Genomic DNA, 51,379 nt, shown 5'->3' on the forward strand with positions numbered 1-51,379 from the left:
GCGGTGGCCGGGTCCCCGGGGCCGTTGGACATGAAGACCCCGTCCGGGTTGAGGGCCCGGATCTCCTCCATGCCGGCGGCGGCGGGCAGCACGTGCACCCGGACGCCGCGCCGGGCGAAGTGCTTGGGCGTCATGGACTTGATGCCCAGGTCCAGGGCCGCGATGGTGAAGCGCGGCTCGCCCTCCCAGCCGTGGTCGGCCGGGTCGACCACGTAGGCCGCCTCGATGCTGACCTCCTCGGCCAGCCGGGCCCCTTCCATGGGGGCCTGGGCCTTGACCTCGGCCAGCAGGTCGGCCTCGGGGCGGGCGGCGGCCGCGCCGGAGAAGATGCCGGCCCGCATGGCGCCGCGTTCGCGCAGGTGCCGGGTAATCGCGCGGGTGTCCACGCCCTGGATGCCCACGATCCCCTGGGCCACCAGTTCCTCGTCCAGGCTGCGCTCGGAGCGCCAGTTGGAGGGCCGGCGCGCGGCGTCGCGCACGATGTAGCCGGCCACCCAGATGCGGCGGGACTCGGCGTCCTCGTCGTTCACTCCGGTGTTGCCGATGTGCGGGGCGGTCTGGACCACCAGCTGGCGGGCGTACGAGGGGTCGGTGATGGTTTCCTGGTAGCCGGTCATGCCGGTGGCGAAGACCGCCTCGCCCAGGGCCGTGCCTGCGGCCCCGTAGCTGCGGCCGCGGAAGATGCGGCCGTCTTCGAGGACCAGCAGTGCAGCGTTCGACGTCCCGTCGGAGGTGCCGCCGGAGGTGGATGATTGATTCTGGGTCACAGTGGTTCCTACTCTTCGTCCTGTGAAGCGGTCGGTACTAATGAAGTCAGGCGGGCCAGCAGCGGCCCCTTGTCCGCGGCATTGCGGGTGCGGAAGGCAGTGTCGACGCCGCGGTCCCCGAGCTGCCAGGAGACCACGGCCAGGCCGTCCTTCTCGACGAACTTGCCGATCATCCCGCTTTCGGTGCGCACGCCCGCCAGCTGCCGGCGGGGAATGTAGATGTCCGGGGCGCCGGTCCGGTCGATGAGCAGCCCGTGCGGGTAGATGCGCAGCAGGGCTTTGCCGCGCACGCCCAGGCCGTGCACGCCGATCCGGTCCAGCCAGTCCCCCGCGGTCGTGGTGACCACGTACTGGCCCTCGTACGCCTCCAGCGGCTGCCCCAGCTCCTGCGGGAGGGCAGGCAGCACGGCCACATCCTGCTGGCGCCGCAGCCGGCTGCGCCAGCCGGCGAACATCAGGCCGGCCAGGACCACGATCAGGGCGAGGGTCAGCAGCCCGGGACCGATCTTGTCCACGGCCCTACTCCGCTTCCGCGGGCAGCGGGCTGTTCAGCGTGCCCTCCAGCACCGTCGGGTGGCCCTTGAAGAAGGTGGCCACCACGCGTCCGGGCAGCTCGCGGCCGGCAAAGGGCGAGTTGCGTCCCTTCGTGGCCATTGCCGCCGGGTCCACGGTCCAGCGCGCGGCCGGGTCCACCAGGGTGATGTTGGCGGCGGAACCGGCGGCCAGCGGCTGGCCCTGGTGCGCCAGCCGGCCGATGCGCGCCGGCCGGGCGGAGGTGATCCGGGCGACGTCCGACCAGCCGATCAGGCCGGTGTCGACCATGGTGTGCTGGAGGACCGACAGCGCCGTCTCCAGGCCGGTCATGCCCATGGCAGCCTGCGCCCACTCGCATTCCTTGGCTTCGCTGGGGTGCGGGGCGTGGTCGGTGCCGATCACGTCGATGGTGCCGTCGGCCAGGCCGGCCCGCAGCGCCAGCACATCGTCGTTGGTGCGCAGCGGCGGGTTCACCTTGAACACCGGATCATAGCTGCGCACCAGTTCGTCGGTGAGCCAGAGGTGGTGCGGGGTGACCTCGGCGGTGACCTTGATGCCGCGCTGCTTGGCCCAGCGGATGATTTCCACCGAGCCGGCCGTGGAGACGTGGCAGATGTGCAGCCGGGAGTCCACGTGCTGGGCCAGCAGCACGTCGCGGGCGATGATGCTCTCCTCCGCGACGGCCGGCCAGCCGGTCATCCCGAGCACCGCCGAGACGGCGCCCTCGTTCATCTGGGCACCCTCGGTCAGGCGGGGCTCCTGGGCATGCTGGGCGATCACGCCGTCGAAAGCCTTGACGTACTCGAGCGCCCGGCGCATCAGCACCGGGTCCCAGACGCACATGCCGTCGTCCGAAAACACCCGCACGCCCGCCCGGGAGTCCGCCATGGCACCCAGCTCGGCCAGCCGCTCGCCGGCCAGGCCCACGGTCACGGCGCCGACCGGGCGCACCTCGGCCCAGCCGGCCTGGCGGCCGAGGGTGTGCACCTGCTCGACGACGCCGGCGGTATCGGCCACCGGGGAGCTGTTGGCCATGGCGTGCACGGCGGTGAAGCCGCCCAGGGCCGCGGCCCGGGTGCCGGTCTCCACCGTTTCGGCATCTTCCCGCCCGGGCTCGCGCAGGTGGGTGTGCAGGTCCACCAGGCCGGGCAGGGCGATCAGTCCGTCCGCGTCCACCACGGTCGCCCCGGCGGCGGACAGGGATGTGCCGGCGGCGCTGATGAAGCCGTTCTCAACCAGCAGGTCGGCGGCGTCGCCGCCGGCAATCCGGGCGCCCTTGATCAGGTAGCTGCCGGTGGTGCTCATGAAGCGGTCTCCTTGGTCGGAACGGGTGCCGCCGTCGGGCGGATATCGGGCAGGGCGGTGCCGGCATTGCTGCGGAACCCGCCCGAGAGCAGCAGGTAGAGTGCAGCCATGCGCACGGACACGCCGTTGCGCACCTGCTGCAGCACGGTGGACCGGGGTGAATCCGCCGCGGCGGAAGAAATCTCCAGGCCGCGGTTCATCGGCCCCGGATGCATGATGATGGTGCCGTCCAGGCCGTGCTCGTCCAGGGCGGCCAGGCGGCGGTCGTCGAAGCCCCACAGCCGCGAGTACTCGCGGGTGGAGGGGAAATACGCCGCGTTCATCCGCTCACCCTGGACCCGCAGCATCATCACCGCGTCCGGGCCCTTGGCCAGGGTCTCGTCCAGGTCGTAGCTGACCGTGCACGGCCAGTCCGCAATCCCCACCGGCAGCAGGGTGGGCGGGGCGACCATGGTCACCTCAGCGCCGAGGGTGCGCAGCAGCCACAGGTTGGAGCGGGCCACGCGGGAGTGCAGGATGTCCCCGACGATGGCCACCTTCATTCCGGCCAGGTCGGTGCCGGCCGAGGCCGTGCCGTTGATCCGGGCCCAGTTGCGGCGCATGGTGAACGCGTCCAGCAGTGCCTGGGTGGGATGCTCGTGGGTGCCGTCCCCGGCGTTGACCACCGCGGCGTCGATCCAGCCGGAGGTGGCCAGGCGCACCGGGGCGCCGGAAGCCCAGTGGCGGATGACGACGGCGTCGGCGCCCATCGCAGCCAGCGTCTGGGCAGTGTCCTTGAGGGACTCGCCCTTGGAAACGGAGGAGCCCTTCGCGGCGAAGTTGATCACGTCCGCGGAGAGCCGCTTGGCGGCGGCCTCGAAGGAGATCCGGGTGCGCGTGGAGTCCTCGAAGAACAGGTTCACCACGGTCCGGCCGCGCAGGGCCGGCAGCTTCTTGACTTCGCGGTCGGAAACGGCGGCCATTTCCTCGGCGGTGTCCAGGATCTGCACGGCGTCGGCCTTGGTCAGGTCCTGGGTGGAGAGCAGATGTTTCATTGGCTCCAGTCCTCGATCACGACCTCGTCGGCCGCGTTGTCGGTTTCGGCCAGCCGTACCCGCACCTTCTCGGCGGAGGAGGTGGGCAGGTTCTTGCCCACATGGTCGGCGCGGATGGGCAGTTCGCGGTGGCCGCGGTCCACCAGCACGGCCAGGCGCACGATCCGGGGCCGGCCCAGGTCCACCAGGGCATCCAGGGCAGCCCGGATGGTCCGGCCGGAGTAGAGGACGTCGTCCACCAGCACCACGACTTTGTCGTCGATGCCGTGGGCCGGCAGCACGGTGGGATACGGCGGCCGCGTGGGCTGGTGCTGCAGATCGTCACGGAACATGGTGACGTCGAGCTGGCCGGTGATGTCCGCGGCGGAAACGGCCGGATCCGCGGCGGCTATCTTGGCGGCCAGGCGGCGGGCCAGCGGGAAGCCGCGGCGGGGAATGCCCATCAGGACCAGGTCCTTGGACCCCTTGTTGGCCTCGAGGATTTCATGGGCGATGCGTGTCAGGGCGCGGTCGATATCCGCCTGGGCCAGAACTACGCGGGACGACAATGGCGACGTCGCCGATCCGGGCATGCTCATGGATGCCCCCTCCTTCCCCGCCTCACAGGACGGAATTTAAAGGATTTTCAGGTTGGCTGCGCTCTCAAAAGTACCACAGTGGAGGACGCCGACCCGGGCGCCTGCCGGCCCGTCCCGCACCGGAAGTGCGCAAACTCACCGCGGCGACGACACCTTGACGGCGCAGAAAGTGCCCTCTTCAGAGTTGAGAAGGGCACTTTCTGCGCCGTCAACGAACGACAACGGCGGCCCGCTACCTGGGCAGGTGGGGGCGCCGCCGGCGGCGGGACCCTTGGCCCGAACCTTATCCGGGAGGAAGAAGGTTCAGGCCAGAAGCGTCGGCTTGAGCTGCTGCAGCCGGCCGAGCAGTCCGTTGACGAAGGCCGGCGACTCGTCCGTGGAGAGTACCTTGGCCAGCTCCACGGCCTCGCTGACGGCGACCCCGTCCGGAACGTCGTCGTTGTAGAGCAGTTCCCAGGTGCCCACCCGCAGGACAATGCGGTCCACTGCCGGCATTCTTTCCAGCGGCCAGCCCTGGGAGTAGGTGGAGAGGAATTCGTCGATCTGTTCCTGCATGGCCACGACGCCCTGGACGATTTCCACGGTGTAGGGGTTGATGACCTGGTCCGTCTTTTCGCGGCGGTCACGGATCACGTCGAACGCCCGGACGGAACGCTGTTCCGCCTCAAAGAGGATGTCGACGGCGCGCCGGCGCGCCTTTCCGCGTGCGGAGGTGGGAGCACTCACTAGTCGTTGACACGTCCCAGATATTCGCCGGTGCGGGTGTCGACCTTGACCTTGGTACCGGTCTCCAGGAAGAGCGGGACCTGGATCTGGTAGCCGGTCTCCACGGTCGCCGGCTTGGTGCCGCCGGTGGAGCGGTCGCCCTGCAGGCCGGGCTCGGTGTAGGTGATCTCCATGACCACCGACGCCGGCATTTCGAGGTAGAGCGGCGTGCCCTCGTGCATGGCGATGTTGACGTTGATGTTTTCCAGCAGGAAGTTCTCCGCGTCCCCCACGGTGGCGGCCGGGACATGGATCTGGTCGTAATCCTGGGTGTCCATGAAGACGAAGTCGTCGCCGTCCTTGTACAGGTACTGGTAGTCGCGGCGGTCCACGGTGGCGGTCTCGATCTTCAGGCCGGCGTTGAAGGTCTTGTCCACGACCTTGCCGGAGAGCACGTTGCGGATCTTGGTGCGCACGAAGGCGCCGCCCTTGCCCGGCTTCACGTGCTGGAATTCGATCACGTTCCACAGCTGGCCGTCCAGGTTCAGGACGGTGCCGTTCTTGATGTCGTTGGTAGTCGCCACAGTTTCTCTTTCGGCTCTTGAAAACTTCGTTCGGTAAAGTCCAGCAACAATTCTACCTGCTGCCCCGGTTCCCTCCCGGCGCCCGTCCCCGCCGCCATCCGCGGCAAAAACCGGCCGGCGGTTGTCCGGCGGAGATCCGGCGGCCACTTTTGGGGAAGGGAGGGTGGGGTTATTCGGCGATTTCCTGGTAGGCGGCGAAGAGCAGCGAGGTGTCGGGGACTTCGAGGATCCCGGGCTTGCCCGGCCCGTCGAGCACCACGAAGCGCAGCAGGTCCCCGCGGGACTTCTTGTCCCGCTTCATCCCGTCCAGCAGGGCTGCCCAGCGGTCCTTCCGGTAGCTCACCGGCAGCCCGAGCGAGGACAGGATCGCCTGGTGCCGGTCCGCCGTCGCGTCGTCGAGCCGGCCGACCATGCGGGCGAGCTCGGCGGCGAACACCAGGCCCACGGAGACCGCGGCACCGTGCCGCCACTGGTAGCGCTCGGCCAGTTCGATGGCGTGGCCCAGGGTGTGCCCGTAGTTGAGGAACTCCCGCCGGCCGGACTCCTTCAGGTCCGCCGAGACGATCCCTGCCTTGACCGCGATGGACCGCTCCACCAGCTCCCGGAGCACTGCAGAGCCCGGGTCGCGGACGGCGTCCGGGTTGGCCTCGATCAGGTCCAGGATGGCCCCGTCCTGAATGAAGCCGCACTTGACCACCTCGGCCATGCCGGTGAGCAGCTCGTTCTGCGGCAGGGTCGCCAGCGCGTCCAGGTCCGCCAGCACGCCGGCGGGCGGGTGGAAGGCGCCGACCAGGTTCTTGCCTTCGGCGGTATTGATCCCGGTCTTGCCGCCCACCGCCGCGTCCACCATGGCCAGCAGGCTGGTGGGGATGTGCACCACCTTGACCCCGCGCAGCCAGGTCGCGGCGACAAAGCCGGCCAGGTCGGTCACGGCGCCGCCGCCCACGGCCACGATGGCATCCGAACGGGTGAAGTCGTTCTGCCCGAGCACCTGCCAGCAGAAGGAAGCCACCTGGATGTGCTTGCCTTCCTCGGCGTCGGGGATTTCGGCGGTCAGCGCGGTGAAGCCGGCCGCGGCCAGGTCCTCCCGGACCGCGTCGCCGGTGGTGCGCAGCGCGCGCGGATGGATCACCAGGACCTTGCGCACCCGCTCGCCCAGCATGCCGGGCAGCTGCGGCAGCAGTCCGCGGCCGACGACGACGTCGTAGTTTTCCGCGGGCGAACTGCCCGTGACCTTGATGACGGTCGAGGCCGCCGGATCCTGAATGCCGTTGGTCAACTGGTTTGCCTTTCAGAAATGAGTTGGGTCAGTTCCCGGACCACGTCCGCGGCGCTCTTGCCGCGGGTGTCCAGGACGACGTCGGCCAGGCGCAGGTAGGTGGGCCGGCGGCGGGTGGCCAGCTCCTGCCAGCGGGCCAAGGGGTCGCCGGCCAGCAGCGGCCGGCCGGTTTCGCGTTCGATCCGCGGCCGGACCGTGTCCAGGTCCACGTCGAGGAAGACCACGGTGCAGCCGGCCAGCAGCTGCTGGGTGCCGGTGTCCAGAACTGCCCCGCCGCCGAGCGAGACGACCCGCGGCGTCCCGTCGGCCACCAGAGCGGCCACCTCGCGCGCTTCCAGTTCACGGAAGGCATGTTCGCCAAGCGCGGTGAAGATGCCCGGAATCGGCCCGTGCCGGTCCACGATCCGCTTGTCCGTGTCGGCGAAGTCCAGCCCGTGTTCGGCGGCGAACTGCTGTCCAATGGTCGATTTGCCCGAGGCCATGGGCCCGATCAGGACCAGCGGGCGGTCCAGCCGCAGGGGCGTAGCCGCGCCCACTAGCTGCCGATCGTATCCAGCGACTGCGGAATCGCGGACAGGTAGCTGCGCAGGTTGCGCTGGGTCTCGGCCACCGAGTCCCCGCCGAACTTCTCCACCACTGCCTCGGCCAGCACCAGGGCCACCATGGCCTCGGCCACCACACCGGCGGCCGGGACGGCGCAGACATCCGAGCGCTGGTGGTGGGCCTTGGCCGCCTCACCGGTGCTCACGTCGATGGTCTGCAGGGCCCGGGGCACGGTGGCGATGGGCTTCATCGCAGCCTTGACGCGCAGCGTGTCCCCGATGCTCATGCCGCCCTCGATGCCGCCGGCACGGTTGGTGGCGCGCACGATGGTGCCCTGCTCGTCGCGCAGGATCTCGTCATGGGCCTCGGACCCGCGGCGGGCGGCGGTGGCGAAGCCGTCACCGACTTCCACGCCCTTGATCGCCTGGATGCCCATCAGTGCCGCGGCCAGCCGGGCGTCGAGCCGGCGGTCCCAATGCACGTAGCTGCCCAGTCCCGGCGGCAGGCCGTAGGCGAGGACCTCGACGACGCCGCCGAGGGTTTCGCCTTCCTTGTGCGCCGCGTCCACTTCCTGGACCATGGCGATCGAGGTCTCGGCGTCGAAGCAGCGCAGCGGGTCCTCGTCCAGAGCAATCACGTTGCCGGGGCCCGGCAGCGGGCTGCCTTCGGGCACTGCCACCCGGCCGATGGCGACGGTGTGGCTGACCAGTTCGACGCCCAGGGCCTTCAGGAAGTTGGCCGCGACGGTGCCCAGAGCCACCCGGGCCGCGGTTTCGCGGGCGCTGGCGCGTTCAAGCACCGGCCGGGCCTCGTCGAAGCCGTACTTCTGCATGCCGGTGAAGTCCGCGTGGCCGGGACGCGGACGCGTCAGCGGGGCGTTGCGGGCCAGGCCTTCGAGTTCGGCCGGATCGATCGGATCCGCCGACATGATCTGCTCCCACTTGGGCCATTCGGTGTTGCCGACCTCGATGGCGACCGGCCCGCCCTGGGTCAGGCCGTGGCGCACCCCGCCGATGATGGTGACCACGTCCTGCTCGAACTTCATCCGGGCCCCGCGGCCGTAGCCCAGCCGGCGCCGGGCCAGCGCGCCCTGGATATCCGCGGCGGCAAGCTCCACCCCGGCAGGGACACCTTCGATAATTCCAACCAGAGCCGGCCCATGGGATTCACCGGCTGTCAACCAACGCAACATGTGATCAATACTGCCATGTTCCGGCGGTGCTTCACCGCCGGGCCACTCCTACGGCGTCACACATCACATTGGTGACCGCCGCCGGGTCGCGGAAGAGCGGACCGCTGAACAGGCGCACCTGCTCCACTGCCTGGTAGATCAGCATTTCGATCCCGGCCACGATCGTGCCACCGCCGGCCTGCCAGGCGGCGGCAATCCGGCTCGGCCACGGATCGTAGGCGGCATCCAGCAGCACCTTCCCGGCGTGGCCACGGCCGTCGGGCAGGATGCCGGCGGCCGCCAGCTGGTCGGCGACCGGGTCCGCCGCGCGCGGGGGCAGCGTGGACACCACAATGTCAGCTGTGCCCAGGCAGGCCGCCGCCTCGTCCAGCGGGCGCACCCGGAAAGGCAGGCCAAAGCCGGCGGCCAGCTCCGCCAGTCCCGCCGCCTTCCGGGGATCGCGCAGGCAGACGGTCACCGCCGCGGCGCCGAGCTCGGCCAGTGCGGCCACGGCGGCCGCGGCGGTGCCGCCGGCCCCGAGAATGGCGGCATGGGCGCCGGCCGGCGCCCCGGCATGGCCCAGCGCGCCCACGATGCCGGCGACGTCGGTATTGTGCCCGCTCAGCTGCACGCTGCCGCCGCCGTCATGGGAGATAACCACGGTGTTGAGCACGCCGAGGCGCTCCACCAAAGAGCTGACCTGGTCCATGTGGGGCACCAGGGCTGCCTTCAGCGGCATGGTCACCGACAATCCGGCCCAGCAGGGCGTGCCGGAGGCGGCACGCAGGTCCGCGACGAAGCCTGCCGCGGCCTGCTCGGTCAGGTCCACCGCCTCGTAGCTGCAGTCGAAGCCCAGGTGGGCATAGGCGGCCCGGTGCAGGACCGGGGACTTTGAGTGCCCGATCGGATGGCCCAGGACCGCGGCCCGGTACTTCGGTGCCTGCCCCGGCCGGGCGGCGGGCACCGGGTGTGCTGCCGGTCCGGGCATCAGCTGCACCGGCCGTCCTCCTGCTTCGCACACCAGTCCAGGTATTCGCGGGTGTAGGAATTGTGCTCGGCCAAGGTCTCGGAGAATTTCGTCTCACCGGTGTCCAGGTTGACCGTCACCCAGTAGTAGTACGGGACATCCTTGGGGTTGGCCGCCGCGTCGATCGCCGGCCCGCCGGGCGAGTTGATCGGGCCTGCGGGCAGCCCGGGATGGGCGTAGGTGTTGTACGGGTTGGACTTGTCCGCCTTTTCCTCCGGCGTGATGTCGTAGCTCTTGCGGTTCAACCCGTAGGTCACCGTCGCATCGGACTGGATCAGTCCGGACGTCTCGGTGTTGTCCGGCTTCAGCCGGTTCATGATCGCGCCGGCCACGGTAGCGTAGTCGGCCTCCCCGGCCTCGGCTTCGACGATGCTGGCGATGGTCAGCACCCGGAACTGTTCGTCCGGGTCGGTGATGCCGTCCGCTTCCAGACGCTCGAGGGTGTTGCCTACCATCTCCTTGAGGATGTCCTCGGCGGTGGCGTCGAGCGGGAACCGGTACTCGCCCGGGAACAGGTAGCCCTCCAGGTTCCGTGCCTGCGGGGGCAGGCCCAGCGCCTGCGGGTCCTGGGCCAGTTTCTCGAATTCGGAGACCGGGATCTGCGTGCCCTTGGAGAGGGCCTCGAAGATCTCGTGCTGGCGCAGCGTGCGGTTGACGGCGGCATACGCCACCTTCGATCCGGCATCGGCCAGCAGCACCTCGGCCGCGTCCCGGGCCGGCATCTCCAGCCGCAGGGTATAGGTCCCGGGCTGGACCTCGCGGCCCTGCGCCAGGCTGGCAAGCTCCTCCAGGAACACCTCGCTGGAAGCGACGATCTCCCGCTCGGTCAGGTCGGAGGCGATGGCAATCGGGCCGGCGCCCTGCTCGACCGTAAACGTCACTTCCGCCCCGCCCGGGCCGGCAAAGTCCTTGGGCTCGTTCATGCCCAGCAGGTTCTGCAGGGTGAGCACCATGCCCACCAGGCCGGCGGCGAAGACGCCGAGGACCGAGAGCATGATCAGGTTCCGGCGCCGCCGGCGGCGCTGCCTTGCCGTCAGCTTCTTGTTCTTGACGGCGCCCGCCGACCGGCGCGAATGGCCCGCCGGCGCGGAGCGGCGCATCCTCGCGGCGCGCCGCTGGCGGTACAGCAGGTCCAGCCCCTCGTCCGGGCCGGCTTCTGCCACCCGGCGGCGCTGCTGCCTGTGCTGGGATCCGTTCACTCTGTCTCCCCTGCGCGGTCCTGTTCTTCCTCCGACAATCCGGGTCCCTCCTGTCCGGCGCCTGGGGCACCGTCCCTCGCCCTGTCCCGGCCGTGCGCCGGGGGTGCCTGGACGGGGCTGCCGACATCCCGACCCAGTGACCGCTGCATGTCGATCGCCTGCTGCAGGATCTGGACGGCAGCGGCCTGGTCCACAACCTTGCGGTGGTCCCGGCTGCCCACACCGGCTGTGTGCAGGGAGCGGTGCGCCGCAACGGTGGTCAGGCGTTCGTCTACCAGATTAACCGATACCTGCAACCCCTCCGCAGCCAGCGCTCCGGCCAGACGCGCAGCGTAATCCCTGGCCATCCGGGTGGATTCCGATTCCCCGCCTTTGAGGGTCCGGGGCAGGCCCACGAAAATCTGGACGGCCCCGCGTTCCCGGGCCTCGCGGACCAGCACCTTGATGTCGCTGTCCTTGCGGGCGTCGCGCTTGAGGGTGCGGATGGGGGTGGCCAGGATACTGTCCGGGTCGCTGCCGGCGACCCCCACCCTGGCCATTCCCACGTCCACGCCCAGCCGGACGCCCTGGGGAGGACCGGACGGCAGGTGCTGCGGACCGGCCGGGTCCGGCACTCCGTGCACTGTCACCGGCTAGCCCCGGTTGGCAACCGCGCCGGCGATCGCCCCCAGGGCGTCGGCGACCTTGGCCGGGTCGCTGCCGCCGCCCTGGGCCACATCGTCCTTGCCGCCGCCACCGCCGCCGAGCACCCCGGCGGCCAGCTTCACCAGCGCCCCGGCCTTGACGCCGGTGCTGCGGGCGGCCTCGTTGGTGGCCACGATGACCAGCGGCCGCCCGTTCGCCGCGCCGGCGACGGCCACCGCCGCCGCCTCGCTGCCAAGCCGGCCGCGCAGGTCCAGGGCCAGCGACCGCAGGTCGTCCGCCGAGCCGACCTGGCCGGCGTCGTGCGTGAGCAGGCGTACGCCCGCCACGTCCTTCGCGCTGCTGACCAGGGACGCCGCGGAGGCGGCCAGCCGCTCCTTGCGCAGCCGGTCCAGTTCCTTCTCCGCGGCCTTGAGCTTGGCCAGCGTCCCGGCAATGCGCTCAGGCAGCTGGGCGGAGGGTACCTTGAGCATTTCGGACAGCTCGGCCACCAGGGCACGCTCGGCGGCCAGGTGGCGGAAGGCGTCCAGGCCCACCAGCGCCTCCACGCGGCGGTTGCCCGAGCCGACCGAGGCCTCGCCCAGCAGGGTCAGGCTGCCGATCTGGCTGGTGGCGTCCACGTGGGTGCCGCCGCAGAGTTCGCGCGACCAGGCGCCGTCGATCTCCACCACGCGCACGGTGTCACCGTAGGCCTCGCCGAACAGGGCCATGGCGCCGAGCGCGCGGGCCTCGTCCAGCTTCATGATCCTGGTTTCGACCGGGAAGTTGTTGCCGATGGCAATGTTGGACACTTCCTCGATCTCCGACTTCGCGGCGTCGCTGATGCCCTCGCCCCAGGCGAAGTCGAAGCGCAGGTAGCCGGCCTTGTTGAAGGAGCCGCGCTGCAGGGCTTCGGGGCCGAGGATCTGGTGCAGGGCCGCGTGGATAATGTGCGTGCCCGAATGGGCCTGCTCGCCGGCGGCCCGGCGCTGCTGGTCGACCGCGGCCAGCACACGTGCGCCGGCGGGCAGCTCGCCCTCGCGCACCACTGCCTTGTGCACGCTCAGGCCCTTGACCGGCCGCTGCACATCCAGCACCTCGACCACGAAGCCGTCGCCGGTGATAAGTCCGACGTCGGCGGCCTGGCCGCCGGCCTCGGCGTAGAACGGCGTCTCGTTGAGCACCAGCTCGATCTCGTCGCCCTGGCCGGCCAGGTCGACGGCGGCACCGTTGCTGACGATGCCGCGGACGGTGGACTCGGTGGTCAGCTCGTCGTAGCCGGTGAAGACGGTCTCGCCGCCGGCCAGCAGGTGCTTGAAGACGCTGGTGTCGGCGTGGCCCGCCTTCTTCTCCCGGGCGTCCTCGCGGGCGCGGGCGCGCTGCTCGGCCATCAGCTTCCGGAAGCCCGCCTCGTCCACCTTCAGGCCCGCTTCCTCGGCCATTTCCAGCGTCAGGTCGATCGGGAAGCCGTAGGTGTCGTGCAGGGTGAAGGCGTCTTCGCCGGAGAGCGGCTTGTTGGCGGCCTTGGACTCCTTGACGGCGTCCTCGAGCCTGGCGGTGCCGGAGGCGATGGTGCGCAGGAAGGCGCGCTCCTCGGCGTAGGCAATCCGGCTGATCCGCTCGAAGTCGGCCTCCACCTCCGGGTAGGTGCCCTTCATCGCGTCCCGGGAGGCCGGCAGCAGCTGCGGCAGGCAGGCTTCCTCCACGCCCAGCAGGCGCATCGCGCGCACGGCCCGGCGGATCAGCCGGCGCAGCACATAGCCGCGGCCTTCGTTGGAGGGGGTCACCCCGTCGGAAATCAGCATCAGGGCCGAGCGGACATGGTCGGCGACCACGCGCATGCGCACGTCGTCGGCGTGGTGCGGGTCGTCATCGGTCTCGGCGCTGGTGTACTCCTTGCCGGACAGCTCCGCGGCCTTGTCCAGGACCGGGCGCACCTGGTCCGTTTCGTACATGTTCTCGACACCCTGCAGGATCATGGCCAGGCGCTCCATGCCCAGGCCGGTGTCGATGTTCTTCTTCGGCAGCTCGCCGAGGATTTCGAAGTCTTCCTTGCCGGTGCCCTCGCCGCGCTGGTACTGCATGAACACCAGATTCCAGATTTCCACGTAGCGGTTGTCGTCCGCCGCCGGGCCGCCCTCGGCCCCGTAGGCCGGACCGCGGTCGTAGAAGATTTCGGAGCAGGGGCCGGCCGGACCGGGCTGGCCGGTGGACCAGTAGTTGTCCTTCTTGCCGAATTTCTGGATCCGCTCGGCCGGCACACCGACCTGGTCGCGCCAGATGGTCAGGGCCTCGTCGTCGTCCTTGTAGACGGTGATCCACAGCTTCTCTGCGGGCAGACCGTATCCGCCGGCCTCGACCGGGGTGGTCAGCAGCTCCCAGGCCATGGCGATGGCTTCTTCCTTGAAGTAGTCGCCGAAGGAGAAGTTGCCGCACATCTGGAAGAAGGTACCGTGGCGGACGGTCTTGCCGACCTCCTCGATGTCCGCGGTGCGGATGCACTTCTGGACGCTGGTGGCCCGGGTGTACGGCGGGACCTCGCGGGCGGTCAGGTAGGGAATGAAGGGCACCATGCCGGCCACGGTGAACAGCAGCGACGGATCAGGGGAAACCAGGGACGCCGAGGGCACCACCTGGTGGCCCTTCTTCTCGAAGAAGTCGAGCCAGCGGCGGACGATCTCGTGGGACTTCATGGTGCCTAAAAACCCTTCTGGTGGACCCTGCCCGGCCGGTGCACAGGCGGGCGGGGGAAACTCGCGGAAAATTCGATGGGCCGGGCCGGCGTCACGCGCCGGAGGCTGTACGCGGCAGGAGTGCCGGGGACGGCTAGTTGTCCACGCCGAGCGCGGCCCGCAGGTCCGCCTCGCGTTCCTGCATGCCGTCACGGACGGCGTCGGCGAAATTGGCGATGCTGTCCGCGAGCGAACCGACGGCGCGGTTCAGACCCTGGGGGCCGAAGGTTTCCTTGGCCTCGGTGAGCTTCCGGACGGCCAGCACGCCGATGGCCACCCCGGCGGCCATCCAAATGATTCTCTTCACATTCATTCCTTCCGGCCGTATCAGCGGCTGCGGCGGCGCTTGCCTTCGGGCGTGCCCTTGGCCCCCGAGGTGAATGCGGACCGGACGCCGTAGGAGAACGCGGCGATCTTGATCAGCGGGGAGCCCAGCGTCGAGGCCAGCAGGGACGACAGCGCGGAGACGTTGGCGGTGGTGTCCGAAACGTTCGCAGCGATCCCGTCCACCTTGCGCAGCTGCTCGTTGGTGGTGGTCACGGTGGTGGTCACCTCCTCGATCAGCGGGGTGGTGCCGTCGCTGATGGAGCGGATGGCTCCGCGGAGCTCGTCAAAGACCTTGCCGAGTTTCCAGACCGGAATGGCCAGCAGGGCCACCAGCACCGCAAAAACGCCCGCGGCGATGAGACCGGCGATGTCGCCACCTGACATGGGTGGTCTCTCCTTCGAATTAGTCTTCGGTTCGGCTTCGGTACAGCTGTGCGTGATGCACCTACGTATGTACCTTACCTACCGGACAGCCCGCGGCGCGTGCCGCGGGCTGTCCGGTCTGTAAGTCGCTGACGCGCTATGCAGTTATTGCTACCGCGCATCGCGGGGCAGGCGTGCTTAGCGGGCGTAGTATTCGACCACCAGCTGCTCTTCGCAGGTCACCGGGACCTCGGCGCGCTTGGGGCGGCGGACCAGGCGGGCCTGGAGCTTCTCCAGCTGCACGTCCAGGTACGGCGGAACGTTCGGCAGCACGTCGCGGTGCGCACCGGCGGCGGCCACCTGGAACGGCGCCATGACCTCGCTGCGGCTGTGCACGTGGATCAGCTGGCCCTCGGAGACGCGGTAGGACGGGCGGTCCACGCGTGCGCCGTCAACCATGATGTGGCGGTGCACGACCAGCTGGCGGGCCTGGGCGATGGTGCGGGCGAAGCCGGCACGCAGCACCAGGGCATCAAGACGCATCTCCAGCAGCTCGACCAGGTTCTCGCCGGTCAGGCCCTTGGTGCGCTTGGCTTCCTCGAAGGCACGGGTCATCTGTGCCTCGCGGATGCCGTACTGGGCGCGCAGACGCTGCTTCTCCCGCAGGCGGACGGCGTAGTCGCTGTCCTGCTTGCGGCGGGCGCGGCCGTGCTGGCCGGGAGCGTACGGACGGCGCTCCATGTACTTCTCGGCCTTGGGGGTCAGGGCAATGCCAAGCGCGCGCGAGATACGCACCTTGCGGCGGGCTCGTGTGTTGTTAGCCACGATGTCCTTCCAATTCATGCGGCGATGGGTGTTGCTGGCCTCCGTGATGGAGAGCGTCGGTCAACCGCTACCTTGAGCTACAGTCCGTCCGCGGCACACAAAACCACCCGGGAAAACAGGTGGATTGGGTGCTCAGCCGGACGGCTTGCCAGTCAGCGAATAATTCTAGCACCTCCGCCACGTCGGAATTGGCCGGTTGCCGCCGCCTCCGGAAGGAAACTGGCCGGCAGATGGGGCCATGGGCCAGTTCCTGGCCGCATCCTGCCACCGCCCGCTGCGCTCGCGGCGGGGCCCTCGGCGCCTAGGCTGGAGGGATGCGAGCAATTCTCCAGCGGGTCTCCCGCGCCAGTGTCAGCGTCGACGGCGAGGTGGTCGGCGCCATCGACCGTCCCGGACTCGTGGTCCTGGCCGGCGCCACCCACACCGATACCGAGGAGGACGCCCGGGCCCTGGCGGCCAAGATCTGGACCCTGCGGATCCTGGCCGGGGAACGCTCCTGCGCGGACGAGGACGCGCCACTGCTGGTGGTCAGCCAGTTCACCCTCTATGCCGATACCCGGCGCGGGCGGCGCCCGTCCTGGTCTGCGGCCGCACCGGCGGAACTGGGCGAGCCGCTGGTGGAGGCCTTCGTGGCGGCGCTGCGGGAGCTGGGCGCGACGGTGGAGACCGGCCGCTTCGGCGCCATGATGCAGGTAGCGCTGGTCAACGACGGGCCGGTGACCATCAGCCTCGACACGGCGGACTTCGCCGCACCCCGCCGCACCTGACCCCTTCCCCGCCGCTCCCCCGCCCGCATGCCGGGCTCAGGACCCGCGGACTATCTTCCGCAGCCGCTCCAGCCGCGCGGCGATCTCGCGTTCGGCCCCGTTCGCGGTGGGTTCGTAGTAGTTGCGCCCCACCAGGTCATCCGGCGGGTACTGCTGCCGGGCAATGCCGTGCGGCTCGTCGTGGGCGTAGACGTAGCCCTTGCCGTGGCCAAGCTGCTTGGCTCCGGGATAGTGCGCATCCCGCAAATGGGCGGGGATCCCCTGCCCGCGGCCGGCCCGCACATCCGCGACCGCGGCGTTGATGCCGTTGTAGGCTGCGTTGGACTTCGGTGCGGTGGCAATGTGGACCACCGCCTCGGCCAGCACGATCCGGCCCTCGGGCATGCCGATCAGCTGCACGGCCTGGGCAGCAGCGACGGCGGTCTGCAGCGCCGTCGGATCGGCCATGCCCACATCCTCGGCGGCCGAGATAATGATCCGCCGGGCCACGAACCGCGGGTCCTCCCCCGCCTCGAGCATCTTGGCCAGGTAGTGCAGGGCCGCGTCGACGTCGGAGCCGCGCAGCGACTTGATGAACGCGCTCGCGACGTCGTAGTGCTGGTCCCCCGCCCGGTCGTAGCGCAGCGCGGCGACGTCCAGCGCACGTTCGGCATGCTGGAGTTCGACCACGACCGGCCCGGCGCCGTCCGTTCCGGCACCTTCCGCCGCGCCGCCGCCGGCCTCTCCCCAGGCGACGCCGGCGGCGGCTTCCAGGGCCGTGAGCCCGCGCCGGGCGTCGCCGGCGGCGAGCCGGACCAGATGTTCCAGCGCTTCGTCCGTGAGCCGCACCCGGCCGCCCAGCCCGCGCTCGTCGTCGACCGCGCGCAGCAGCAGCCCTTCGATATCCGCACTGGTCAGCGGCTTGAGCGTGAGCAGCAGGGAACGCGAGAGCAGCGGCGAGACCACCGAGAAGGACGGATTCTCCGTGGTGGCGGCCACCAGGACCACCCAGCGGTTCTCCACCCCCGGCAGCAGCGCGTCCTGCTGGGCCTTGTTGAAGCGGTGGATCTCGTCCAGGAACAGCACGGTGGTGGTCCGGTGCAGGTCCCGGGCGGTCAGGGCCTCGTCCATGACCCGGCGCACGTCCTTCACGCCTGCGGTAATCGCCGACAGTTCCACGAACTTGCGGCCGGGGCCGCGGGCGATCACGTGCGCCAGCGTGGTCTTGCCGGTGCCCGGCGGACCCCACAGGATCACCGAGGACGGCCCGGCCGGACCGCTGCCGCTGCCGCCCGCCGCCAGCAGCCGCAGTGGGGAACCGGGCTGCAGCAGGTGCTGCTGGCCCACCACCTCGTCCAACGTCCGCGGACGCATGCGCACGGCCAGCGGGCTGCGCGGGTGGGCCGGCTGCCAGGCGGCCTCGGAGGGGACGTGGCCGGGTTCCTCCAGGGGCGTCTCGTCGGCGGCGCTGAACAAATCACTCACTCCCCAAGGCTACTGCCCCGCTCCCGCCGGAAAAATCGGCCGCCGCGGACCAGAGCCTCCGGCCGCCCCCGCGGACCGGGACGGCCCTGCCGCGGATCTGCGGACAGAAAGGTGGCCGGCAGATGCAGGACATCTGCCGGCCACCTTTGCGGGGCGGGGAAGGGTTAGCTGCCGGAGGACTGGGACTTGTCCTTGGGCTGCGGCTTGGCGTCCACACCGGCTTCCTTGCGCTGCTGGGGGGTGATGGGCGCCGGGGCGTCGGTGAGCGGATCGTGGCCGCCGCCGGACTTCGGGAAGGCGATCACGTCGCGGATCGAATCCGAGCCGGTGAGCAGCTGGAGCACGCGGTCCCAGCCGAAGGCAATACCGCCGTGCGGCGGGGCACCGTACTTGAAGCCTTCCAGCAGGAAGCCGAACTTCTCCTCGGCCTCCTCGTGGCCAATGCCCATCACCTTGAACACGCGCTCCTGCAGGTCCCGCTGGTGGATACGGATCGAACCGCCGCCAATCTCGTTGCCGTTGCAGACGATGTCGTAGGCGTAGGCGAGGGCGTTCTCCGGGTCCTGGTCGAAAGAGTCCATGAACTCGGGCTTGGGCGAGGTGAAGGCGTGGTGCACCGCGGTCCAGGCGGAGTAGCCCAGGGCCACGTCGCCGGAGGCGGTCGCGTTCGTCGCCGGCTCGAACAGCGGAGCGTCCACGACCCAGACAAAGGCCCAGTCGCCGTCGTTGACCAGGCCGGTACGGTGGCCGATCTCCACCCGGGCTGCGCCCAGCAGGGCGCGCGATTGGGCACGGTCCCCGGCGGCGAAGAAGATACAGTCGCCCGGCTTGGCGCCTACGGCGCCGGCCAGGTTCGCACGCTCGAAGTCCGTCAGGTTCTTGGCCACCGGGCCGGTCAGCTCGCCGTCTTCCTGGATCAGGACATAGGCCAGGCCCTTGGCGCCGCGCTGCTTGGCCCACTCCTGCCAGGCGTCCAGCGTGCGGCGGGCCTGCGACGCGCCGCCGGGCATGACCACCGCGCCCACGTAGGGTGCCTGGAAGACCCGGAAGGTGGTGTCCTTGAAGAAGCCGGTCAGCTCGGTCAGCTCCAGGCCGAAGCGCAGGTCCGGCTTGTCCGTGCCGTACTTGTCCATCGCCTCGGCATAGCTCATCCGGCGGATCGGCAGCGGGATTTCGACGTCGATCAGCCGCCACACGGCCTGCACGATCCGCTCGCCCAGGGCGATGATGTCATCCTGGTCGACGAAGCTGGCCTCGATGTCTAGCTGGGTGAACTCCGGCTGCCGGTCGGCGCGGAAGTCCTCGTCGCGGTAGCAGCGGGCGATCTGGTAGTACTTCTCGAACCCGCCCACCTGCAGCAGCTGCTTGAACAGCTGCGGGGACTGCGGCAGCGCGTACCAGGAGCCCGGGGCCAGCCGTGCCGGCACCAGGAAGTCGCGGGCGCCCTCCGGCGTCGAACGGGTCAGGGTGGGGGTCTCGATCTCCACGAATCCGTCGGCATGCAGCAGATCGCGGGCCACCCGGTTGGCCTCCGAGCGCAGCCGGATGTTCCGGGCCGGGGCCGGACGGCGCAGGTCCAGGTAGCGGTGCTTCAGGCGGGCTTCCTCGCCCACCTCCACATGCTCGTCGATCTGGAACGGCAGCGGTTCGGACGTGCTGAGGACGACGACGTCCTCGGCGATCACCTCAACCTCGCCGCTGGCCAGCGCCGGGTTCTCGTTGCCCTCCGGACGCTTCTCCACGGTGCCCTTGATCTGCAGGACGTACTCGTTGCGCAGGCCATGGAAGACCTGCTCCTCGCGCACCACCACCTGCGCAATGCCCGACGCGTCGCGCAGGTCCAGGAAGGCAACACCGCCGTGGTCGCGCCGGCGGGCCACCCACCCGGCGAGTGTGACGGTTTGTCCGATGTGCTCGGCCCGCAGCGTGCCGAGTTCGTGTGTGCGCAGCACAACATTCCTTCCAGTAGAACCCTTGGGAGCAAAGCCACCGGACGAACCCCGGATGGACACGGAACCGTGCGCCGGGAATCCGAAAGGAGGTGGCTAGAGTGGGTATAGACAAGTCCTGAACGAGTTTACCGTTGATCGTGCCGGTGCCCCACACACTGCTGCGCCGCCGCCTCCCCGCGGCAGCGCCGGCGGACCGGGCCATGCACGCGGCGCGCTGTCCAGTACCAGAGGATCGGGTGGTCTCGACGTGAGCAGTGAATCGTCCCTGGAACGCAGGCTCGGCGGCGTGGACGCCACCACCATCGGCATCGGTTCCATGGTGGGTGCCGGCGTATTCGTGGTCTATCCGCCGGCCGCCGCGGCCGCCGGCAACTGGCTCCTGCTCTCGCTGGCGATCGCCGGCCTGATCGCGTACTGCAACGCGTCCGCCTCGGCACAGCTGGCCGCGGTCTATCCCACCAGCGGCGGCACCTACGTCTACGGCCGCGAACGGCTGGGCGACTGGCCGGGCTTCCTGGCCGGCTGGGCGTTCGTGACCGGCAAGATCGCCTCCTGCGCCGCGATGGCCCTGGCCTTCGGGCTGTACGTGGCCCCCGGCTACGCCACGCCGGTGGCGGTGGCGGCCGTGGTCCTGCTCACCGGCATCAACCTGCTGGGCATCACCCGGACCGCGTGGATGACCCGCTGGTTCATCTCCATCGTGGCCGCAGTGCTTGTGTTCGTGATTGTGGTCGCCTTCAACGAACCGCCCATCGTCAGCGGCGCGGCGGCGGTGACGGTCACGCCCTACGGCGTGCTGCAGGGCGCCGCACTCTTCTTCTTCGCCTTCGCCGGCTATGCGCGCATCGCCACCATGGGCGAGGAGATCCGAGACCCGAAACGGCTGATCCCGGTGGCCATCGGGGCGGCGCTGGCGCTCACCTTCACCCTGTACTTCCTGCTCGGGGCCGGGCTGCTGCGTTTCCTGGGACCGGAGCTGCTGGCCACCACGCCCGCCCCGCTGCACACCGTGATGGAACGGGTCGGGGGCGGCATCGGCACCGGCGCGGTGGCGGTGGCCGCCGCACTGGCCTGTCTGGGCGCCCTGCTGGCGCTGATCGCCGGGGTTTCCCGGACCATGCTGGCGATGGCCCGAGAGCGCGACCTGCCGCATGTGCTGGCGTCGGTCAGCCGGCGCTTCAACGTGCCCTGGCTCGCGGAGGTGACGGTGGCTGCCGCCGTCATCTGCCTGCTGCTGACCCAGGACGTGCTGGCGGTGGTCGGCCTGTCCAGCTTCGGCGTGCTCATCTACTACGCGGTGACCAATGCCTCCGCGCTGACGCTTACCGACCGCCCGTGGCACCTGCCCAAGGCGCTGAACTGGCTGGGCCTGGCCGGCTGCCTGGCGCTGGCCTTCACCCTGCCGCTGCCCTCGGTGCTGGCAATGGCAGGGGTGCTGGCCGCGGGAGTGATCGGGCGGGCGGTGCTCAAGCCGTCCCGGTTGCGCTGATCCTGGGCGCCAGGTCCTCGGCCGGCGGCATCCAGAGCTCGGGATCGGCAGGCACCTGCTCGCCCGAGCGGATGTCCTTGACCTCGTGCGTGAGCGTGCCGTCATCGGAGTGGCCGGTGAACCAGACGAACGGGATGCCGCGGCGGTCGGCGTACTTGATCTGCTTGCCAAACTTCTCAGCCTTGGCAGCGACCTCGGTGCTGATTCCGCGGCTGCGCAGCGCGGCGGCCACGTCCTGCGCCTGGGACCAGCTGTCGTCATTGGCCAGGGCGACCAGCACTGCGGTGGGGACTTCGCGGGAGGCCGCGGCCAGCTGCTGGCCCAGGATGCGCATGACCAGGCGCGTGACGCCGATCGAGAGCCCGACGCCGGGGAACGTGCGGTTGCCCTTGGCCGCCAGTGCGTCATAGCGTCCGCCGGAGCAGATGGAGCCGAGCTGTTCGTGGCCCACCAGCACGGTCTCGTAGACGGTGCCGGTGTAGTAGTCCAGGCCGCGGGCGATGCTCAGGTCCGCAATGACCTTGCCCGGCACGCGCCGGCAGGCCTCGCCGATCACCTGTTCCAGCTCGGCCAGGCCCTCCTCCAGCAGTTCGTCCTCCACGCCCAGGGCGCGCACCTGCGCGACGAAGGAGGTGTCCTCGGTGCGGATGCCGGCCAGCTGCAGCGCTGCCTTGGCCTGCTCCGGCGTGGCGCCGAGCTCCTCCTGGAGCAGCTCGGCTACCTTCTCCGGGCCCACCTTCTCCAGCTTGTCGATGCTGCGCAGCACTCCGGCGGTGTCCGTCAGGCCGATGCCCCGGTAGAAGCCTTCGGCCAGCTTGCGGTTGTTGACCCGGATCCGGAAGTCGGGAATCGGGAGGGCGGAAAGCGCTTCGGCCATGACCAGCGCCAGTTCGACGTCGTAGCGGAAGGGCAGCTCGCCGTCGCCGACGACGTCGATATCCGCCTGGGTGAATTCGCGCGCGCGCCCTTCCTGCGGACGCTCGCCGCGCCAGACCTTCTGGATCTGGTAGCGGCGGAACGGGAATGCCAGGTAGCCGGCATTCTCCACCACGTAGCGGGCGAACGGCACGGTCAGGTCGAAGTGCAGGGCCAGCTTGTCCTGGTCCGGGGCCCCGGGGTCGTCCTCGGCCTGCAGCCGGTGCAGGCCATAGACCTCCTTGTCGATCTCGCCCTTGCGCAGCAGCTGCCCGATGGTTTCCACCGCGCGGGTTTCGATGGAGGAGAAACCGTGCAGTTCGAAGGTGCGCCGCAGTGTGTCCAGCACATGCAACTCGACCAGCCTCTCCTGCGGAAGCCATTCAGGGAACCCTGACAGGGAGGCCTTTCGTGCCATGCGGGTGCATCTCCTAACAGAACGTAAGCAACAGGACAACCAGGAACGCCGTAATGCATAGACTGGCTGCTGGTTCAGTTTAAGGCGAGGAGGGTCAGTGGCAGCAAACCGGCCGGACAGGCAGACGCGCCGCCGGATTGCGCAGATGGAGGCCAGGCGTGCCCTGCGCAATGACCAGGCCAGGCGGCGCCGGCGGGACAACGTCGTCGCCGGCATCGCGCTGGCTGCCGCCGTCACCGCCGGTCTGGTGCTGCAGCTGGCGGTGTTCGGGAGCAATCCCGCCGAGCAGTTCCGGACCCTGGAGGAAGGCCTGCAGGTGCCGGAAACCGGCACCTCGGCTACCCCCCAGGCATCTGCAGGAAATACTGCCTCCGCGGCCAATATTCCCTCCGCCGATCTGGCCCGGGGCAAGACCTTCACCGGCACCCTCGCCACCAATCAGGGCGAGATCCAGGTCCGGCTCGACGGCAGCAAGGCCCCGCAGGCGGTGTCGGTCTTCACCACGCTGGCCGGGGAGGGATTCTTCGCCGGCAAGACCTGCCACCGGCTCACCACCGCCGAGTCCATGGGCGTGCTGCAGTGCGGTTCCGTGGACGGCGCCGGCGCCGGCGACCCGGCCTACCAATGGGGACCGGTGGAAAACAGCCCGGCGGACGGCTCCTACCCGGCCGGGACCATCGCCGTCGCCCGCGGCCAAAGCACCTCCAGCAACGGCACGCAGTTCTTCATCACCTGGAAGGACAGCACGATTGCGCAGGATACCGGCGGCTATACCGTCATGGGCAGGGTCACCGGCGGCATGGACGTGCTGCGCAAGATTGCCAAAGGTGGCGTAAAGGAACCCGGCAGCCGGGACGGAGCGCCTAAGATACCGGTATCCATTAAGTCGTTTACGTTGAAGGAGAGCCCGAACTAGGCAACCAGCACCTCCGGACACAACCAGGCTACTCCCGGGGCCGCAGCACCGAAGCTGCCCCAACCAACAAGCGAAAGAGTTTTAGCGGTGACCAACAGTCAGAAATCCGACGAAGCAACCGACTACACCACGGACGCAGCCGCACAGCCGGCCGGCGACAGCGGTGCCGCGGCCAAGCCCGCGCCCCGTCCCACCCCTGCGGCAATCGCGCCGAAGCCCGCGGCAGCCCAGCCGGTCGTGGCCGCGCCCGCGGTACAGTCCACTCCCCTGTCCGAGGCCGCCAAGTGGGGGCGCGTCTCCGAGGACGGCCACGTCTTCCTGCTCCTCGACGGCGAGGAACACCCGGTGGGCCATTACCCGGATGCGTCCCCCGAGGAGGCGCTCTCCTACTTCGTGCGCAAGTACGACGACGTCGCGGCCCAGATCGCGCTGCTGGAGCAGCGCGTGGAGGCCAAGGCACCGGCCGCGGATATGCAGAAGACGCTCTCCCACCTGCAGGAACAGCTGACCGAGCGGCATATGGTCGGCGATGTCCCGGCGCTGCAGGCGCGGCTCGACGCCCTGGGGGCCGCCATTGCGCAGCTGCAGCGGAACGAGAAGGCCGAGCAGGAAGCGGTGCGCGCCGCCGAGCTGGCGGCCCGGGAGGCCATTGTGGCCGAGGCCGAGGAGCTGGCGGCCAAGGATCCTGCCACCGTGCAGTGGAAGTCCAGCAGCGCCCGGATGAACGAACTGTTCGAGGCCTGGAAGGCGGCGCAGAAGAACGGCGTCCGGCTCGGCCGGGCCACCGAGGACTCGCTCTGGAAGCGCTTCCGGTCGGCCCGCACGGTCTTCGACCGGCACCGCCGCGCCTACTTCAGCCAGCTGGACAGCGACAACGCGGCCGCCAAGGCAGCCAAGGAAGCGTTGATCGCCCGGGCCGAGGAACTGTCCACCTCCACGGACTGGGGAGCCACTGCCGGCGAATACCGCCGGCTGATGGACCAGTGGAAGGCTTCCAAGCGGGCCAGCCGCAAGGACGACGACGCGCTCTGGGCCCGCTTCCGGGCCGCCCAGGACAGGTTCTTCTCCGCCCGCCAGGCGGCCAACCAGGCAGTGGACCGGGAGTATGCGGCCAACCTGGTGGTCAAGGAGGGCCTGCTCGCCGAGGCCCAGACCCTGCTGCCGGTCACGGACCTGGCCGCAGCGAAGAAGGCGCTGCAGTCCATCCGGGAACGCTGGGAAGAGGCTGGCAAGGTCCCGCGGGCCGACATGCAGCGGGTCGAGGCCGGCCTGCGCAAGGTCGAGGACGCGGTCAAGGCCGCCGAGGACGAGCACTGGCGCCGCACCAATCCGGAAACCCAGGCCCGGACCAGCAGTGCCCTCAGCCAGCTGGAAGCGGCGATCGAGTCGCTCGAGGCGGATCTGGCCCAGGCCGAGCAGAAGGGCGACGAACGCGCGATCGCCGAGGCGCGTGAAGCGCTGGCGGCCCGCCGGCAGTGGCTGGAAACGCTGCAGAAGGCCGCCCAGGACTTCGCCTAGGAGTGGCTTCCTGTCCTACACATTGCGGGGGCGGGGCATAGGTGGTGGATGTTGTCCACAACCTAAGCCCCGCCCCCTCTCGTTGCCCTGCCGGCTCTGGCAGGCTGGCAGGCATGGTCCCGCCCACGTACGCCGCAGCTGCCGCCCCGGACGGGCCTGAGGCCCGCCGCGCGGAGCTGGTCCTGCGGCCGGGGCGGATGCATACGCTCAACGAGCTGCGCGCCATGCGGCTGGAGGGGCTGGTGGAGAACATCTACGGCCCGGCCTATGTCCGCGCCGGCGATCCGGTCACAGCCGCCCACCGCGCGCTGGCCGCACAGGCGGCGCTGCCCGGGCAGATCCGCGCGAAGGTAGTGATCGGCAGGCTCAGCGCCGCCTGGATCTACAGCTGTGCACCGGCACCGCAGAAGGTGGCCGTGCTGCTGGACCACCGCTTCCGCACCACCTCGCAGGGACGCTGCCGCACCGTGGCCATCCACGAGGTCTCGCTCGGCCCGCTCGATACCACCACCATGGGCCGAGTCCCGGTAACCGCTCCGCTGCGCACCGCGCTGGATATTGCCCTGCACGCCGCGGAGGAACCGGCGGTCCAGGCACTGCGCGCCCTGGCAGCGGACAGCAGCCTGGAGTGTCCGCTGGACTACATCAGGCAGGCCCTGCAGGCCAGGAGCCGGCTGCCGGGCAAACGGCAGGCACTGGAGCGGATCGAGCGCGTGCTCGGCCGCCTGGCCGGAGCGTAGGCGTCCGCTGTCAGCGGCGCTGGGAGCCGGTGGTCCGGTAGACGTCGAAGACGCCGTCGATCCGCCGCACCGCGCTGAGGATGTGGTTGAGGTACTTCGGGTCCCCCATTTCGAAGGAGAACCGGGAGATCGCCAGCCGGTCCCTGGAGGTATGTACCGTGGCCGAGAGGATGTTCACCTGGTTCTCGGCCAGTACCCGGGTCACGTCCGACAGCAGGCTCTTGCGGTCAAGTGCCTCGACCTGGATTTCCACCAGGAAGACGCTGGACTGGGTGGGGGCCCACGCCACCCGGACCATCCGCTCCGGCTCGTCGCGCAGGTGGCTGACGTTGCGGCAGTCCTCGCGGTGCACGGAGACGCCGGCGCCGCGGGTAACAAAGCCGACGATCGGATCCGGCGGGACCGGCGTGCAGCAGCGGGCCAGCTTGACCCAGACATCCCCGGTCCCCACCACCGTGACGCCGGCGTCGGCGGACTTGGGCCGCTTCGGCGGGCTGATCACCGGGGACGGCAGTTCCTCGGGCTCCGGGGGGCCGCCGAGCAGCGCCACCAGGTGCTCGATGACGTTCTGCGCGGAGGTGTGCCCGTCCCCCACGGCCGCGTACAGCGCGGAGATGTCGGCGTGGTGCAGTTCCTGGGCCACGGCGGTCAGTGCGTCGTGGGTCATCATCTTCTGCAGCGGCAGGTTCTGCTTGCGCATCGCGCGGGTGAGCAGGTCCTTGCCCTTCTCGATCGCCTCTTCGCGGCGTTCCTTGGTGAACCACTGGCGGATCTTGTTGCGCGCCCGCGGGCTCTTGACGAACGACTGCCAGTCCTGGCTGGGCCCGGCGCCTTCGGCCTTGGAGGTGAAGATCTCCACCCAGTCGCCGTGCTGCAGTTCGCTGTTCAGCGGCACCAGCTTGCCGTTGACCCGGGCACCGATGGTCCGGTGCCCCACCTCGGTATGGACGGCGTAGGCGAAGTCCACCGGGGTGGACCCGGCCGGCAGGGCCATGACCTCGCCCTTGGGGGTGAAGACGAAGACCTCGCGGGCATTGATCTCGAAGCGCAGCGAGTCCAGGAATTCGGCAGGGTCGCTGGTTTCCTGCTGCCAGTCCACCAGGCTGCGCAGCCAGCCCATGTCCCCGCCGTCGGCCGTGCCGCCGCGGGCAGCGTCCTTGTACTTCCAATGCGCGGCGACGCCGTACTCGGCGCGCCGGTGCATCTCGTGCGTGCGGATCTGGATTTCCACCGGCTTGCCGCCGGGGCCGATCACCGTCGTGTGCAGCGACTGGTACATGTTGAACTTGGGCATCGCGATGTAGTCCTTGAAGCGCCCCGGCAGCGGATTCCACCGCGCGTGCAGGGCGCCCAGGGTCGCGTAGCAGTCGCGGACGGTGTCCACCAGCACGCGGATGCCCATCAGGTCGTGGATGTCGTCGAAGTCCTTACCCCGCACGATCATCTTCTGGTAGATCGAGTAGTAATGCTTCGGCCGGCCGGTGATCGTGGCCTTGATCTTCACCGCCCGCAGGTCCTCGCCGATCCTGGTCCGCAGCATGGTCAGGTACTTCTCGCGCTCGGGGGTGCGTTCCCCGACCATCCGCACGATCTCGTCGTAGACCTTCGGGTGCAGGGCCGCGAAGGACAGGTCCTCCAGTTCCCACTTGATGGTGTTCATGCCCAGGCGGTGGGCCAGCGGAGCGAAGATCTCCAGGGTCTCCCTGGCCTTCTTGGCCGAGGACTCCGGGGAGACAAAGCGCCAGGTGCGGGCATTGTGCAGCCGGTCGGCGAGCTTGATGACCAGGACACGGATGTCCTTGGCCATGGCCACCACCATCTTGCGCACCGTCTCGGACTGGGCCGCGTCCCCGAACTGCACCTTGTCCAGCTTGGTGACCCCGTCCACCAGCATGGCCACTTCCGGGCCGAATTCGGCGCGCAGCTGCTCAAGCGTGTAGTCGGTGTCCTCCACCGTGTCATGCAGCAGGGCCGCTGCCAGCGTGGTGCCGGTCATGCCCAGTTCGGCCAGGATGGTCGCCACGGCCACCGGGTGGGTGATGTACGGGTCGCCGCTCTTGCGCTTCTGCCCGCGGTGGCTGCGCTCGGCCACGACGAAGGCGCGCTGGATCAGGTCGAAGTCTTCCCGGGGGTTGTTGGCCCGGACGGTGCGCAGCAGCGGTTCCAGGATGGGCGAATAACCGGCCGTGGCGCGCCCGGTGAGCCGGGCCAGGCGGGACATGGTCCGTTCGCGGCGGCCGGGAAACGCATGCTTGACGGGTGCCTGGGGCACGGCTGGCACAATGGCCGCCGTCGTGGATGCCCCGGACGGCGCAGGGGCAGGCCCGGCGGCCGGTTTGGTTCCGGCTACCTGGTCCTGGGATCCGGTTTTTTCCGCCAAGTAGTGCCCCGCTTTCCGGCACGGCCCCGGGATTCTCGGTTATCCCGGGCCGGCGCCCACCCGCTGCTGCAACATCCGATCGTTCTAGTCTATGCCGGAGGGCCGCCCGGCGGACACCACCGGCGGCCCTCCGGCTTGACTCGCGTCCGGTGCCCTGTCCGGGGCCGTCAGCCGGCGGGAGCCGCTGCTTCCGCCGGCTGGCGCCCGCGGCGCGCCTCGACCTTCTTCGCCTGGGCCACCAGTTCAGGCTCCCGCGCACGCAGCACGGCGTACATCGGGGCGGCGATGAAGATCGTCGTTGCCGTGCCGATGATGATGCCGATGAACAGCGACAGGGACAGGTCCTTGAGCGTACCGGCACCGAGCAGGTAGGCGCCGATGAACAGGATCGCGGCCACCGGCAGCACCGCCACCACCGAGGTATTGATGGAACGCACCAGGGTCTGGTTGACGGCCAGGTTGACCTCTTCGGCGAAGGTGCGGCGTGTGGAGTCCTTGATGTCCTCGGTATTCTCGCGGACCTTGTCGAAGACCACCACCGTGTCGTAGAGCGAGTAGCTGAGGACGGTGAGGAAGCCGATGATCGCGGACGGAGTCACCTCGAAGTCGCTGAGCGAATACAACCCCGCGGTAAGCACGAGCACCACCACCATGCCGGTGAGGGCGGCCGCGGACATCTTCCACGTCCTGAAGTAGATGGCCATCAGCACCGCGGCCAACAGCACGAAGACCACCAGGCCCCACACCGCCTGCCGGGTCACGTCGGCGCCCCAGGTCGGTCCGACGAAGGTGGAGGTCACTTGGTCGGCCTCCACGTCGTAGGCCTGGACCAGCGCATCGCGTACGGCCAGCGTCTCGTCGTCGCTGAGCCGGTCCGTCTGGATCCGCATGGTGTTGGGGGCAATGTTGGTCACCCGCGCTGCGGCAGAAGGCACCACCGAGGTGACCGCCTGCTCGCCCTCGGCGGCGTCCGTGTTGGAGGTCTGCGACACCGTGAACTCGGAGCCGCCGCGGAACTCGATGCCCAGGTTGAAGCCACCCTTGACCAGCGGCACGATGATCGAGACGAACACCGCGGCCGCGGCGATCAGGAACCACAGCCGGTGCCGGCCGACGAAATCGTAGGAGCGCTTGCAAAAAACATCAGTTGCTCTCCTTGTCCGTGCCGCGGCCAACGGCACTNGCTCGTTGCCGAAGGTTGCGAAATTGGGCATCAGTTGCTCTCCTTGTCCGTGCCGCGGCCAACGGCACTGGCCTCACGTTGCTGGCCGGCCTGGCGCTGCTGCTCGGCCTTGCGCTCGGCGATGGTCTGGCGCCTGGCCGCCTCGGCGGCAGCGCCGGTGTTCCTGGTCCGCACCTTGGATCCGGCCTCCGCAGGCTGGCGGAGCCGGCCGGCGCCGCGGTAGAGCGGCACCGCGCCCAGCAGCCGCGGGTCCAGGCCGGACAGCCGGTGGCCCTCGCCGAAGAACCGGGTCCGGGCCAGCAGCACCATCACCGGGTGGGTGAAGAGGAAGACGACCAGCAGGTCGGCCACCGCGGTCAGGCCCAGGGTGAAGGCGAAGCCGCGCACGTTGCCCACCGCCACGAAGTACAGCACGACGGCGGCCAGCAGGTTGACGGCCTTGGAGGCCAGCACGGTGCGCTTGGCGCGCTTCCAGCCGTTGTCGACGGCGGAGACCAGGCCCCGGCCCTCGCGCAGTTCGTCGCGGATACGTTCGAAGTAGACGATGAACGAGTCGGCTGTCTGGCCGATGGCCACGATCAGGCCGGCCACGCCGGCCAGCGACAGGCGGTAGTTCTCGGTCCAGCCCAGCAGCGCGATCGCCAGGTAGGTCAGGCCGCCGGCCACCACCAGGGAGGCGATCGTGACCAGCCCCAGCAGCCGGTACTGGAAGAAGGAGTACACGGCCACCAGAGCCAGGCCGATCAGGCCGGCGAGCAGGCCCATCTTCAGCTGCTCGGCGCCCAGGGTGGCGGAAATCTGCTGCTCGCTCTGGATCTCGAAGCTGATCGGCAGCGCGCCGTACTTGAGTTGCTCGGCCAGGACACGCGCGGACTCCTCGGTGAAGTTGCCGGTGATCTGCGGCTTGCCGTCCGGAATCACCGCGTTGGTGGTCGGGGCGGAGATGACCTGCCCGTCCAGCACGATGGCGAACTGGTTCTTCACCCCGGTCAGGCCAAACAGCCGTTCGGTGACATTCTTGAAGGCCTCGGTGCCTTCGCCGTTGAACTCGATGTTCACGGCCCACTGGTTCAGGCTCTGGCCCTGGGTGCCGCGGACCTGGCCGAAGCTGGCCGAGGCGATATCGGTGCCGGGCACCTCCACCGGGCCCAGGATGTACTTCATGCCGGTATCCGGCTCGCAGGCAATGATCGGCTTGGCCGGATCGTCCGGCCCGGTCTCCTCCGCGGCTGCCGGGTCAAGGCATTCGGCCGCCTCGAACTTTTGGAACAGTTCGGGGGTCACCCAGTTGTCGTCGCTGGCGTTGGCGGGTTTGCCGCTGGGCGCCGGAAGCTCGTCCTTGGGCGTGCGCTCTGCCTTGGGCACGGCCGCACCGGGGGCTGCGGCCAGCACCGGGCGGAACTCCATGTTGGCGGAGGCCTGGATCAGCTCGCGGGTCCTGGTGTCCGGCACGCCGGGCAGGCTGACGACGACGTTGCGCCCGGACTGGGTGCTGATCTCGGCCTCGGCCACGCCCGAACCGTCCACGCGCTGGCGGATGATCTCCACCGCCTGGTTCAGCTGCTCGGCCGTGATCTGGTCCCCTGCCCCCTGCACCTTCGGGGCCAGGATCATCTGGGTCCCGCCCTCGAGGTCCAGGGCCAGCTTGGGGGCCCAGCTGGCCTGGCCGGACATCACGCCGCCGGCCAGGGCAGCCGTCAGGGCAGCGAACAGGACGGTAAGCCAGATGAGTGTCCGCCTGGCTGCGGAAGTGGAGCGGGATCGTGCCATGGATGGTCTTTCCTTCATCGGCTGGTACCGCTGCAGGCCCGGGCGGACACTGCGGCATGGCGCTGGCGGGGAGCCTTCCTGCGCCGGGTGAAAGTCCTCAGGACGTTGCCGGGCAGCCGGTACGGGCCCGGCGTCCCGCGGCTACTTTCCGTTGTCCTTGTCGTCGTTGAGGCGCTTGAGGGTTTCCTCGGGCGTCTCGGCGCGGACGGGGCCGGGCTCGGTCCCGGTGAGGCTGGAGGCATCGTCCGGCACGGCAGTGGCTTCGGCGCCGGCAGGGGCCTGCAGGATCTCGGTGACAGCCTGCAGATGCACGGTGGCGGTGTTGCCGGGCGAGAGCTCCAGGACCACCTTGTTCTCGTCCCGGTCCACGGACACCACGGAGCCGTACAGGCCGAACTGCGTCATGACCTCGGTGCCGGGCGCCAGCTTTTCCTTCATCTGCTCGGCCTTTTCCCGCATCTGCGCCTGGACCTTGCGCTGTTTCCGGAACATCGTGAAGATGAGCAGGCCGAAGATCACGAACAGCGCGATGGTCATGAAGTCGATGCCGCCGCCCTGCGGCTGTGCGGTGTTGGCGGTCAAGACGTTAGCGATCACAGAATTGTTCCGTTCCTCGGAGGCTGGGTAATCTTTTCCATTCTACGCGGACACGGCACAGGGAACCGGCATGGGACAGCCGGCGCTGTGGCCTGCGGCTGTCCCGTACGGTGCTCAGTCCTCGAAAAGCTCGGGCGCGCTTTCCTCCGTCAGCGTGAAGAGGGTCTCCCCGAACATGGCCCCGGCCGGCGGCACCATGCCCAGGTGCTCCCAGGCAGCGGCGGTAGCCACCCGGCCGCGCGGCGTCCGGCCGAGCAGGCCTTCGCGCACCAGGTACGGTTCGGCCACCGTCTCGACCGTCTCGGTTTCCTCCCCGACGGCGATCGCCAGTGTGGACAGGCCCACCGGGCCGCCGTTGAACTTGGTGATCAGCGCCGTCAGCACCGAGCGGTCCAGCCGGTCCAGCCCGCGGGCATCCACCTCGTACATATCCAGTGCGGCGGAGGCGGCCCGCAGGTCGATTTCCTCGAGCTTGTGCACCAGCGCCCAGTCCCGGACCCGGCGCAGCAGCCGGTTGGCGATCCGCGGGGTGCCGCGGGAGCGGCTGGCGATCTCGGCAAAGCCGGCGGAATTGACCTTCAGGTCCAGCAGCATGGCCGAGCGGCGCAGCACCAGTTCCAGCTCGCCGGTGGAGTAGAACTCCAGGTGCCCGGTAAAGCCGAAGCGGTCCCGCAGCGGCCCCGGCAGCAGGCCGGCCCGCGTCGTCGCCCCGACGAGCGTAAAGGGCGGCAGGTCCAGCGGAATGGCGGTGGCCCCCGGGCCCTTGCCGACCACGATGTCGACCCGGAAATCCTCCATGGCCATGTAGAGCATTTCCTCGGCGGGCCGGGACATCCGGTGGATTTCGTCCAGGAAGAGGATCTCGCCTTCGGTCAGCGAGGACAGGATCGCGGCCAGGTCGCCGGCGTGCTGGATGGCCGGGCCGGAACTGATGCGCAGCGGCGCGTTCATCTCGGCCGCGATGATCATGGCCAGCGTGGTCTTGCCCAGCCCGGGCGGACCGGAGAGCAGCACGTGGTCGGCGGTGCGTTCACGGATCCGGGAGGCTTCCAGCACCAGCGAGAGCTGCTGGCGCACGCGGGCCTGGCCGACGAAATCGTCCAGGTTCTTCGGCCGCAGCGCAGCTTCCAGCGCCCGCTCCTCGGCCTCGCCGGCCGCGGAGACGAGCGAATCCCGGTCCCGCGCGGCCACGCTACTTCACCCCTGCCGCCGGGCGGCGCGCCGCGCGCGTACCGTCCCGGCCCATCCGGCGCAGGGTCAGGCGCAGCAGCTCGCCGACGTCGCCGGCCGCGGCAGCCTCCGGGTGCTCCTCCGCGGCGGCGTCGACGGCGGCACCGGCGTCCTTCTCCGACCAGCCCAGGCCGGTCATCGCCTCGACGACCTGGCCCTTCCAGTCCGCGGCGGCCGGGGCGCTCTCGGTGCCCAGCGGCACCAGCTTGCCGGCCAGCTCGAGCACAATGCGTCCGGCCAGCTTGGGTCCGATCCCCGGGACCTTGCTGATGGCCTTGCTGTCGCCGGCGGCCACGGCCACACGGATGGCCTCCGGGCTGTGCACCGCCAGCGCGGCCAGGCCCAGGCGCGGGCCGACGCCGCTGACCGAGGTGAGGGTTTCGAAAACCTCCCGCTGGGAGGCGTCCTCGAAGCCGTAGAGCGTCATCGAGTCCTCGCGCACCACCATCGTGGTGGCCAGCTCGGTCTCCCTGCCCACGTGCAGCCCGCCGAGCGTCTGCGGGGTGGCCTGCACCAGCATCCCGAAGCCGTTCACGTCCACGACCGCGGAATGCAGGCCCACATGGGTAACGACCCCGCGCAACGAACTAATCATGAACCGACCCCGCAGATGGAAGAGGAAAATATACGAACATACCTACGAATAGCCTACGCCGTGCTGCGGGCACAAACCCAGCCGCCACACGGACCGCTCAGCGCCGGCCGCGCTTGGCCCGCGCTTCGGCCTCGGCCCAGGCCCGCTGCGCCGGGGTCAGGCCGGACCCCGTCCCGCCCGGGCCTGCGGCGGAGGCTGCCGCCGGCACCGCCAGCCCGTTGCCGCGCCAGGCGTGGGTAATGGCCAGCGCCAACGCGTCCGCCGCGTCGGCCGGACGCGGCGGAGCCTGCAGCCGCAGGATCCTGGTCACCATCTTGGTCACCGCGGTCTTGTCCGCCTGCCCGTTGCCGGTCACCGCGGCCTTGACCTCGGTCGGGGTATGCAGCGCCACGGGGATCCCCCGGCGTGCGGCGGCGGCAATCACGATCCCGGAGGCCTGGGCCGTGCCCATCACGGTGCTGACGTTGAGCTGGCTGAAGACCCGTTCGACGGCGAGGACGTCCGGGCGGTGCCGGTCCAGCCATTCGTCCACGGCCAGGGAAATGGCGAGGAGCCGCTGGTCCAGCGGCTCCTCGCTATGGGTTCCTACCACCCCGACGTCCACCAGGCTCGCCCGCCGGTTGGCCTCGACGTCGACCACGCCGAAGCCGCAGCGCGTCAGCCCCGGGTCGATGCCGAGAACACGCAGTGCCACGCGTCAGTCGTCCGCCTCCAGCGCGGCCATGACTTCGTCGGAGAAGTCCACGTTCGCGTAGACGTTCTGCACGTCGTCGAGCTCTTCGAGCGCGTCCACCAGGCGGGTGAACTTGCGCGCGGCGTCAACGTCGACGTCCACGCTCATGGACGGGACGAACTCCACCTCGTCGGTTTCGTACTCGATCCCGGCCGCTTCCAGCCCGCCGACGACGGCGCGCAGGTCGGCCGGGTCGGAGGTGACGACGAAGTTGTCCCCGTCTTCCTTGACTTCCTCGGCCCCGGCGTCCAGCACCGCCATCAGGACATCGTCCTCGCTCAGGTCCTTCTTCGGCAGCGAGACCACGCCCTTGCGGCTGAACAGGTAGGCCACCGAACCCGGGTCGGCGATGGTGCCGCCGTTGCGGGTCACCGCCACGCGCACCTCGGAGGCGGCACGGTTCTTGTTGTCGGTCAGGCATTCGATCAGCAGCGCCGAGCCCTGCGGGCCGCGGGCTTCGTAGATGATCTCCGCGTAGTCCACGGTTTCGCCGGTCAGGCCGGCGCCGCGCTTGATGGCACGGTCGATGTTGTCGTTGGGCACCGAGGTCTTCTTGGCCTTCTGCACGGCCAGTTCCAGCGCCGGGTTGCCCGACAGGTCGGCGCCGCCGGCACGGGCGGCCACCTCGATGTTCTTAATCAGCTTGGCAAAGGACTTCGCACGGCGGGCATCGATCACGGCCTTCTTATGTTTGGTCGTTGCCCATTTGGAGTGCCCGGACATGCTTTATGCTTCTCCTCTGATCATGCGGATGAAAAGTTCGTGGATGCGGCGCTCCCCCGTTACCTCGGGGTGGAAGGATGTCGCCAGCAGATGCCGCGAACGGACTGCAACAATTCTAGCGGCCCCATGCAACGTCTGCGTGTGGGAGGCCTCGGACGGCTCGACCGTCGCCAACACGTCCACCGACGGGCCCACGCGCTCCACCCACGGTGCGCGGATGAACACGGCGTGCACCGCAGGGGCCTGGGCCCCGGGTTCCGCGGCGCTGAATTCGAGGCCGCGGAACCGCAGGTCCGTCTCGAAGGATTCGCGCTGGCGGCCGAAGGCGTTGCGCCGGACGGTGATGTCCAGCCCGCCCAGGGTCTGCTGCGGGCTGCCGGCCAAGTCCCTGGCCGGATCGGCAATCTCGTCCGCGAGCATAATCATGCCGGCGCAGGACCCGTAGACCGGCATGCCCTCGGCAATGCGCTCCTTCAGCGGCACGTCCAGCTCGAAGATCCGGGTCAGCTTGTCGATGGTGGTGGATTCGCCGCCCGGGATCACCAGCCCGTCGACGCCGGCGAGCTCGGCAGGCCGGCGCACGGCGACCGCCTGCGCGCCGCTGGCCTCGAGTGCTGCGGCATGCTCGCGCACGTCGCCCTGCAGGGCAAGGACACCTACTTTGACCAAGATCATTCCTTAAAAGCTGTTCTTCAAGCTGCCGAGCAGCGCCCGGGCAGGCGCCATGTGGAAAACTCCCCCGAAAAAACGATAATCCCAATACCGGCCGCACTGTTAACTGCGGCCGGTATTGCAGCTGTGTGCGGCGGCTGCCGCGCGGCCCCGCCGGGGTCCGCCGCGTTGTGTAAAGTGTTGGACATGCGCCACCTGCTTGCCACCCTTGCCGGAAAGACCGTCCGGGAGGTGGCCAAACTCCGCGGTGGCGGATCGGCCCTGCCCGGCCTGGTCGCCGAGAAAATCGACCCCGGTTTCCTGCCGCGCGTTCTCGGGAACCTGCCCCGCGGCGTCGTCGTCATCAGCGGCACCAACGGCAAGACCACCACCACCAAAATGGTGGTGGAGCTGCTTCAGGGCCAGGGCCTGAAGGTCTTCACCAACCGCACCGGCAGCAACTTCACCCGCGGCGTGGTGGCCGCCGCGCTGGGCGAATCGAACCTGGCCGGCCGGCTGGATGCCGACATCGCCGTGCTGGAGCTTGACGAAGCCCACGCCGTGCACTTCGTCAAGCTGGTGCCCCCGCGCTACTGCCTGCTGCTGAACGTCATGCGGGACCAGCTGGACCGCTTCGGCGAGATCGAAACCACCGCCGGCTTCCTGCGCCGCATCGCCGAGGCCACTACCGGCAGCATCGTGCTCAACCGCGAGGATCCGCGCATTGCCGCCCTGGCCACCGCCGCCCGGGCAGGCACGGAAGTGAAGTACTTCGGGCTCTCCGCCCAACTGCGCCCGATGTTCCCCAGCGACGACGACCTGCGCTCCAACGCCGCGGTGGTCGGCGGACCTGTGCCGGAGAACCACGCCGTCGAGCGGGAGGCCGACGTCGTGCTGACGACCTGCGAAGGCTCGGCCGCCGGCTTTCGCCTGGACGGACGGCAGATCGAAGCCGAGCTCAGGCTCACCGGCATCTACAACGTCTACAACGCCGCAGCCGCGCTGGCGCTGGCCCGCACCGTGCTGGGACCGGACGCGGACGAGGACGCGCTGCTCCAGTCCCTGGAAGCCGTCACCCCCGCCTTCGGCCGCGGCGAATCCCTGACCGTCAACGGCCAGCCGCTGGACCTGGTGCTGGTGAAGAATCCGGCGGGCTTCAGGCTGGCCCTGCGCTCCTTCCCCGCCGCCGGCTACCGGACGATGATCGCCATCAACGACAACTACGCGGACGGCCGGGACATGTCCTGGCTCTGGGACGTGGACTTCGATTCGCTGCGGGAGACCGGGGTGGACGAGGTCAGCGGCGTGCGCGCCAACGATATGGCGCTGCGGCTGTTCTACGACGACGTGCCGGTCGGCCGGGTGGACACGGACCTGGACGCCTCGCTGGAACGCTTCATCGCCGCCGCGCCCGGCACGCCCAAACGCATCTACTGCACCTACACCGCCATGCTGGCGCTGCGGCGGGAGCTGGGCAAACTGACCAACGTCGAGGTGATCGCCTAAATGGACACAACCAACCCGCAGGCCGGGGATGCTCCCGTGATCGACCTGCTGCAGCTCTACCCGCGGGACATGAACATCTACGGGGACTGGGGCAATGTCTTGACCCTGCGCAAGCGCCTGCAGCTGCGCGGCTTCGAGGTGCGCCTGCACGAGTACAATCCCGGCGACGAGTTCCCCGACCAGGTGGACCTGATCGTTGGCGGCGGCGGGCAGGACTCGGGCCAGAACAAGATCCAGACGGACCTGCTGGCCCTGGGCGGCCGGCTGAAGGAGCTGGCCGGCGACGGCGTGCCGATGCTGGTCATCTGCGGGCTGTACCAGCTCTACGGGAACTTCTTCAAAACCCATACCGGGGACATCATCAAGGGCATTGGCCTGCTGAACGTGGACACGGTGGCGGGCCCGTCCCGCCTGATCGGCAACACCGTGGTCGAGAGCAGCGAGTTCGGCACCGTCATCGGCTACGAGAACCACAGCGGGCAGACCTTCCTGAAGGAAGGGGTCCAGCCGCTGGGCACCGTGACCAAGGGCGAGGGCAACAACGGCCAGGACGGAACCGAGGGGGCGCGCTACCGGAATGTGGTGGCCAGCTACCTGCACGGCTCCCTGCTGCCGAAGAACCCGGCAGTGGCGGACTTCCTGATCCGCGGCGCCGTGCTGCGCCGCTACGGCAGCTTCGAGGACACCCCGCTGGAAATCCCCTACGAGACCGAGGCGCGCCTGACCGCCGCCGCCCGCCCGCGGTAGGGATTGGGGCAGGCCCTTTCGTGTCGGCTTCGCCGCCACGCAGGGACCCTGCTGCCCCACTCTCCGGGGCAGGCCCTTTCGTGTCGGCTCCGCCGCCACGCAGGGACCCTGCTGCCCCACTCTCCGGGCTTCAGGGATCCCGGCTGATCAGCCATTCGGCGGCGCCGTCCGCGGCCGCGCCGAGCGACTCCACCGTGGCCCTGGTCCGTGCCCGGCTGGCCGCATCGGCCTTGGCGGAGACACAGGCCCGGTCCTCCGGATCCACCAAGGCCGGCGCGTCGGGCGCCAGCGGGCACCAGCGGTGCCCGGGCCCGTCCCAAGTGGCCGGCACCCAGTCAAGCCGGTCAGCAGACCACCTGCCGCCGGGTGCCTGGCTGAACCGCACCCGGACCATCAAGCCCTCGGTGTTGAGCACATTCGGCGTGGCGTGCGCGGCCAGCGTGTTGCCCAGCCCGTAGACGATCCAGGTGTCCCGGTATTTCTCGATGGGCTGCACGGAATGGCTGTGGTGGCCATACACCAGATCAAACTCCCCGCTGTCCGCCAGGGCACGGGCGACCTGCTGCTGCTGGACATTGGGCGTGCTGGCATATTCATCCCCGGCATGTACCGCCGCGACCACCAAATCGGCGCCCTCGATGCGGGCCCGGCGCGCCTTGGCCACCATCACGGCCGGCTCGAGCATGTCCACCTGCCATGGTTCCTCGGGCACCAGCCCGTTGAGTGCGTAGGTGCCGGTGACGACGGCGATCCGGGCTTCCCCGGCGTGCAGTACCAGCGTGTCCGCGGCCTCCTGCGCCGAGCGGTAGGTGCCGGTGTGGGCCAGGCCTGCACGGTCCAGGGCCTCCAGCGTGCGCTCCACGCCTGCGGTCCCGGCATCGAGGCTGTGGTTGCTGGCCGTGGTGCAGGCGTCATAGCCGGTCTCCTTGACTGCGGCCAGGATCTGCGGCGGAACGTTGAAGGACGGATAGGCCGAGAACGGTCCGCCGCTCCGGCCGACGGGCGTTTCCAGATGGCAGACAGCCAGGTCGGCGGCCTGCACGTACTGCCGCTGCGCGGCCAGCATGGGGACGAAATCCAGCGGGCGGTTCCCGGTGGCCGCGGCATCGGCTGCTGCCTGGGCCCAGAGTTCCTCATGCAGCAGCAGGTCCCCGGTGAGCACCAGGCTGCTGCAGCGGACGCCGGGGCAGCCGGGGCGGGGCTGCCGGGTGTCCGCCGTCGGGCCGGCTGCCGACGACGGCGCGGCAGCGGTGGGTGCGGCCGCTCCGCTGGACGCCGCGGCGCTGTCTGCCGCCGTCGTGCCTGGCACCTGGCCAGGAGCAGCCGGTGCGCAGCCGCTCAGCAGCAGGCAGGCGAGTACCGCCGCCGCGGTCCGTCGTGGCATGCGGCCAGTCTACGGGAGCAAGGGACCCGCCGTGAGCGAAGCGAATGGTGGGAGGCCGCTGGACGCCAACGTTCGCTGCTAGCCTGTCATCACAGAACGGGGCGGGACACCTCACTGCCCGGGCCGAGGAGGAACCATGCCGGACACAGCTGCCGGGACGAAGAATTCGGCGCTGTTGCGTTTTCTTGCCGCGCCGATGGATGCAGGCTTCAGCGGGACCGTGGACGCGGGAACGGTGCTCGAGTGGGTGGACAAGGCTGCCTATGCCTGTGCCGTCGGCTGGAGCAAGTCCTACTGCGTCACCGCCTACGTGGGCAACATCCACTTTGCCGATCCCGTCCTGGTCGGCGACATGGTGGAAGTCGAGGCGGTCATCGTCTACACCGGGCGCAGCAGCATGCATATCCTGACGACCGTCAGCTCGGGCGACCCGAAGGGCGGCGGCGCCACCATGCGCAGCCAGTGCCTGGTCATTTTCGTGGCCGTGGGCGCCGACGGCAAGTCCATTCCCGTCCCCCGCTGGCAGCCGGTGACCGATTGGGAACGGGAACAGGAACAGCTGGCCCTGGCCCGTCTGGACATCCGGGCCGACATCGAAACGGCCATGGCCGGGCAGGAGTACACCGATGCCGGCACCGCACAGCGCACGGTGCTGCGCTTCCTGGCGGCTCCCACCGATGTGAACTGGGGCGGCAAGGTCCACGGCGGCATCGTGATGAAGTGGATGGACGAGGCCGCCTACGTCTGTGCGTCGCGCTGGTGCGGCCGGCACGTGGTCGCGGTGTTTTCCGGCGGCATCCGGTTCTACCGGCCATTGCTGATTGGCGACGTCGTCGAGGTGGAAGCCCGGCTCATCTATACCGGCAACAAGGGAATGCACGTGTCGGTGCATGTACGCTCCGGGGATCCGCGTACGGGCGAGATGCACCTGACCACGCACGCCCTCACGGTCATGGTGGCCCGGGACGAGACCGGCACTGCGGTGCCGATCCCCCGCTGGGAGCCAGTCTCCGACGAGGACAGGCGGCTGCACAACCATGCCCGGGAAATCATCGGCATCCGCAGCCGGATCCCCGGCAACCTGCTGCCCACGCACCTGCGGGAAGAATCGGCCCGCGGATGAGCTGTGCCGTACTGCACCGTACCGTGGGCCGCGGCAGCGGCGGCACCCAAAGCCAGAGGCCCGGTTCCGCGCCTGGGCGGGGAACCGGGCCTGAAGGTGCCGTTGGCTGGCTGGGTCCTACCAGCCGCGTTCGGCGAGGCGGTGCGGGGCCGGGATCTCGTCCACGTTGATGCCGACCATGGCCTCGCCCAGGCCGCGGGAGACCTTGGCGATGACGTCCGGGTCGTCGTAGAAGGTGGTGGCCTTCACTATCGCCGCGGCCCGCTCGGCCGGGTTGCCGGACTTGAAGATGCCGGAGCCGACAAACACGCCGTCGGCGCCCAGCTGCATCATCATGGCCGCGTCCGCCGGGGTGGCGATGCCGCCGGCGGTGAAGAGCACCACGGGCAGCTTGCCGGTCTCGGCAATCTCCTTCACCAGCTCGAACGGTGCGGCCAGTTCCTTGGCCGCCACGTAGAGCTCGTCCTCGGCCATGGTGGTCAGGCGGCGGATCTCGGCGCGGATGGCGCGCATGTGCGTGGTGGCGTTGGAGACGTCCCCGGTGCCGGCCTCGCCCTTGGAGCGGATCATCGCCGCGCCCTCGTTGATCCGGCGCAGGGCCTCGCCCAGGTTGGTGGCCCCGCACACGAAGGGTACGGTGAACTTCCACTTGTCAATGTGGTTGGCGTAGTCGGCCGGGGTAAGCACCTCGGACTCGTCGATGTAGTCCACGCCCAGGGACTGCAGCACCTGGGCCTCGACGAAGTGCCCGATGCGGGCCTTGGCCATGACCGGGATGGACACCGCCTCGATGATGCCGTCGATCATGTCCGGGTCGGACATGCGCGAGACCCCGCCTTGGGCGCGGATGTCCGCCGGGACCCGTTCCAGCGCCATGACGGCTACGGCACCGGCGTCCTCGGCGATGCGGGCCTGTTCGGGCGTGACGACGTCCATGATGACGCCGCCCTTCAACATTTCAGCCATACCGCGCTTGACCCGGCTGCTGCCGGTCACCGGCGCGGTCGTTGAAGTTTCTTCACTGCTGGACACAAAAAGCCCCTAGGAGTAGTTGAAAACGGTACAGCTAATGATAGCCGCACGCCCGCCGGACCGGCCCCTACAGTTACTCCGGGCAACGGCCCGTCAGCTGCCGGACGTTCAGACGGTGCTGCGGGTCTGGCGGTAGACCGTTGCGACCCGCTGGACGACGGTGACCGCGCTGGCTGCCGCCAACAGCACCAGGACGGTAAGCAGTACCTGTTCGGGAAGGCCCAGTCCGGTGAAGCCGGTGAAGACCAGGACCGCGACGAGCCGCTCCGAGCGTTCGGCGATCCCCACGCTGGCGCTGCAGCCCAGGGATTCGGCCTTCGCCCGGGCGTAGGAGACCAGGCTGCCCAGCACCAGGCAGAGCAGCGCGGCCACGGCGATGGGCACATTCGCCCCGCCGGTGAAGAACCAGACGGCCACCCCGGCGAACACCGCGGCGTCGCCCAGGCGGTCCAGGGTGGAATCCAGGAAGCTGCCCCAGTGGCTGTTCCGCTCCAGCATCCTGGCCATGATGCCGTCCAGCATGTCCGAGAAGACAAAGACGGTGATGACCACCGTGCCCCAGAACAGCTGGCCCAGCGGATAGAAGACCAGCGCGCCGAAGCAGACGCCGAGGGTACCGATGATGGTCACGGTGTCCGGGGAGACACCCAGGCGGATCAGCAGCCGGGCCGGCGGGGAGAAGAGCCGCCCGAAGAATCCGCGCGCGTACTTGTTCAGCATCGCCTCAGCCGGCCGGCCAGGCTTCGGCGACCTGCTCCCGGACTTCCTGCAGCGTCTGGGTGATGGCCTTGGTCCGGGCGATGATCGGGAAGAAATTCCCGTCCCCGCCCCAGCGCGGGACCACATGCTGGTGCAGGTGGGCAGCGACGCCGGCACCGCCGGCGACGCCCTGGTTCATGCCCAGGTTGAAGCCGGAGGGATTGGCCACCTTGCGCAGCACCCGCATGGCCGTCTGGGTCAGTTCGGCGAACTCCAGCGTCTCCTCGGTGTCGATGTCCGTGTAGTCGGGCACATGCCGGTACGGGCAGACCAGCAGATGACCCGGGTTGTACGGGTAAAGGTTGAGTACCACGTAGGCATGCACGCCGCGGTGGACGATCAGCGAGTCCTCGTCAGAGCGGGTCGGCGCCGCGCAGAAGGGGCAGACATCCTTGTCCTCGAACTGGTGCTGCCCGCCTTTGACGTAGGCCATGCGGTGCGGGGTCCACAGACGCTGGAAGGCGTCCGGGACTCCGGGCAGCTCGAAGCCGTCCGTGACCTGCTCGTCGGGCTGTTCCTGCACGGCTGTCCCCGTTTCCTCGGTCATGCCAGTTCGCTGGTCCGGTTCCGCACGGCGTCGACGATCCGGGCCACTGCCTCGTCCACCGGAATGCCGTTGTCTTGGCTGCCGTCGCGGAAACGGAAGGAGACGGCGCCGGCCTCGGCGTCCTCGCCGCCGGCGATCAGCACGAAGGGGATCTTGTCCTTGCTGGCGGTGCGGATCTTCTTCGGGAAGCGGTCCGTGCCCAGGTCCGCCTCGGCCCGGATACCCTGGGCGCGCAGCTTGGCCACGACGTCGGAAATATAGTCGTTGAAGGCTTCGGCCACCGGGATGCCGACCACCTGCACCGGGGCCAGCCAGGCCGGGAACGCACCGGCGTAGTGCTCGATCAGCACACCCATGAACCGCTCCACCGAGCCGAAGAGCGCGCGGTGGATCATGACCGGGCGCTGGCGGGTGCCGTCGGCGGCCTGGTATTCCAGGTCGAAGCGCTCGGGCAGGTTGAAGTCCAGCTGGATGGTGGACATCTGCCAGGTCCGGCCGATCGCGTCGCGGGCCTGGACGGAAATCTTCGGCCCGTAGAACGCTGCGCCGCCCGGATCCGGCACCAGCTCCAGGCCGGAGGCCTCGCCCACCTCGGCCAGGGTGCGGGTGGCCTCCTCCCAGGCATCGTCGGACCCGACGAACTTCTCCGGGTCCTTGGTGGACAGCTCCAGGTAGAAGTCCTGCAGGCCGTAGTCCTTGAGCAGGTCCAGGACGAAGTTGAGCGTGGTGGTCAGCTCCTCCTTCATCTGCTCGCGGGTGCAGTAGATGTGGGCGTCGTCCTGGGTCATGCCGCGCACACGGGTCAGCCCGTGCACCACGCCGGACTTCTCGTACCGGTAGACCGACCCGAACTCGAACAGCCGCAGCGGCAGCTCGCGGTAGGAACGCCCGCGCGAGCGGAAGATCAGGTTGTGCATCGGGCAGTTCATCGGCTTCAGGTAGTAGTCCTGGCCCGGCTTGAGAACCTCGCCGGTTCCCGGGTCGCGGGTCTCATCGATGTGCATTGCCGGGAACATGCCCTCGCGGTACCAGTCCAGGTGGCCGGAGATCTCGTAGAGGTGGCCCTTGGTGATGTGCGGGGTGTAGACGAACTCGTAGCCGGCGGCCTCGTGGCGGGCGCGCGAGTAGTCCTCCATGGTCCGGCGGATGATCCCGCCCTTGGGGTGGAAGACCGGCAGGCCGGAACCCAGCTCGTCCGGGAAGGAGAACAGATCCAGCTCGGCGCCGAGCTTGCGGTGGTCGCGGCGCTCGGCCTCGGCCAGGCGCTCCTGGTAGGCCTTCAGGTCTTCCTTGGTGGGCCAGGCGGTGCCGTAGATGCGCTGCAGCTGCTTGTTCTTCTCGCTGCCGAGCCAGTAGGCGGCGGCGGTGCGGGTCAGGGCGAAGGCGTTGGAGATCAGCTTGGTGTTGGGCAGGTGCGGGCCGCGGCACAGGTCGCACCAGACGGTGTCGCCGCTCTTGCGGTCCACATTGTCGTAGATGGTGATTTCGCCGGCGCCGACCTCGACGTTCACGCCCTCACCGGCCTCGTCGGCCTCGGCGGACTTGTCCAGCAGGATGAGCTTGTACGGCTCGTCCGCCATGGCCGCGCGCGCTTCCTCCTCGGTGACCACGCGGCGGGAGAACTGCTGGTTCTGGTTGACGATCTTGAGCATCATCTTCTCAAGCGTCTTCAGGTCTTCGGGGGTGAAGGGTTCTGCGACGTCGAAGTCGAAGTAGAAGCCGTCGGTGATGTAGGGACCGATGCCCAGCTTGGCGTCCGGGCGCAGCTGCTGCACAGCCTGGGCCATGACATGGGCGGTGGAGTGGCGCAGCACGTTCAGCCCGTCCGGCGAATCGATGGTGACGGACTCGATCTTGGCCCCGTCCGGCAGCGGCCGGTCCAGGTCCCGCAGTTCGCCGTCGACCCGCACGACGACGACGTCGCGGCGGTCGGCAAAGAGTTCCGTTCCGGTAGTGCCCGCCGCCACCTGGCTCTCGTCGCCGTCCACGATGAGGGTGATGTTCTGGGGCGCTGACACGAGGTCTCCTTATGCTTCGACGTGGGCCGTTACTGCTGCGCCGTACCGGGGGCGCCGCAAGCCTCTACGATGGTATCCGCTGGAGTTGAGGGCAACCAACATAGCCCGGGCGCGTGGCGCCGCAGCGCCTGGCCGCTTCCCACCGCTCTCTTCGTTCGCGGCGGGGCCCTCTGCGTCTAGTCTTGTGCCCATGGACACACGGGCGAACCTGAGCAAGCAGCATCCGCGGGCCTACCAGACGCTGCTGGACATGAACAAGGCGGCCGCGGAGGCAGCCTCGGCCTCCGGTATCGATCCGCGGCTGGTCGAACTGATCAAGATCCGCGCCTCACAGATCAACAACTGTGCCTACTGCCTGCGCATGCACACCCGGGATGCGCTGCGGCTGGGCGAGCAGGCGGAGCGGCTGGCCATCCTGTCCGCCTGGCGGGAAAGCAGCGGGTACTTCTCCGCCGTCGAGCGCGCTTCGCTGGCCTTGGCCGAGGCGGTAGTGCGGATCGACGACGGCGGCCTCGACGACGGGCTGTATGCCCGGGTCGCCGAGTTCCTCACCCCGTCCCAGATCGCAGCGGTGTCCTGGGTGGCCAACGCGATCGGGGTGTTCAACCGGGTGGCCATCGCCAGCAGGTACCCGGTGGAGCCCTCCTGATCATCCGGCACCGACCTGCTCCGGGCCGGCAACCCGGGCACCGGCCGCACCGGCAGTGGCACCGCCGCCCGGCAGCGACCCGGTGTCCGCCAGGTCCCAGGCCTGAAGGGCCTGCAGACTGATGCCGCGCGGCCCGGTCCGCCGCGTTGTCCCCCGGATCAGCAGCAGCCGGGTGCCGAACAGCAGCGGCCCGGCCTGTTCCTGCGCCTCGTGGAAGAAGGTGCAGTCCACGCAGCCGGTGCCGTCGTCGATACTGATGAACACCACCCGCCGTCCTCCGCGCATGGGCGGGGTCTGGGTGGCCACCCGGATTCCGGCCACCAGGACCTCGGTACCGTTGCGCAGCCCCAGCAGGTCCTTCGCGGCGGTGGTTCCCAAGGTGCGAAGCAGCGGCGCGTAGCTGTCCATCAGATGGGCGCTGGCATCCACCGCCAGCAGATCCAGTTCGGTGCGGACCTTCTCCGCCAGGGACGGCTCCGGGAAGACCGGGGTGAGGTTGCGCAGTTCCAGATCTCCCAGCGGCAGGGCCAGCTGGCCCTGGATGGGCCGGCACCGCGGTGGCACCGCGCGGGTCGTCCCGTCCAGGAAATCCAGGTGGTGGACCAGGTCCGCCCGGCCTGCGAGCGCGGCAGGTTCCCTCCTTCCCAGTTCGTCGAAGGCGCCCAGCTGGGCCAACCGCTTCATGGTGGGCCGGCTGACTTTGGCCCGGGCGCGCAGGTCTGCCAGCGAGTCGTACGGCTGTCCGGCGACGATGCGTTTCAGCTCGGCGGCGGAGAGCCCGTAGATACCGGCCAGGCTGAGCCGGATGCCCAGTTTCTCCGGTTCGGTGACTGTGGCCGGCAGGCGTTCGACCCGGTAGGTGTCCTTGCTGCGGTTGATGTCCAGGGGCAGGATCGGAATGCCCATCCGGCGGGCCTCGGCTATCAGCAGCCGCCGCGGGTACATTCCCGGGTCGTGTTCCCACAGTCCGGCCAGGAAGGCTTCGGGGTGGTGGGTTTTGAGCCAGGCGGACTGGTAGGTGGGGACGGCGAAGGCAGCTCCGTGGGCCTTGCAGAAACCGAAGCTGCCAAAGGCTTTCAGGGTGTCCCAGACCTTGTCGATGGTTCCGGCCGGGTAGCCGCGGTCGGCGGCGCAGGTCCGGAAGTACTCCTCCACCCGGGGTTCGGCTTCTTCGTTGCCCAGCAGGCGCCGAAGTTCGTCTGCCTTGGCCAGCCCGCAGCCGGTAAAGACGTCGAAGGTGCGCAGCACCTGTTCGTGGAAGACCGTAACCCCGTGGGTTTCGCCCAGCACTGGTTCGAGGTCCGGGTGGGGGTAGCTCTCCGGCGCCCAGCCGTGCCGGTGTTCCAGGAACGGGCGGACCATGTCGGATTTCATCGGTCCGGGACGGAAGAGGGAGATGTCGATGATCAGGTCGTTGAAGGTGCGCGGGGCCATCTTGCCGACCAGTTCGCGCTGGCCGGGGGATTCAATCTGGAAGCAGCCCAGCGTGTGGGTGCTGCGGATCAGTTCGAAGGTGGCCTCGTCATCGAGCGGGACCGCGTCCAGGTCGATCCGGCCGTCGGCGCCGATATAGGACGGGCCGCTGCCTGCCGGGTCCGCCGGGTGGTTTCCGGCCGCGGTGACGGAAGCCTTGTCCCGGTGGATCCTGGCGATCTCGTCCAGGGCATAGGCCATGGAGCTTTGCATCCGCACCCCGAGCACGTCGAGCTTGAGCATGCCCATGGGGTCCATGTCGTGTTTGTCGAACTGGCTCATCGGCAGGCCCAGCCCGCTGGGCTGGACGGGGGTGCGGTCCAGCAGGGTCCTGTCCCCCAGGATGACCCCGCACGGGTGCATGGAGATGTGGCGGGGCAGCCGGTCCAGCCGTTCGGTCAGATCCACCAGCAGGTCCAGCTGGCGGTCCTGTTCCACCAGGCCGGACACCCCGCGCAGTTCCGGTTTCTCCGCCAGCGCTTCGCGGAACCTGCTGGCGGAGAACCGCCAGAGCTGTTTGGCGATGGCGGAGATGTCCTCCTCCTCCAGGCCCAGCGCCAGTCCGGCGTCGCGGACCGCTCCGCGTGCCCGGTAGCCGTTCTGCATGCTCATTAGGGTGACCCGCTGGGCGCCGAAGCGTTCGAAGATCCTGCGGTAGACGTCGTGGCGCCGGGCGCTTTCGACGTCGATATCAATGTCCGGCAGGGTGGAGCGGTCCCGGGACAGGAACCGCTCGAAGATCAGTCCGTGGTCCAGCGGGTTCACGTGGCTGATGCAGAGCAGGTAGTTGACCAGGCTGGAGGCTCCCGATCCCCGGGCCGCGGCCCTGACGCCCATGTCGGAAATCATCCGGGCGACCTCGGCCACGGTGAGGAAGTAGGAGGCAAAGCCCAGCCGGGTGATGATGGCGAGTTCGTGTTCGAGCCGGTCCCGCAGCTGCCGCCCGGCCCGGCCGGTGGTGCCGGGAAGCCTGGCATCGATCCCGGCCTCGCAGCGGCGGGCCAGTTCGACGGCGGGTTCCTGGCTGATGCCGATGACCGAGGCTTCGGGCGCTACCGGCCGGCCATAGCCCATGTCCCGGTACGGGTCCATCCGGCAGCGGTCGGCCACGGTTTCCGTGGTGGCCAGCAGTGCCGCCGCCCCGCGGTTTCCCCATCCTGCCGTCCGGGAAATTTCCCGGGCCAGGCGGCGCATCTGGTCGGCGGTTTTCAGCCAGCCCTGGCCGTTGGGCTGCAGATCCGGCAACCTGGCCAGGGCGGTCAGGGCGCGCGCGGAGTCCAGCACGTCGGCGGTGGCGGCACCGTCCTCATGGCAGTAGCGCACGGCATTGGTCAGGACCGCCGGCAGGCCCAGGTCCCGGGCCAGCCTGAGCATGCGCACCGCATGGGCGGTGCTGAGGTCCTCCCCGGGCGGGCTGAGGTGGGTGACCACTTCCACCACCAATGCCCCGGGAGGCAGGACGGTCCGCCAGTGCGCGGCCAGCCGGCGCGCCTCGGCATAGCGGCGGTGGCGCAGCGCCCTGCCCACGTCCGAATATGGCCCAAGCAGCACCGTGAGCACCGCTGCGCCTTCCGCTTCTTCCGGTCCGGCAGCGTGTGCCGCCAGCAGGTCCAGGCTGATGCCGGGCCCGCGGACATCCTTGCCCCGGTTCCTGCGGGGCCCGCTCCCCCGCCCGGCCGCACCGCCAGAGGCTGCCGGCCGGGTGCCTGCATGCGTTTCCGAGACCAGCCGGCACAGTGCGTGGTAGCCCTGCCCCTGGTTTCCTCCGTGGGCCAGTACCACGGCGCGCCCGGCGTCGTGCCCCTGCCCGTCCCGCACCGCCAGATCCACTCCCACAATCGGATCCAGTCCCGCCGCCAGGCACGCCCTGAGGTGCTTGACCGTCCCGTACAGCCCGTCCCGGTCCGTGCAGGCCAAGGCATCCGCCCCGTAGGCGGCGGCCGCCTCCGCCAGCTCGTCCGGCCAGGACACCCCGTAGTGGGCGCTGAAGGCGGAGGAAACGTGCAGGTGGGTGAAGCTCATCAGGCGCTCATGCTCCGGACGGCGTCGTGGATTTTGATCAGGCGCCAGCGTCCGGGATTGCCCTGCCGGGACAGATCCAAGGTCCTGATCTGCCGGTGCCCTTCCAGCCGCACCTGCACCCGCCAGATTTCGTGGTCCACCAGCCCTGCCCCCCGGCCCGGTTCGGCCCGCTGCTCCTCGGCCCACCAGCTGCGACGCTGGTACCAGCGCACCGGCTCGGCCACGATCCGCCAGGTCCGGTTTCCCCACACGAGCCTGACCGGCTCCCCTGCGGGGGAACAGGCCACCTCCACCGGTTCAGTGAAAACTCCCAACGCTCCAGCCACCTTTCCTCGGAAAATGCGGGCCAGATTCCCGGCTGCCCCTGCAGGCGTGCATCCGGAACACGTGACCCCTTCACTTTATTCGAATATATATTCGAATCCTAGGCCGACCCTAAGGGGCACCACCGACAACCAGGCAGAAAAGAGGATCCACTGGGCACATAACGCCCGTTTCCGCCCTGCCAAAGGGCGTCAAGTGCCCAGTCGATCGGCAGGTTGCCCGGTCCCTAGCCAGCAGTCCGGACGCGGTGGCAGGATCGGGGCATGAAACCTCTGGTCACCGCCGTGACCCTGGGCGTGCGCGATGTCCGGGCTTCGCGGAATTTCTATATTGAGGGCCTGGGCTGGCAGCCCCTGTTTGCCGAGGAAGGGGAAATCCTCTTCCTGCAGATCGCCCACGGCCAGATGCTGGCGCTGTGGAACGTGGAGAGCATGCGCCGCGAGTACGGGGACGTGGGCCACCACGAGTCCGGGCCCGCGGTCCCGGTCTCCCTGGGCCAGAACGTGGACAGCCCCGGGGAGGTGGACGAGGCAATCAGGCAGGCGCTCGCTGCCGGCGCCACGCTCGTTTCGGAGGCCCGCTACCAGCCGTGGGGAGGCTACAGCGGGTGCTTCGCGGACCCGGACGGCTACCGCTGGGACATCGTCTTCAACCCCGGCTTCAGCATCGGCGACGACGGCACGGTCCACCTGGGCCCGGCCGCCTAAGCGTTAGCGCACCGTCCCGCCGCTAACTGTCCAGCAGGTCCGGCTGCGGGGTGATCAGTTCCGGCGAATTGTTGCGCACGTTCCCCACCGCTGCCCCCACCGGGTCCAGCACCCAGCCGGACGCCGCATCCCAGGCCCGGTCCCGGACCTGCTCCGCCAGCGCCGCGCCGTCCTTGGCCGCCGGGTCCAGCCAGGCCTCCAACGTGTCCCGGTCCATCGGTGCCGGCATCCGGTCATGCAGCGAGGCCAGTTCCCGCAGCACCTCGGAGCCGCTGTCCGCCGGCGGCGCGGCGGTGGTGATCACGGTGGTGGAGAGCAGCCAGCGCTCCGGATCGCCCTCTTCCTTGGACGGATCCTTCCACCACTCGTACAGTCCGGCGAAGAGGATCGGGGAGCCGTCTGCAGGGTGGACGTAGTATGGCCGCTTGGTCCGGGGGCCCTGCTTCTTCCACTCGTAGTAGCCGTCTGCCGGCACCGCACACCGCCTGGCGCCCAGCGCAGCGCGGAAGGTGGGCTTCTCGGCCACCGTCTCGACCCGGGCGTTGAAGGCACGGGACCCCACGGACGGGTCCTTGGCCCAGACGGGGACCAGCCCCCAGCGGGCAATATGCAGCTGGCGGCGGATTTCCCCCTCGATGACCCGCTCCAGCAGGATCGGCACATCGGTGGTGGGGGCCACGTTGTATGACTCCCGCAGCTCGAAGTCCTCGGGGTACTCGGCCCCGGTGGCAGCCACCAGATCCCCCACGGCCCGGGCCATTACGTATCGTCCGCACATGGGAATCAGTCTGCCACCGGCCTGCAGCCGTCCGGAACCCGGCGTGGAATTGATTGGACGCCGCAGGTGTTTTACATAATGGCGACACGTCACCAACGAAGGAGCATCCCTTGCAGTACATCCCCGCAGCCGGCACCATCACCATGTTCTCCACCTCCTGGTGCGGCTACTGCCGCAGGCTGAAGTCCCAGCTGGATACCCAGGGCATTGGGTACCGGGAGATCAACATCGAGGACGTGCCCGGCACGGCGGAGCTGGTCGAGCAGATCAACGGCGGCAACCAGACGGTACCCACGCTGCTCTTCCCCGACGGCAGCAGCGCCACCAACCCCTCGCTTTCCGAAGTCCGGGAGCGTCTGGGCGTCTAGGGCGGCCGCCGGCGCTCCGCGCCGGGACCCAAGCCGGTGCGTCCTCCGGAGCATGTATGACGCCCCCGGGCAGGTGTATTACGACGGCGGCGGGCAGCGCCGCCGGCTGTGACCTGCGCCGCAGCGGCCCGGAATGACACCGGGCGCCATATTTTTCATAACACTCGTTATGGGAATTGTGGCGCCCGGTTTTTCTTTCTTAGGATGAGGTTTGGGGCCCGCCGGCCCGCAGAGTACCTCCACTCCCAGAAAGGGACGCGCCAGAGCATGGTTCATAAAGTTCGGGCAGTTGTTGCCAAGGAAAAGA

Annotated in this window: 48 protein-coding genes (1 of these 48 cut by a window edge); 11 read left to right on the plus strand and 37 right to left on the minus strand. The window is 69.3% G+C overall.

What is annotated here, in order from left to right; translation table 11 throughout:
- The 17 genes from carA to rpsD form a co-directional block, all read right to left on the minus strand.
- A protein-coding gene (gene carA, locus HGG74_RS05760) for a glutamine-hydrolyzing carbamoyl-phosphate synthase small subunit (RefSeq protein ID WP_168485384.1) crosses the window boundary here: on the minus strand, positions 1 to 767 show its 5' portion. It extends 487 nt beyond the left edge of the window; only the first 767 of its 1,254 coding nucleotides appear in the window; it begins with the start codon at positions 765 to 767; its stop codon lies beyond the left edge, outside the window.
- An 8-nt stretch (positions 768 to 775) separates the two neighbouring features.
- Positions 776 to 1,282 (minus strand): PH-like domain-containing protein, encoded by a 507-nt coding sequence (locus HGG74_RS05765; RefSeq protein ID WP_168485385.1) that lies wholly within the window; start codon positions 1,280 to 1,282, stop codon positions 776 to 778.
- Positions 1,283 to 1,286: 4 nt separating this feature from the next.
- Positions 1,287 to 2,606, minus strand: coding sequence for a dihydroorotase (locus tag HGG74_RS05770; RefSeq protein WP_168485386.1), 1,320 nt, complete (start codon positions 2,604 to 2,606; stop codon positions 1,287 to 1,289).
- The gene (locus tag HGG74_RS05775) at positions 2,603 to 3,640 is read right to left on the minus strand and encodes an aspartate carbamoyltransferase catalytic subunit (protein WP_246262667.1); all 1,038 of its coding nucleotides are present in this window, start codon (positions 3,638 to 3,640) and stop codon (positions 2,603 to 2,605) included. Before HGG74_RS05775 ends, HGG74_RS05770 begins: the two co-directional genes overlap by 4 nt.
- On the minus strand, positions 3,637 to 4,212 hold the full coding sequence (pyrR, locus tag HGG74_RS05780) for a bifunctional pyr operon transcriptional regulator/uracil phosphoribosyltransferase PyrR (RefSeq protein ID WP_168485446.1): 576 nt from the start codon (positions 4,210 to 4,212) through the stop codon (positions 3,637 to 3,639). Before pyrR ends, HGG74_RS05775 begins: the two co-directional genes overlap by 4 nt.
- A 309-nt stretch (positions 4,213 to 4,521) precedes the next feature.
- The gene (nusB, locus tag HGG74_RS05785; protein ID WP_168485387.1) at positions 4,522 to 4,944 is read right to left on the minus strand and encodes a transcription antitermination factor NusB; all 423 of its coding nucleotides are present in this window, start codon (positions 4,942 to 4,944) and stop codon (positions 4,522 to 4,524) included.
- Complete coding sequence (gene efp, locus HGG74_RS05790) at positions 4,944 to 5,507, minus strand: elongation factor P (RefSeq protein ID WP_168485388.1); 564 nt, start codon at positions 5,505 to 5,507, stop codon at positions 4,944 to 4,946. Before efp ends, nusB begins: the two co-directional genes overlap by 1 nt.
- A gap of 169 nt (positions 5,508 to 5,676) precedes the next feature.
- Complete coding sequence (aroB, locus tag HGG74_RS05795) at positions 5,677 to 6,774, minus strand: 3-dehydroquinate synthase (protein WP_168485447.1); 1,098 nt, start codon at positions 6,772 to 6,774, stop codon at positions 5,677 to 5,679.
- Between the two features lie 8 nt (positions 6,775 to 6,782).
- The gene (locus HGG74_RS05800) at positions 6,783 to 7,322 is read right to left on the minus strand and encodes a shikimate kinase (RefSeq protein ID WP_312856755.1); all 540 of its coding nucleotides are present in this window, start codon (positions 7,320 to 7,322) and stop codon (positions 6,783 to 6,785) included.
- Positions 7,322 to 8,521, minus strand: a complete 1,200-nt coding sequence (gene aroC / locus HGG74_RS05805) for a chorismate synthase (protein WP_168485389.1) — start codon at positions 8,519 to 8,521, stop codon at positions 7,322 to 7,324. Before aroC ends, HGG74_RS05800 begins: the two co-directional genes overlap by 1 nt.
- 31 nt (positions 8,522 to 8,552) lie before the next feature.
- On the minus strand, positions 8,553 to 9,488 hold the full coding sequence (locus HGG74_RS05810) for a shikimate dehydrogenase (protein ID WP_168485449.1): 936 nt from the start codon (positions 9,486 to 9,488) through the stop codon (positions 8,553 to 8,555).
- Positions 9,488 to 10,726, minus strand: coding sequence for an endolytic transglycosylase MltG (gene mltG / locus HGG74_RS05815; protein WP_312856756.1), 1,239 nt, complete (start codon positions 10,724 to 10,726; stop codon positions 9,488 to 9,490). Before mltG ends, HGG74_RS05810 begins: the two co-directional genes overlap by 1 nt.
- Positions 10,723 to 11,355 (minus strand): Holliday junction resolvase RuvX, encoded by a 633-nt coding sequence (gene ruvX / locus HGG74_RS05820; protein WP_312856757.1) that lies wholly within the window; start codon positions 11,353 to 11,355, stop codon positions 10,723 to 10,725. Before ruvX ends, mltG begins: the two co-directional genes overlap by 4 nt.
- Before the next feature lie 3 nt (positions 11,356 to 11,358).
- Positions 11,359 to 14,040, minus strand: a complete 2,682-nt coding sequence (alaS, locus tag HGG74_RS05825; protein WP_168485390.1) for an alanine--tRNA ligase — start codon at positions 14,038 to 14,040, stop codon at positions 11,359 to 11,361.
- A gap of 133 nt (positions 14,041 to 14,173) precedes the next feature.
- Positions 14,174 to 14,386, minus strand: coding sequence for a DUF6167 family protein (locus HGG74_RS05830; RefSeq protein ID WP_312856758.1), 213 nt, complete (start codon positions 14,384 to 14,386; stop codon positions 14,174 to 14,176).
- A 20-nt stretch (positions 14,387 to 14,406) separates the two neighbouring features.
- Positions 14,407 to 14,790 (minus strand): DUF948 domain-containing protein, encoded by a 384-nt coding sequence (locus HGG74_RS05835; RefSeq protein ID WP_168485391.1) that lies wholly within the window; start codon positions 14,788 to 14,790, stop codon positions 14,407 to 14,409.
- Between the two features lie 177 nt (positions 14,791 to 14,967).
- A complete protein-coding gene (rpsD, locus tag HGG74_RS05840) occupies positions 14,968 to 15,594 on the minus strand; it encodes a 30S ribosomal protein S4 (RefSeq protein ID WP_168485392.1) in 627 nt (208 codons plus the stop codon).
- Positions 15,595 to 15,908: 314 nt separating this feature from the next.
- On the opposite strand from rpsD, the gene dtd reads away from it, so the two are divergent.
- Positions 15,909 to 16,361, plus strand: a complete 453-nt coding sequence (gene dtd, locus HGG74_RS05845) for a D-aminoacyl-tRNA deacylase (protein ID WP_168485393.1) — start codon at positions 15,909 to 15,911, stop codon at positions 16,359 to 16,361.
- 36 nt (positions 16,362 to 16,397) lie between these two features.
- On the opposite strand, the gene HGG74_RS05850 is transcribed toward dtd, so the two are convergent.
- Both HGG74_RS05850 and aspS read right to left on the minus strand, forming a co-directional pair.
- The gene (locus HGG74_RS05850; protein ID WP_168485394.1) at positions 16,398 to 17,825 is read right to left on the minus strand and encodes a replication-associated recombination protein A; all 1,428 of its coding nucleotides are present in this window, start codon (positions 17,823 to 17,825) and stop codon (positions 16,398 to 16,400) included.
- 164 nt (positions 17,826 to 17,989) lie between these two features.
- Entirely contained in the window at positions 17,990 to 19,777 is a 1,788-nt protein-coding gene (gene aspS / locus HGG74_RS05855) for an aspartate--tRNA ligase (RefSeq protein WP_168485395.1), read from the minus strand.
- A 247-nt stretch (positions 19,778 to 20,024) separates the two neighbouring features.
- Between aspS and HGG74_RS05860 the strand changes: the two genes are divergently transcribed.
- A complete protein-coding gene (locus HGG74_RS05860; RefSeq protein ID WP_312856759.1) occupies positions 20,025 to 21,266 on the plus strand; it encodes an APC family permease in 1,242 nt (413 codons plus the stop codon).
- On the opposite strand, the gene hisS is transcribed toward HGG74_RS05860, so the two are convergent.
- On the minus strand, positions 21,244 to 22,599 hold the full coding sequence (gene hisS / locus HGG74_RS05865; protein WP_168485396.1) for a histidine--tRNA ligase: 1,356 nt from the start codon (positions 22,597 to 22,599) through the stop codon (positions 21,244 to 21,246). The two genes, HGG74_RS05860 and hisS, sit on opposite strands and share 23 nt — an antisense overlap.
- A 97-nt stretch (positions 22,600 to 22,696) precedes the next feature.
- Between hisS and HGG74_RS05870 the strand changes: the two genes are divergently transcribed.
- The 3 genes from HGG74_RS05870 (at position 22,697) to HGG74_RS05880 (ending at position 25,773) form a co-directional block, all read left to right on the plus strand.
- Entirely contained in the window at positions 22,697 to 23,515 is an 819-nt protein-coding gene (locus HGG74_RS05870; RefSeq protein ID WP_312856760.1) for a peptidylprolyl isomerase, read from the plus strand.
- An 87-nt stretch (positions 23,516 to 23,602) separates the two neighbouring features.
- A complete protein-coding gene (locus HGG74_RS05875) occupies positions 23,603 to 25,033 on the plus strand; it encodes a DUF349 domain-containing protein (protein ID WP_168485397.1) in 1,431 nt (476 codons plus the stop codon).
- 113 nt (positions 25,034 to 25,146) lie between these two features.
- A complete protein-coding gene (locus HGG74_RS05880; RefSeq protein ID WP_168485398.1) occupies positions 25,147 to 25,773 on the plus strand; it encodes a type IV toxin-antitoxin system AbiEi family antitoxin in 627 nt (208 codons plus the stop codon).
- 10 nt (positions 25,774 to 25,783) lie between these two features.
- Here HGG74_RS05880 and HGG74_RS05885 read toward each other — a convergent pair whose 3' ends face one another.
- From HGG74_RS05885 to pdxT, 9 genes are all read right to left on the minus strand, one after another.
- Complete coding sequence (locus HGG74_RS05885) at positions 25,784 to 27,994, minus strand: RelA/SpoT family protein (protein ID WP_168485455.1); 2,211 nt, start codon at positions 27,992 to 27,994, stop codon at positions 25,784 to 25,786.
- A 326-nt stretch (positions 27,995 to 28,320) separates the two neighbouring features.
- Positions 28,321 to 29,367 carry a protein translocase subunit SecF gene (gene secF, locus HGG74_RS05890; RefSeq protein ID WP_168485399.1) on the minus strand — a complete coding sequence of 349 codons (1,047 nt, stop codon included), beginning with the start codon at positions 29,365 to 29,367 and terminating at the stop codon, positions 28,321 to 28,323.
- Positions 29,367 to 31,106 carry a protein translocase subunit SecD gene (secD, locus tag HGG74_RS05895; protein WP_168485400.1) on the minus strand — a complete coding sequence of 580 codons (1,740 nt, stop codon included), beginning with the start codon at positions 31,104 to 31,106 and terminating at the stop codon, positions 29,367 to 29,369. The genes secF and secD overlap by 1 nt, the downstream gene beginning before the upstream one ends.
- A gap of 141 nt (positions 31,107 to 31,247) precedes the next feature.
- The gene (gene yajC, locus HGG74_RS05900; protein WP_168485456.1) at positions 31,248 to 31,643 is read right to left on the minus strand and encodes a preprotein translocase subunit YajC; all 396 of its coding nucleotides are present in this window, start codon (positions 31,641 to 31,643) and stop codon (positions 31,248 to 31,250) included.
- A gap of 174 nt (positions 31,644 to 31,817) precedes the next feature.
- Positions 31,818 to 32,894, minus strand: coding sequence for a Holliday junction branch migration DNA helicase RuvB (gene ruvB, locus HGG74_RS05905; protein WP_168485401.1), 1,077 nt, complete (start codon positions 32,892 to 32,894; stop codon positions 31,818 to 31,820).
- Between the two features lies 1 nt (position 32,895).
- Positions 32,896 to 33,528, minus strand: coding sequence for a Holliday junction branch migration protein RuvA (ruvA, locus tag HGG74_RS05910; protein WP_168485402.1), 633 nt, complete (start codon positions 33,526 to 33,528; stop codon positions 32,896 to 32,898).
- A gap of 97 nt (positions 33,529 to 33,625) precedes the next feature.
- Positions 33,626 to 34,222 carry a crossover junction endodeoxyribonuclease RuvC gene (gene ruvC / locus HGG74_RS05915; RefSeq protein ID WP_168485403.1) on the minus strand — a complete coding sequence of 199 codons (597 nt, stop codon included), beginning with the start codon at positions 34,220 to 34,222 and terminating at the stop codon, positions 33,626 to 33,628.
- Between the two features lie 3 nt (positions 34,223 to 34,225).
- Positions 34,226 to 34,984: a YebC/PmpR family DNA-binding transcriptional regulator gene (locus HGG74_RS05920; RefSeq protein ID WP_168485404.1), complete on the minus strand. Its 759-nt coding sequence runs from the start codon at positions 34,982 to 34,984 to the stop codon at positions 34,226 to 34,228.
- A 3-nt stretch (positions 34,985 to 34,987) separates the two neighbouring features.
- Positions 34,988 to 35,659: a pyridoxal 5'-phosphate synthase glutaminase subunit PdxT gene (gene pdxT, locus HGG74_RS05925; protein ID WP_168485405.1), complete on the minus strand. Its 672-nt coding sequence runs from the start codon at positions 35,657 to 35,659 to the stop codon at positions 34,988 to 34,990.
- 183 nt (positions 35,660 to 35,842) lie between these two features.
- Here pdxT and HGG74_RS05930 point away from each other — a divergent pair, with 183 nt between their 5' ends.
- Complete coding sequence (locus HGG74_RS05930; RefSeq protein WP_168485406.1) at positions 35,843 to 37,141, plus strand: Mur ligase family protein; 1,299 nt, start codon at positions 35,843 to 35,845, stop codon at positions 37,139 to 37,141.
- On the plus strand, positions 37,142 to 37,888 hold the full coding sequence (locus HGG74_RS05935) for a type 1 glutamine amidotransferase (protein ID WP_168485407.1): 747 nt from the start codon (positions 37,142 to 37,144) through the stop codon (positions 37,886 to 37,888).
- Positions 37,889 to 38,018: 130 nt separating this feature from the next.
- Here the strand turns inward: HGG74_RS05935 and HGG74_RS05940 are convergent, their stop codons facing one another.
- Complete coding sequence (locus tag HGG74_RS05940; RefSeq protein ID WP_168485408.1) at positions 38,019 to 39,272, minus strand: CapA family protein; 1,254 nt, start codon at positions 39,270 to 39,272, stop codon at positions 38,019 to 38,021.
- Positions 39,273 to 39,408: 136 nt separating this feature from the next.
- Between HGG74_RS05940 and HGG74_RS05945 the strand changes: the two genes are divergently transcribed.
- Positions 39,409 to 40,395 (plus strand): acyl-CoA thioesterase, encoded by a 987-nt coding sequence (locus tag HGG74_RS05945; protein WP_168485409.1) that lies wholly within the window; start codon positions 39,409 to 39,411, stop codon positions 40,393 to 40,395.
- Between the two features lie 117 nt (positions 40,396 to 40,512).
- Here HGG74_RS05945 and pdxS read toward each other — a convergent pair whose 3' ends face one another.
- The 4 genes from pdxS to thrS all read right to left on the minus strand — a co-directional run bounded on the left by pdxS (position 40,513) and on the right by thrS (position 44,751).
- Complete coding sequence (gene pdxS / locus HGG74_RS05950) at positions 40,513 to 41,427, minus strand: pyridoxal 5'-phosphate synthase lyase subunit PdxS (RefSeq protein WP_168485410.1); 915 nt, start codon at positions 41,425 to 41,427, stop codon at positions 40,513 to 40,515.
- 108 nt (positions 41,428 to 41,535) lie between these two features.
- The gene (pgsA, locus tag HGG74_RS05955) at positions 41,536 to 42,147 is read right to left on the minus strand and encodes a phosphatidylinositol phosphate synthase (RefSeq protein ID WP_168485411.1); all 612 of its coding nucleotides are present in this window, start codon (positions 42,145 to 42,147) and stop codon (positions 41,536 to 41,538) included.
- A gap of 4 nt (positions 42,148 to 42,151) precedes the next feature.
- A complete protein-coding gene (locus HGG74_RS05960) occupies positions 42,152 to 42,733 on the minus strand; it encodes an HIT family protein (RefSeq protein WP_168485412.1) in 582 nt (193 codons plus the stop codon).
- Positions 42,730 to 44,751 carry a threonine--tRNA ligase gene (gene thrS, locus HGG74_RS05965; protein ID WP_168485413.1) on the minus strand — a complete coding sequence of 674 codons (2,022 nt, stop codon included), beginning with the start codon at positions 44,749 to 44,751 and terminating at the stop codon, positions 42,730 to 42,732. Before thrS ends, HGG74_RS05960 begins: the two co-directional genes overlap by 4 nt.
- A 190-nt stretch (positions 44,752 to 44,941) precedes the next feature.
- On the opposite strand from thrS, the gene HGG74_RS05970 reads away from it, so the two are divergent.
- On the plus strand, positions 44,942 to 45,400 hold the full coding sequence (locus tag HGG74_RS05970) for a carboxymuconolactone decarboxylase family protein (protein WP_168485414.1): 459 nt from the start codon (positions 44,942 to 44,944) through the stop codon (positions 45,398 to 45,400).
- Here the strand turns inward: HGG74_RS05970 and HGG74_RS05975 are convergent, their stop codons facing one another.
- Positions 45,401 to 48,895, minus strand: a complete 3,495-nt coding sequence (locus tag HGG74_RS05975; RefSeq protein ID WP_168485415.1) for a DNA polymerase III subunit alpha — start codon at positions 48,893 to 48,895, stop codon at positions 45,401 to 45,403.
- Positions 48,895 to 49,209: a DUF6504 family protein gene (locus HGG74_RS05980; RefSeq protein ID WP_168485416.1), complete on the minus strand. Its 315-nt coding sequence runs from the start codon at positions 49,207 to 49,209 to the stop codon at positions 48,895 to 48,897. Before HGG74_RS05980 ends, HGG74_RS05975 begins: the two co-directional genes overlap by 1 nt.
- 273 nt (positions 49,210 to 49,482) lie before the next feature.
- Between HGG74_RS05980 and HGG74_RS05985 the strand changes: the two genes are divergently transcribed.
- Complete coding sequence (locus HGG74_RS05985) at positions 49,483 to 49,926, plus strand: VOC family protein (RefSeq protein WP_168485417.1); 444 nt, start codon at positions 49,483 to 49,485, stop codon at positions 49,924 to 49,926.
- 22 nt (positions 49,927 to 49,948) lie between these two features.
- Here HGG74_RS05985 and HGG74_RS05990 read toward each other — a convergent pair whose 3' ends face one another.
- Positions 49,949 to 50,704, minus strand: a complete 756-nt coding sequence (locus tag HGG74_RS05990; protein ID WP_168485418.1) for an SOS response-associated peptidase — start codon at positions 50,702 to 50,704, stop codon at positions 49,949 to 49,951.
- A gap of 143 nt (positions 50,705 to 50,847) precedes the next feature.
- Between HGG74_RS05990 and HGG74_RS05995 the strand changes: the two genes are divergently transcribed.
- Positions 50,848 to 51,072: a glutaredoxin domain-containing protein gene (locus HGG74_RS05995; protein ID WP_205761485.1), complete on the plus strand. Its 225-nt coding sequence runs from the start codon at positions 50,848 to 50,850 to the stop codon at positions 51,070 to 51,072.
- The last annotated feature ends 307 nt before the right edge of the window (positions 51,073 to 51,379 follow it).

It is taken from the genome of Arthrobacter mobilis (assembly GCF_012395835.1).
In the GTDB taxonomy this organism is placed as follows: domain Bacteria; phylum Actinomycetota; class Actinomycetes; order Actinomycetales; family Micrococcaceae; genus Crystallibacter; species Crystallibacter mobilis.

Excerpts from the sequence above, each read along its gene's own strand:
- HGG74_RS05770 (WP_168485386.1), bottom strand. The coding sequence starts at position 2,606 with ATGAGCACCACCGGCAGCTACCTGATCAAGGGCGCCCGGATTGCCGGC.
- HGG74_RS05775 (WP_246262667.1), bottom strand. The coding sequence starts at position 3,640 with ATGAAACATCTGCTCTCCACCCAGGACCTGACCAAGGCCGACGCCGTG.
- pyrR (WP_168485446.1), bottom strand. The coding sequence starts at position 4,212 with ATGCCCGGATCGGCGACGTCGCCATTGTCGTCCCGCGTAGTTCTGGCC.
- aroC (WP_168485389.1), bottom strand. The coding sequence starts at position 8,521 with ATGTTGCGTTGGTTGACAGCCGGTGAATCCCATGGGCCGGCTCTGGTT.
- HGG74_RS05810 (WP_168485449.1), bottom strand. The coding sequence starts at position 9,488 with ATGCCCGGACCGGCAGCACACCCGGTGCCCGCCGCCCGGCCGGGGCAG.
- alaS (WP_168485390.1), bottom strand. The coding sequence starts at position 14,040 with ATGAAGTCCCACGAGATCGTCCGCCGCTGGCTCGACTTCTTCGAGAAG.
- HGG74_RS05835 (WP_168485391.1), bottom strand. The coding sequence starts at position 14,790 with ATGTCAGGTGGCGACATCGCCGGTCTCATCGCCGCGGGCGTTTTTGCG.
- dtd (WP_168485393.1), top strand. The coding sequence starts at position 15,909 with ATGCGAGCAATTCTCCAGCGGGTCTCCCGCGCCAGTGTCAGCGTCGAC.
- hisS (WP_168485396.1), bottom strand. The coding sequence starts at position 22,599 with ATGGCACGAAAGGCCTCCCTGTCAGGGTTCCCTGAATGGCTTCCGCAG.
- HGG74_RS05880 (WP_168485398.1), top strand. The coding sequence starts at position 25,147 with ATGGTCCCGCCCACGTACGCCGCAGCTGCCGCCCCGGACGGGCCTGAG.
- HGG74_RS05885 (WP_168485455.1), bottom strand. The coding sequence starts at position 27,994 with ATGTCCCGCCTGGCCCGGCTCACCGGGCGCGCCACGGCCGGTTATTCG.
- secD (WP_168485400.1), bottom strand. The coding sequence starts at position 31,106 with ATGGCACGATCCCGCTCCACTTCCGCAGCCAGGCGGACACTCATCTGG.
- yajC (WP_168485456.1), bottom strand. The coding sequence starts at position 31,643 with ATGACCATCGCGCTGTTCGTGATCTTCGGCCTGCTCATCTTCACGATG.
- ruvA (WP_168485402.1), bottom strand. The coding sequence starts at position 33,528 with ATGATTAGTTCGTTGCGCGGGGTCGTTACCCATGTGGGCCTGCATTCC.
- HGG74_RS05920 (WP_168485404.1), bottom strand. The coding sequence starts at position 34,984 with ATGTCCGGGCACTCCAAATGGGCAACGACCAAACATAAGAAGGCCGTG.
- pdxT (WP_168485405.1), bottom strand. The coding sequence starts at position 35,659 with ATGATCTTGGTCAAAGTAGGTGTCCTTGCCCTGCAGGGCGACGTGCGC.
- HGG74_RS05930 (WP_168485406.1), top strand. The coding sequence starts at position 35,843 with ATGCGCCACCTGCTTGCCACCCTTGCCGGAAAGACCGTCCGGGAGGTG.
- HGG74_RS05935 (WP_168485407.1), top strand. The coding sequence starts at position 37,142 with ATGGACACAACCAACCCGCAGGCCGGGGATGCTCCCGTGATCGACCTG.
- HGG74_RS05940 (WP_168485408.1), bottom strand. The coding sequence starts at position 39,272 with ATGCCACGACGGACCGCGGCGGCGGTACTCGCCTGCCTGCTGCTGAGC.
- HGG74_RS05945 (WP_168485409.1), top strand. The coding sequence starts at position 39,409 with ATGCCGGACACAGCTGCCGGGACGAAGAATTCGGCGCTGTTGCGTTTT.
- pgsA (WP_168485411.1), bottom strand. The coding sequence starts at position 42,147 with ATGCTGAACAAGTACGCGCGCGGATTCTTCGGGCGGCTCTTCTCCCCG.
- HGG74_RS05960 (WP_168485412.1), bottom strand. The coding sequence starts at position 42,733 with ATGACCGAGGAAACGGGGACAGCCGTGCAGGAACAGCCCGACGAGCAG.
- HGG74_RS05970 (WP_168485414.1), top strand. The coding sequence starts at position 44,942 with ATGGACACACGGGCGAACCTGAGCAAGCAGCATCCGCGGGCCTACCAG.
- HGG74_RS05975 (WP_168485415.1), bottom strand. The coding sequence starts at position 48,895 with ATGAGCTTCACCCACCTGCACGTTTCCTCCGCCTTCAGCGCCCACTAC.
- HGG74_RS05985 (WP_168485417.1), top strand. The coding sequence starts at position 49,483 with ATGAAACCTCTGGTCACCGCCGTGACCCTGGGCGTGCGCGATGTCCGG.
- HGG74_RS05990 (WP_168485418.1), bottom strand. The coding sequence starts at position 50,704 with ATGTGCGGACGATACGTAATGGCCCGGGCCGTGGGGGATCTGGTGGCT.
- HGG74_RS05995 (WP_205761485.1), top strand. The coding sequence starts at position 50,848 with ATGTTCTCCACCTCCTGGTGCGGCTACTGCCGCAGGCTGAAGTCCCAG.